Consider the following 47126-nt stretch of genomic DNA (forward strand, 5'->3'; position numbering starts at 1 on the left):
GTGGTGGGGCTGGTGGTGGTCGACGACCCGGTTTCACTGGGGCCGGGCACTCCCGGCGCCGGCGAGGTGCCCGGCACGGGCGTGGGCACGGAGCCCGGCGACAGGGTGCCGGGCGAGGCGGTCGAGGTCCCCGGAGCCCCCGTCCCCGGAGCGTTCGAGGGAGCGGGCGTGGGTGCGATTTGCGCGCCCGACACGCCACCGGTGAGCATCATTGCCACTGCGACGACCCTGCCGACTTCTCTGCCCATGCTGTGGTCCGCCTCGTGTGCGACCGGGCATATCCGGAAGCCCGCGACGGTGCAGCATTTCTGTGCACCCTTGGGCCCTGCCGGATGTCGGCTTCCATCCAGTCGGCTCGCGCGGGAAGGCGCGTAGAGGGCGTGACAGTCGCGGACATTCAGTACAGACAAAGCTTGGTCGGCGCGCGCAAGGACCGCAGAATCCCGCGCCGGTTTCGACGCCTTCCTTCAAGGAAAACCCCATGGCCTACACCGACCGCGTCAAGCAGATCCTCTCCTGGTATCCCTCCGACTCCCCCGGCACGCTGACGAACCTGGCGCGCCTGCTCAACCACGGCACGCTCGCCGGCACGGGCAAGCTGGTCATCCTCCCGGTGGATCAGGGCTTCGAGCACGGCCCCGCGCGCTCCTTCGGTCCGAACCCCGCCGGGTATGATCCTGACTACCACGCGCAGCTGGCCATCGAGTCCGGCTGCAACGCGTACGCGGCGCCGCTGGGCTTCCTGGAGGCCGTCGCGGGCAAGCTCCAGGGCGAGATCCCCCTCATCCTGAAGGTGAACAACTCCGACTCGCTGGCCAAGACGGCCGCGCCCATGTCCGCGGTGACGTCGTCCGTGAAGGACGCGGTGCGCCTGGGCTGCGTGGCGGTGGGCTACACCATCTACCCGGGCTCCGCGGCCCGCAACGAGCAGTACGAGGACCTGCGCGACATCATCGCGGAGGCCAAGTCCTACGGTCTGCCCACGGTGCTCTGGGCCTACCCGCGCGGCGCGCTGTCCAAGGAGGGTGAGACGGCCATCGACGTGGTGGCGTACGCGGCGCAGATCAGCGCGCAGCTGGGCGCGCACATCATCAAGGTGAAGCCGCCCACGGACTTCCTGGAGCAGGCGGAGGCGAAGAAGGCCTTCGAGAAGGCGAACATCTCCACCAAGACGCTCGCGGACCGCGTGCGCGAGGTGGTGCGCTCCGCGTTCAACGGCAAGCGCATCGTCATCTTCTCCGGCGGCGAGTCGAAGGAGACGTCCGCCCTCATCGACGACATCCGGCAGATCCACCAGGGTGGCGGCTTCGGCTCCATCATGGGCCGCAACGCGTTCCAGCGGCCGCACGCCGAGTCCATCAAGCTGCTCAAGGACGTGATGAACATCTTCGCGGGCAAGTAGCCCCCCGCGCGCTGTCACCCGTGGCGTGGCGCCCTTCCCGTCCTGACTGTTCGCGGGACGGGCTCCATGTCCGGGGACCGTTCCGCCGTCAACGCTGGCGGGCGGTCCGGGCCTTGGACGGCCGGACTCCACGTGCCCTCCCCTGGCCCGGGCGCCGGGGTTCGATTACGGAACGGAGATGAGTCAGGGATCCAGGACGCCCGGCGCTGGCGGCTCGGAAGCGCCCACGCTGGAGCCGGACGACGCGGACCGCGCGGCCCAGGAGGTGCTCGCCGGAGGCGGCGAGATGGGCGCGCTGATGCGGTCCATGGACTGGTCCCAGACGCCGCTGGGTCCGGTGTCCTCCTGGCCGCAGTCCCTGCGCACCATCGCCAGCACCGTCATCCACTCGGGCTTCCCCATGATGGTGTTCTGGGGGCCGCGGCTGGTGAAGCTCTACAACGACGCCTACCGCCCCATGCTGGGCGGCAAGCACCCCTTCGCCATGGGGCGGCCCGGGCGCGAGGTCTGGGCGGAGATCTGGGACGACATCGGCCCGTGGATCGAGCAGGTCCGCACCGAGGGCCGCGCCATCCTGGCGGAGAACCAGCGCCTCTTCCTCGAGCGCAACGGCTTCCTGGAGGAGACCTACTTCACCTTCTCCTACAGCCCCGTCCGCGACGAGTCGGGGGCCGTCAACGGGGTGCTGGACACGGCGGTGGAGACCACCAGCCAGGTGCTGGACGCGCGCCGCCTCAGGACGCTGCACGAAGTGGCCTCGCGCGCGGGCGGGAGCCTCCGCGTCCAGGACGCGTGCATCCAGGCCATGGAGGCGCTCGCCACCAACCCCGAGGACCTGCCCTTCGCGCTGCTCTACCGCATCGACGCGGACGGCGCCCAGGCCCGGCTGGAGGCGCGCATGGGTCTGGAGGGGAATGGGGCCTTCTGCCCTGGAGAGGTGGGCCTGGATCCGGGCGCGGCCGCTCCCTGGCCCCTGGCCCAGGTGATCCGCTCCGGACAGGCCGAGCGGGTCCACGGGCTGGAGGCGCGCTTCGGTCCCCTCCCCTTGCGCGGCGGCGTGCCGCAGCCGGGCTCCGCGCTCGTCCTCCCCGTGGCCCGCTCCGGCGAGTCGAACCCGACGGGCCTGCTGGTGCTGGGCCTGTCCCCCCGGCTGCCGGCGGATGCGTCGTACCTGTCGTTCCTGGAGCTGGTCGCCGGGGGGCTGGGCGCGGCACGCTCCGGGGCCCGCGCGTACGAGGACGCCCGGCGGCAGGCGGAGTCCCTGGCGGAGCTGGACCGGGCGAAGACGGCCTTCTTCTCCAACGTCAGCCATGAGTTCCGCACGCCGCTGACGCTGATGCTGGGGCCGCTGGCGGACGCGCTCACGGATCCGGAGCATCCCCTGCACTCCCGGCAGCGGGAGCGGTTGATGCTCGTGCAGCGCAACAGCCAGCGGCTGCTCAAGCTGGTGAACAGCCTGCTCGACTTCAGCCGCCTGGAGGCGGGCCGCATGCGGGCCCTCTTCGAGCCCACGGACCTGGGGCCGCTCACCGCGGGGCTCGCGGGCGCGTTCGATTCGCTGGTGGCGAAGGCGGGGCTGCGGCTCCAGGTGGACTGCCCCCGCCTGTCCACGCCCGTCTGGGTGGACCGCGATCTCTGGGAGAAGGTCGTCCTCAACCTCCTCTCCAACGCCTTCAAGTTCACCTTCCAGGGCACCCTCACCGTCCGCTTGCGCGAGCACGCCGACCGGGTGGAGCTGTCCGTCAGCGACACGGGGATGGGCATCCCCGCGCACGAGCTGCCCCGCGTCTTCGAGCGCTTCCATCGGGTGGAGGGCGTGCGGGGCCGCAGCCATGAGGGCAGCGGCATTGGCCTGGCGCTGGTGCGCGAGCTGGTGGAGCTGCACGGCGGCCGCATCTGCGCGAAGAGCACCGTGGATCAGGGCAGCACCTTCACGGTGTCGCTGCCCAAGGGCACGGCGCACCTGCCGCAGGAGCAGCTGAGGAAGCCCGCCCAGGAGCCCCTCCGGGCCCCGAACCCGGAGGTCTTCGTCCAGGAGGCGGCGCAGTGGCTGTCGGACTCGGCGGACGACACGCCCGTGCCCGTCCCCGTCCCGGAGGCGCCCCCGGGCGTCGTGCGGGGCCACGTGCTCCTGGCGGACGACAACGCGGACATGCGCGACTACGTGCGGCGGTCGCTGGAGGGACGCTTCACGGTGACGGCGGTGGCGGACGGCCGCTCCGCGCTGGCCCTGGCGCGGCAACGGCCGCCGGACGTGGTGCTGTCGGACGTGATGATGCCGGGGCTGGACGGCTTCGCGCTCCTGCGTGCGCTGAAGGAGGATCCGCGCACGGCCCACGTCCCCGTCATCCTCCTGTCCGCGCGCGCGGGCGAGGAGGCGAAGGTGGAGGGCCTCACCGCCGGCGCGGACGACTACCTGGTGAAGCCCTTCGGCGTGCGCGAACTGGTGGCGCGGCTGGAGGGAACGGTGAACGCGGCGCGGGGCCGCGCCCAGCGCGAGGAGCTGCTCGAGGCCCTCCAGCTGTCGGAGACGCGCTACCGGCTGGCCACCCGGGCCACGAAGGACGCCGTCTGGGACCTGGACCTCCGCACGCAACAGCTGACCTGGAGCGAGGGCATCTACACGCTCTTCGGCTACGCGGCCGGCGAGGTGCCCCCCGGCCTGGACTGGTGGACGGACGCCGTCCATCCGGAGGACCGCGAGCAGGCCGTGGAGAGCCTCCACGCCATCGCCGACGCGCCCGGCGGCAGCGACTGGCGCGCCGAGTACCGCTTCCGCCGGCGGGACGGCACCTATGCCCAGGTGGAGGACCGCGGCTGGGTGGTGCGCGATGCCGCCGGCACGGCGGTGCGCATGGTGGGCGCCATGCAGGACGTCACCCTGCGCAAGGCCGCGGACGCCGCCCTGCGCCGCAGCGAGGAGGAGTTCCGCACGCTCGCGGAGGCGCTGCCCGAAGCCGTCTTCGTCACCACCCCGGATGGCGCGTTCACCTACGTGAATGCCGTCCTGTCGGAGCAGACCGGCCTGAGCGCGGAGGTGCTGTTGGACCGGGGCTACCGGCGCGTCATCCACCCCGACGACATGGCCCCCAGCGGCGAGCTCTGGGCGGAGGCGCTGAAGCGCGGAGAGCGCTTCCAGACCGAGCACCGGGTGCTCTACCGGGACGGCCAGTACCGCTGGCACCTGGTGCGCGCCCTGTCCGTGAAGGACGCGGAGGGCCGGGTGCTCAAGTGGGTGGGCACCTCCATGGACGTCCACGAGCTGCGCCAGGCCCAGGCGCAGCAACAGCAGCGCGCGGACTTCGAACAGCAGCTCATCGGCATCGTCAGCCACGACCTGCGCAACCCCGTGAGCGCCATCCTCCTGGGCGCCGCCAGCCTGATGCGCCGCGAGGAACTGGACGACCGCAGCACCAAGGCCGTCAGCCGGATCCAGTCCGCCGCGGAGCGGGCCCACCGGATGATCCGCGACCTGCTCGACTTCACCCAGGCGCGCCTGGGCGGAGGGCTGCGCATCCAGCGCCGCGCGTCGGACCTGCACGAAATCGTGGACGGCGTGCTGGAGGAGATCGACGCCACACACCCGGACCGGGAGATCCGCCGGCGCCGGAGCGGCAGCGGCCTGGGCGACTGGGATCCGGACCGGCTGGGGCAGATGGCCCAGAACCTGGTGACCAACGCGCTGAAGTACAGCCCCCGGGACACGCCCGTCCTCGTGGAGACGCACGGCGGGGGCGAAGCGGTGACGCTGTCCATCCACAACGAGGGGCCGCCCATCCCCCCGGGGCGCCTGAGCCAGCTCTTCCAGCCGCTGCAGCGCGCCAGCGGCGAGGTGGACAACAGCAGCCGGAGCATCGGGCTGGGGCTCTACATCGTGAAGCAGCTGGTGGAGGCCCACGGCGGCACCGTCACCGTGACATCCACCGCCGACGCGGGCACCACCTTCACCGTGCGGCTTCCCCGCCACGTCCCGGCGGCGGTCGCGGTCTGGGCGAGCCCGTAGCGAAGGCTCCAGGGCCGCACCCGGCGGAGGCCCCAAAAGCGAAAGGCCCGCGAGATTTCTCTCGCGGGCCTCTCTCAATTCAGTGTGGAGCTAACCGGGATCGAACCGGTGACCTCTTGAATGCCATTCAAGCGCTCTCCCAGCTGAGCTATAGCCCCGACTTTTGCTGCGTGCTTCCCGGTCCGCCGTGGGGGGCGGCCCGTGCCGTGAAGGCGGCGCGACTTCTACGGCTTCTTCGTTCCCGTTGCCACAACTTTTTGCGGCTTCGCGACGCTTTTTACCTTCAACCGTTCCGCCACCTCTTCCCCTTCCCGGAGCAGGTCGGTGAGGGACGCGGCGTGGTCCGCCGCCGCCTTCTCCGCCGCCGCGATGGACTGGAGATACCGGGCAAAGCCCTGGGGCAGCTCCAGCCTGCCCGCCTGCACGGCCTGCCACACGGCCTCGCCGAGCTCGCGGTGGGTCTGCTCCTTCTTGTCCTTGAGGAAGGCCGCCTTGCCGTTGGCCCGCGCAAGCTCCGTGTTGCGCTCGACCGCCTCCCGCAGCTTGGCCAGCTTGGACTCGGCCGCCTGGAAGGCTTCGTTGATCTGCCGCATCACTTCGGTCTGCTTCGGATCTGCCGCCACGGCTGTCACCCTCGGGAGAGGAGAAGGTCGCTCGTGCGTAACGTGGCGGCTCGGCGACTGTCAACCCGCCTTGCGGACCAGCCGGGCGGCGAAGAAGCCCCCGCCGGGGACCCGGGGTGGCAGGGCGCGCAGGAAGGGGCCGTCCACCCCCACCTGGAGCTCCGGCGCCCACCCTTCCCCCACCGGCTCCAGGGCGAAGCCCGGGTGCTTCGCGAGGAAGCCCTCCACCACCGCGTCGTTCTCCTCCGGCAGCACGGAGCACGTGGCGTAGACGATGCGCGCCCCGGGCTTCACCTGCGCGGCCACCTCCGCGAGCAGCGCGGACTGCGTGGCCTGGAACTCCGAGATGGCCTTCGCGGACAGCTTCCACTTCTGATCCGGCTCGCGCGCCAGCGACCCCGTCCCGCTGCACGGCGCGTCCACCAGCACCACGTCCACCGCGTCCAGCGGCACCGGGTGCGGGAACGCCACCTGCTTCAGGCCGAACTCACGCACCCGGTCGCGCGCGTCCGAAAGCCGCCGCTTGGAGCGGTCCCCCGCGAGCACCTTCCCCTTCGCGCCCACCAGGTCCGCGAGCCCCAGCGTCTTGCCGCCGGCCCCCGCGCACACGTCCGCCACGGCGAGCCCCGTCAGCGACGCCCCGGGCGGCAGGCACGCCAGGACGATGAGCTGACTGCCCACGTCCTGCACCTGGAGCCGCCGGCCCTTCATCGTCCGCGACTCGAAGATGCGGTGGCTTGCGTCCGCGACACGCAGCGCGTCCGGAGCGCACGGCACCGCCTCCGCCGCCACGCCCTCCTCCGCCAGCGCCGCGAGCACCGCGTCCCGCGTCCCCGGAGGCCGCGCGCGGAAGTGCAGCGAGGGCTCCTCATCCAACGACGCCATCAGCCCCGCGAGCGTCGCCTCCGGATACACCTGCGACAGCCGCTGCGTGAGCCACCCCGGGAACGAGTACCGGGTGGCCAGCCGCTCGACGACGGCCTCCGCGCCCTCCGCCGCGGGAGGCTCCGCGAGAGGCTTCGTCACCAGCCCCTCCAGCACCGCGTCATGCAGCGTGCGCGGACGCACCGGCCCCGGCAGCTTCACCTCCGGGCCGATGCGCGCCCAGGCCTCGCCACAGAAGAGCCTGCGCCAGAGCGTGTAGCGCACCAGCGCCTGGTCCTCCGTGAGCACGTGCTTCCCCGGCGAATGCCCCAGCTGCCGCGCCGCCAGGTCCAACAGGCGCGTGTGCCGGGACAGCTCGCGCGCCGCCAGGGCCACGAAGCGCCGCTCCTGCCCGCCCAGCCCTTCCGCGTCCCGCAGCGCGGTGGCGAGCGCGGCCTTCAGCGGTTCGCCCTTGAGGACGGCGATGTGCGTTTCAATGGCCGCGGTGGCCGCGCGCCGGGACGGACGCCCCAGACGTGACGGATCATGCGGCGTGGGCCAGAGGGGGATGTCCAAGGGTGACCTCTTCGCCTAGCCGCGCAGCGGCACGCACACGGCCAGCGCACCGGCTTGCGTCTTCACCTGGGGCGACGCGCCCAGGGCCAGGAAGAGGTAGCACGGCGCGGCATAGCGCTCCCCGTCCAGCTCCAGGTCGCCCTCCATCAGGAGGATCCCGTGGGCACACTGGGGGCGGCTCCAGGCGAAGGCGGCCTCGGGTGCCAGCCGCATCCACATCCGGGCGCTGTCCGGCACTGCACCCGCGCACCGCACTCCGGGCGAAGGCTCCATCCAGTCCGGCGAGTCCCCGGACAGGGGCTCCCGGGCCGCGGCGGCCACCTGGCGCTTGAGGTCCAGGAAGCGCTCCACCAGCCCCAGGATGTCATCCACCTGGAAGGGTTTGATCAACAGCGCGTCCGGCTCCAAGGGGTGAAGGACCTGGGCGACCTCGTCGGGACCGGCGGCGCTGACGATGGCCACCGGGTGGCGCTGGCGGCGCGCGGCCTCCAGGACGCCCCGGCCGTCCGCGTGCCCTCCGGCGATGCGCATGTCGGTCATCACCAGCTCGAAGCGGTCCGCCGCCAGGGCGCGCAGCGCTTCGTCGAGGGTGCCCACCGCCTGCACGTCCGCCAGCTCGGAGACCAGCTCTCCCATTCCTTCGCGGAGGCTCGGGTCGTCCTCGACCAGCAGCACCTTCATCGCGTCTTCCAGCGCGGGGGACAGGGGGGCGCTTTCACGTTCGGGCGGTCCGGAAGACGGCATCTCGGGCGCCGGGTCTGCGTTTGAAGATGGCCCTCCCCGGACTCGAACCGGGACGCGGGGTCAGCCGCAGCGGATTTTGAGTCCGCCTCGTCTACCAATTTCGACAGAGGGCCCCTTGGGTGTGAGCGAGGCGGCCGAACGTATATCGCGCCTTCGGTTCGTGTGCATCCGAAGATTGCGGTGGTCCACGCACACCGCTAAAGGGGCAGCGCATGTACAACCTCCTCATCTCCCTGGCCGTCGGGCTGGCGGTCGGCGTGCTGGTGAAGTTCGCCGGCGGCTTCTCCTGGTGGGCCGGCATCGTGCCCGGCGTCATCGCCCTCTTCGCCACCTACATCGTGCTCGCCCGCCGGGTCTCCACCCGGGTCCAGGCACTGATGACGACGGTGCAGAATGATCTCCAGGGCCAGCCCGCCAACCAGAAGGAAGCCCAGGGGCGCGTGGACCGGGCCGTCAAGACGCTGGAGCAGGGCCTCGTCTGGGACAAGTGGCAGTTCCTCATCGGGCCGGAGCTGCACGCGCAGATCGGCATGCTGAAGTACATGGTGAAGGACCTGGACGGCGCGAAGCCCCACCTGGAGAAGGCCAGCGGCCGCAACTACATGGCCAAGGCCATGGAGGGCGCCCTGCACTTCCGCCGCAACGACGTGCCCGCCATGAAGACGTCCTTCGAGGCCGCGGTGAAGAGCGGCAAGAAGGAGTCCATCGTCTGGGCCGTGTACGCGTGGTGCCTCCTGCAGCAGAAGGACAAGGACGGGGCCCAGCGCGTGCTCGCACGCGGCGTGGAGCTGAACCCCTCCGACGAGAAGCTCAAGGGCAGCCTCGCCCAGCTGCAGAACGACAAGCGCCTGAAGATGAAGCCCTACGAGCCGCTCTGGTGGCAGTTCGGCCTGGAGGCGCCGCCGATGATGCCGCCCATGGGTGGCCGCCGCGTGCAGTTCACGAACCGGCGCTGAAGGCGCGGTGGCAGTGATGGCCCGGCGCCACCGCAATGGCGCCGGAGTCCCCCTTCGCGGCCCGCCGCGATCCCCTTCGCGGCCTGCCGCGATCCCGTCGATGGCGCCGCTTCGTCGCGCGCTTCCGGGGAGTACCCAACGGATCAGCCGCTCCACCCCACCTCCGGGCGCCCCTCCGGAGCGGCCCGCGTCCGGCAATTCCTACCGTGCGCGCCGCGCCCACGCTGCAACGTCTTCCGGTCGTCTTGTTGGCTGTCGCGCTGCCCCCCTTGCAACCCCCTGAAAAGAGGCCGGCCGTCGCGTGCAGCGCGGGGCACAGGGCTTGCTCTCGGGCAGGGACACGCGGGCGTCCGGGGCGGAAGACTCCAAAGCCCCCGCGGAGGCGGACGGGCTTGGCAGCCGGAGGTCTCGGGTGAAGGTTGGATGGGTGGGTGGGTGCTTGCAGAACGAGGCGGCGGCGGGTGCGCGTGGGGCGCAAGGGCGTGGGGAGCACCTCGAAGGGCGTGGCGCCCGAGACTTTCGGCCTGCCATTTCGGGACAGGCAAGCGGAGCGAACCAGTTCATGGAACGGCACGGCCGTAGCAGTGAGCGCGCGCTCCTGCTCATCATCGAGGACGACACCGGCGTACGCGAAGGCCTGATGGACCTGCTCGCCCCGCGCTTCGACGTGCTGGCCGCGGCGGACGCGGACGCGGGCGTGGAGCTGGCACGCGAGCACCGCCCGGACCTGGTGCTGCTGGATCGCTTCCTGCCCTCCGGGGATGGGCTGGCGGTCCTGGAGACGCTCCAGGGCGACGTGCGCACGGAGACGGTGCCGGTCATCTTCCTCACAGGGGACGCGGACGAGGCGACCCTGGAGAAATGCCTGGAGATGGGCGCCGTGGACTTCATCCACAAGCCGGCGAGCTCGCGCGAACTGCTCGCCCGCATCGACCGCGCGGTGCGCCAGAGCGAGCAGCAGCGCAAGCTCCAGGTGCTGGCGCAGACGGACGCGCTCACCGGCCTGGCGAACTTCCGGGCGCTGTCGGTGCGGCTGGAGGACGAGTTCAAGCGCGCCGTGCGCTACGGCTACGCGCTGAGCGTGGTGGTCATCGACCTGGACCACCTCAAGGCCATCAACGACGGCATGGGCCACGACGTGGGCAACCGCGCCATCCTGGCCCTGGCCACCCTCATGCAGGGCAACCTGCGCGAGTCCGACTTCGCGGCGCGCTTCGGCGGCGACGAGTTCGTCGTGCTGCTGCCGCACCAGACGTCGCTGGAGGCCGCGGTGTTCGCGGAACGCCTGCGCTCGGAGCTGCGGAGCGTGAACGTGCAGCGCGGTGACGGGCGCCCGGCGCCCTTCGGGTTGAGCATCAGCGTGGGCGTGGCGGACCACACGGCCGACTCCCCGCGTGAGAGCACGGAAGCCTTGCTGAAGGCGGCGGACGCCGCGCTCTACGAGGCCAAGCGGGAGGGGCGCGACCGGGTGGTGGTGTACGGCCAGTCGCTCCACTCCCCTGTGGCGCAGCGGCACTGACGGCGGGAAGGAACGAGGGCGCGCGATGAGCGGGACCAGCAAGCTGGCGAGTGGTTCGAGGGTGGCGATCGTCGGCGGCGGCATCGCCGGAGCGGGGCTCGCGGCTTCGCTGCTCTTCAACGGCCGCGCGCGGGGCGTGGCCCTGGATGTGCGCGTCTACGCGGGGGGCACCGAGGAGCGCACCGCGCCCCCTGCCCTGCTGACGCCGGAGTGCCGCTCGAGGCTGGCCGCGCTGGGTTGCCGCATCCCGCCGGAATGGCGCGCGCACGAGCTGCGCGGCGTGGAGGTGATTTCCCAGGGCGAGCGCGAACTGCTGCCGTGCGCGGCCGGCGGCCTGTGGGTCGTGGACGGTTGGCCCCGGGGTGAAGGCGGCCTGGACATGGTGCGCCACGTGCTGTCCACGGCGGCCAGCGCGCAGGGCGCCCGGTTCGTGGATCGCCACGTGGAGCGAGTGGAGCGGCAGGCGCCCGCCCCGGACGCGCCCGCGGCGGTGCGCAACGCGGGCCCCCTGGTGGTCCGCGCGCAAGGCAGCGGCGAGCGCTTCCATGCGGTGGCCCTGGCCGCGGGCGCGGGGCCGCTGCTGGGTGACGCGTTCTTCAAGGGCTTCCGTCCGGCGCCGTCCATGCCGGCGGTGCAGGCGCGGATCCAGGGCGCGATGACGGGGCGGGACCTCGCGCCGGTGGCGCGCCTGTGGGTGGCCCCGCTGCCTTCCGTGGATGCGCTGTTCCTCATCCCGGGCGCGTCGTCCGTGTATGCGCTGGCGTTCGGCGCGGCGGTGACACCCGCGGACCTGTGCCAGGTGCTGATGATGGCCGCGCGCGACGGCCTGATCGAGGAGGGCTTCGAGGTCGCCGCGCTGGAGACGACGCGGCTGCCCTTCGGTCCCGGCCGCACGCTGGTGGCGCCCGGGCAGCTGGCGGTGGGCCCCGCGGCCTTTGGCCATCCGTTGCAGGTGGGCCTGTCGGAGACGCTGGCGTCGTGCAGCCGCGCCGCGGTGGCGCTGCTGGATGGCGGGCTGGACGCGCCGTCACTGGAGCGCAGGTACGTGCGCGACGGGCTGGGCGAGCTGATGGAGGACGCGGCGGCGGGAGCGCGCTCCATCACCTGGCTGCGCCGCGCGGGCAAGCGGGCGCCCGCGGCATTTGTCGCTGCGCGGGCGAAGCACGCGTCGGGCGGCGTGTACGGCGGCGGCGTGCTGGGACTGAGCTCCCCCACCCCGCTGGGATTGCTGTCCGCGGCGCGATGGTCGGGCGTGCGCGAGGTGGTGGGTTCGTGGCTGCGCACGCCGATGGAGCCCGTCCCCACGTTCGTGCCGGAGGTGGAGCCGGACCTGTACTACGTGGTGGACGACGACGCGGACACGCGCGAGGCGCTCACGCTGCTGTTGGAGAGCACCGGCGCACGCGTGGTCGCCTTCGCGGACGAACTGGCGCTGTTCTGCGCGGTGGCGCGCCGTCCGCCCACCGCCATCCTGTTGGACGTGGTGCTGCACTGGGTGGATGGCCTGCGCCTGTGTGAAGGCCTCAAGCAGCACCCGCTCACCCGCGACACGCGAGTGCTGGTGATGAGCGGCCTCAACCGTCCGCACGTGCGTCAGCGCGCGCTCGACGCGGGCGCGGAGGCCTTCCTCCCCAAGCCGGTGAACCCGGACCGCCTCCTCTGCCAGCTCACTGGCCGCGTGCCGGACCCGCTCGGCGCGCCGCTCGAAGTCATCCGGCCCGCAGTCGTGGAAACATTTGGCGAAGACCGTTTTGCCTCCTGACACCTACCTGCACGCAACTGAGATCACATCGACGGGATAATCCCTACAAAAGCATGAAGCTTCGCACTTCATGCTCCATCTAAAAGGGAATCCCTCATGTTCGCCTCGAAGCTGTCGCGCGTCGGCCAGACGTCGTCCCGGTTGTTCAAGCACACGTCGGAGTTCACCCGTTCCTTCTCCACGAAGGTCCTGTCGCCAGAGCAGGCGCTCAAGGAGCGCGCGGATCAGAACCGCGTGCGGTTCCAGCAGCACGACATCCTGAGCGACATCATGGACGTCGAGGATCGGCGCGACGGCGGCAACAACCAGTTCGTGCCGCGCATCCGGCCGGACGTGGAGCTGACCCGCCGGGACAACTTCCCGTTCAACGAGGTCCAGCCGAAGTACGACACGCCGAAGTCGGCCATCGACCGGGACGGCCGGCTGCAACCGGTCGAGCCGAAGGACCGCACGGTGACGCTCACCGCGCACGTGGACGGCGCGAAGGAGACGAAGGCCCAGTCGCCCTTCACATCCTTCAGCGGCGTACCCGTGGGCGTGGATGGACAGGCCACGGAGAAGAAGCTCGTGGACAACCCGGACTACGGCCAGAGCCGCATCGTCCACAACCCGGCCCAGGACGCGAAGGGCGGGGACGTGTTCGATCAGTTCGACATCCAGCGCGACATCCGCACGTCCTCGCATCCGGGCCTGGATGAGACGGCCGTGAACCGCAGCCAGCCCGGCAAGCCGGTGTGGCAGCCGGAGCCGCACGAGCGGAAGTTCCTGGCGGACGTCGGCGTGGATCCGACGAAGGCCAGCTTCACCTACCGCGAGCGCGCGATGATGAACTCCGCGCGGGATCAGGAGTACCTGGTGCGCGGCACCATCCACGACTTCACGCTGGAGCGTCCGGATGACCAGGGCGGCCTGAAGCACGTGTCACGCGATCAGTTCGCCGACCAGTTCGACGCCGCGCACAAGAAGACGAAGTAGGCGGCGAACCGGACTGCGCTGGACACCCGCATGGGTCCCGAGCCACGGGTTGTGGGGTGTCCACCCGGTGCACAGGGTGGGCGCCGTCTACGTCACCGAGCGCGAGGCCGGCCGCGTCACCCTGCTGCGCGACACGAACGGCGACGGCGCCGCGGACCAGACCGTCGTCTTGGCAAGCTGTACGTGTCCGTGGGCAGCACGTGCAACGCGTGCGCGGACGCCAACCCGGAGAACGCCACGCTGCTGCGCTTCGAGCCGGACGGCACGGACCGCGCCGTGTTCGCGAAGGGGCTGCGCAACACCATCGGGTTCGCGTGGCATCCGGTGTCCGGCCAGCTCTGGGACATGGACCACGGCTCGGACTCGCGCGGGGACGACTATCCGCCGGAGGAGCTCAACCGCATCCAGGAGGGCGCGGACTACGGCTGGCCCTACTGCCTGGGCAAGCAGGAGCCAGACGCGTTCCTCAGCCAGGAGCCGCCGGACATGCAGTCGCGCCCGGAGTACTGCGCGAAGACCCAGGCGCCCGTCCTGGAGTACCAGGAGCACTCGGCGCCCATGAACCTGACCTTCTATACGGGCACCCTCTTCCCCGCGGAGTTCCAGGGCAACGCTTTCGTGGCGATGCGCGGCTCGTGGAACCGCCACCCGCCCACCGGCTACAAGGTCGTCCGCGTCCGCTTCGACGCGCAGGGCACGCCCACCGCGTTCGAGGACTTCGCGTCGGGCTGGCTCGGCGCGGACGGCACCACGCAGTTCGCCCGGTTGGCGGACACCGCGGTGGCCGCCGACGGGGCGCTGCTCGTCACGGACGATGCGAACGGCGTCATCTACCGCATTCGCTATTCGGGCTGAGTTTCACTCACTGATATCATTGATTCACTCGCAGTGAACAAGCACCAGCCCCGTCCTGGCGCTCAGGCATGCACGTGCCGGATGCCCCGCCGCAGCATGAGCGAGCCGGACATCATCGAGATGCCTCGGAAGAAGACGGCGAGCCCGACCAGGGTGCCCACGAGCCACACGGAGGACGCGGGCCACCGGGCCATGACGCTGAGGCCCAGGACCAGGGAGATGAGGCCGTAGGCCAGGTCCCAGCCCCACTGGAAGTAGCGGTCCATGACGGAGGTGATGACGTGGAAGAGGCCGCTGGCGAAGAAGTAGCCGGCGATCAGCAGCGTCAGCGAGGCGAGCCCCGCGGCCGGGTACATGACGGTGAGGATGCCGACGACGGTGGTGAGGACGCCGCCGAGCATGAAGGACCAGAAGGTGCCCCGGCCTTCACCGCGTGAGCGCACGGCCGCGGCGATCTCCAGGACGCCACCAATCACCAGCATCATGCCCACGAAGAAGACGGTGACCATGCTGGTGAAGAACGTGGCGCCCAGCAGCACGACGCCCGCGATCGACGTCAGCAGGCCCAGGATGAAGGGGGCGCCCCACATCGTCGAGGCTCCTCGGGGAGGACGGTCCGGCCGGGTCTCCGGCACGCGTTCGACGTTCGTATCCATGGCGATCTCCGCGGTGATGGCTGCCCGCCTCGGGCCCTCGGCCGCCTATCGGTCCGGGAGTGAACGTGGGGGAAGCGTTCCTCGTGGAAGATGGGAGCGGCGCCGGGTGCGAACAATCCGCGCCCCCTGACGAAATGAGGCAAAGCGGCGAGCAGGGGCCGGAGTGCCCTACCGCGTCTGGAGGGCGGGGCGGGCGTACGGCGGCGACAGGAACACCGCGCCGGGCTCCTTGCGGAACCAGGTGAGCTGCCGCTTGGAGTACCGCCGGGTCTCCCGCGCGGTGTCGGCGATGGCCTCTTCGCGCGTCATGCGCCCCTCCACCACGGCGCGAGCCTGCACGTAGCCGACGCTGCGCATGGGGGCCGCGTCCGCGTAGCCCTGGTCCAGCAGCGCCCGTGTCTCCTCCACGAGGCCACGCGAGAAGAGCGCCTCTGTGCGCGCATTGATGGCGGAGTAGAGGGCCTCGCGCGGCGGGTCGAGCACGTACAACTGGAAGGGATAGCGATCCGGCGCGAAGGCATGGGCGCGGCGGAACTCGGAGGCGGGGACGCCCGTCTGCGCGTGGATCTCGAGCGCGCGGACGACGCGCACCAGGTCCTGGGTGGGCAGCTTCGCGGCGGTCTCCGGATCCACCTCGGCCAGCCGGCGGTGCACGGCCTCCCTCCCCTGCTCCGCCGCGAGCGACTCCAACTCCGCGCGCAGCGAAGGCAGGGCGCCGGGCGCGTCCACCACGCCGTGCAGCAGGATGCGCAGGTAGAGACCGGTGCCGCCCACGACGAACACGGGCCTGCCTCGTGAGGCGATGTCCGCGATGGCCGCGTCCGCGCGGCGTTGGTACTCAGCGGCGGAGAACGGCTCCAGCGGATCCACGCAGGAGACCAGGTGGTGCGGCACGGCGGCCAGTTCCTCGGCGGAGGGCTTCGCGGTGCCGATGTCGAAGGCGCGGTACACCTGCTGCGAATCCGCGCTGACGATCTCCCCGCCCACGTCGCGAGCCCAGGCGATGGCCAACGCCGTCTTCCCCGACGCCGTGGGTCCAGCGATCACCGTCAAAGGCACCCGCGTCTCGGCCACCGTCATCCGCCTCCCACGCCCGCTGTAACGCAGACGCGGGGCAAGCGCGAGCCCCGCCCTAAGGCCGCACCACCGCATCCAGCCGCGAGCGCACCACGTCCGCCGCGCTGGCATCCCGCGCGAACACGAGCCGCGCGGTCTCCACGGACGACAGCACGCGTCCCGCCGCGCCCACCAGCGCACCCCGGCCCGCGGCCGTGGGTTCGGGCAGCAGCGCGTTCAGCAGCAGCACCCGGGCCACCTCCCCCGCGCCCTGCGTTTCCCACCGCGACGCCGCGTCCCAGCCCAGCGTGCCCACCGCGACAAGCGTCGCTTCGGCCGTTCGAATCGGCACGTTCCAGGGGGTTCCCGAGGCCCGCCACCCGCCACCGTGTACGGGCCACACCGCCACCAGCTCATCCGCGAGCACGACGCCGCCCGCCTCACGCCACAGCCCGCCCAGGGTGCTCTTGCCCGCGCCGGAGTGGCCCACGAACAGCGCGGTCCGGCCCTCGTGCACCAGGCCCACGCCGTGGATCAACAGCCCGCCGCGCTTCGCCAACGCGGACGCGAGCATCACCTTGATCACGTTCTCCACCGGGTACCGGCCTGAACCGGTGACGTCCGCGTGGCTCCTGTCCTGGGAGAGCACCGCGGAGTACTCCGAGCCCTCCACCCGCAGCGTTCCCGAGTCACCGGGCTCAAGCCGGGGCAGCTCCTGCACGGTGGGCGGAGCAGTGGGAGTGGAAGGTGTCCGCATCACCAGCCGGGCATCGGAAGCCACGGCGTCTGGAGCGAGGAACGCGCCGAACACGCGCCGGAGCGGGCTTGCGAGCGCTTCCTCCTCCACGTCCAGCGACACCGTCCACCCGGCCAGGGTGATCCGGAGCGCGCCGTCACGGGGACCCGCGAGGGGGTCCCCGCGGTTCACGGCACGCACTCCGATTCGCCGGGGATGGTGCACGTGGAGAGCTGCGCCAGCGCGACGAAGGGCTGCTCCCACAGGATGGCGGGAGGCACGTACGCGGCGGGCGCGGCCGGCTTCGGCACGGAGGGACCCGCGAGTGGTTGTGAAGGTCGCTGGCTCACGTGATGGCCCACCTAGAAGGGCACCGGGAAGGCACAGATTCGACCATCCAGAGTACCGACATGCAACCGGCTAACGGTGTGATCGATGGTCGGCGTGCCGATGATCTGCGCCGGCCCCACCGTCACCTGCCCGGAATCCACACCCGTATCCAACTCCAACTGATGCACCTTGCCGTCCGAGCTGTTGACGTAGATGCGCGCCACGCCGTTCTGGTTGAGGCTGAACGAACCGGTTGAACCCACGATGGCCGTCGACCACAGCAGCACCGGCATGTTGGTCGCGTCCATCTCATAGCGCTCCACCTTGCCGTCCGCCGTGCTTATCACGAAGCCCCGGCCCAGGGGCCGCGCGAAGCTGGTGAGCGCGCCCACCGCGGCGGGCCGCACGTCGACCGTCCATGCCTTCATGTACGTGGTTCCATTCACGCCGTGCACCCGGCCATCGCTGGTGGCGACGAGGGCCTGGTTGGTCGTGGCGTTGCGGACCACGCCGAACTCCAGGTCTCCCAGCGCCAGCCGCGCGACCTCCGCGCCCGTAAGGCTGTTGAGCACGCGCAGCGTGGCGGTGCTCACCCCCGACATGGTCGCTACGTAGAGCCGGTTCGTCGTGTAGTCCACCATCATGCCGCCGCTCACCATGCCCAGATCCCCGGGGCGGTAGCGCCAGATGAGGGCGCCCGTGGCCGCGTTCAGCGCGACCACCTGATTCTGCGCGGATGAGTTGCGCGTACCGAAGAACGCCAGGTCCACGTTCGAGTACGTCGTCCGGTACTCCGGGTTCGCGTAGTCCAGCAGCTGCGTCACCGGGAACGAGCTGATGCTCCCCAGCCCCAGCGTCGTGTTCTTCCACAGGAACTCGCCCGTGGCTGCGTTGAGCACCGCCGGCACGCCGGTAGTGTCACCCACGACGAGCCACTGCTGCCCGGGCCGGCCCAGCAGCGGCACCACCGGAAAGCGGGTTTCGATCTTGGCGGGCATCTTCACTGGCCGGAAGCGCTCCGCGCCGTCCTCGGACGGGTTCACGGTGTTCGTGAGCATGCCCACCACCGAGTCGTTGGACGAGCTGAAGATGCCCACGCCCAGCTCCGTAATGGGCTGATGGAGCGAGGACATGCCCACCGAGTAGCACCACAGCGGGTTGCCCGCCACGCGCGCCCGGGGCGTGGCCAGAAGGCCCACCGAGGTGGGCTGGTTGCCTGGCCCGTACCGCAGCTGGTCGTCCGCGTTGAACACCCGGTAGTAGTACGTCGTGCCGTTCGTCACCGACGTGTCCGTGAAGGACGACGCGGAGCTGAACTCATCCGTGTACGCCACGGTCGCGTTGCCCAGCACGTCCCCCACCGCGTAGCGCACACCGCTGGTCGGCGCGGTGTTGGGCGTCGCCCCCTGCGCGCGCAGCACCAGGGTGCCGCCGTGGTTGAAGGGGTTGTCCCAGGTGAGCGTCACGCTGCCGTCGCGGGCCACGCCGGTGAGGCGCCCCACGTCCGGGGACGCGGTCACCGCGAGCAGCGTCATCGTCCCCTCCACGCGGATGCGCGGATCGTTGTAGCCCTGGTTCAGCTCCAGCCGGTGGCGGAACGCCGTGTCCGCGGTGACGGCGGTGAAGCCCGAATACGTGATGCGGAAGGTGGCCTCGCCCCCCACCGGGATGCCGGACTCCGACTCCCAGGTGTACCCGGCCGCGTCCGTGGAGACGACCCAGTCACCAAAGGCCTGCGGACCCGAGGCGGCCACCGCGAAGTAGTTCACCGCGGGCTTGAACAGCTTCACCTCGTAGATGGGCAGCGAGCCCCGGTTCTGCACCGTGTACGCCACCGTCACGGCCGTGGCCGCGGTGGACATCGTCTCCTGGCTCAGCCGCACGCGGTGCTCCACGATGCGGCCCTTGCGCGCGGTGACGACATCCCCCGCCACCGCCGAGCCGTTGAGCGTCCCGTCCACCTGCGCCTGGAACTGGTAGCTGGCGCCGGGCGTGCCCGACACCTGGTAGCGCCACGTGAACTGCGCGGAAGCCCCCGGCGCCAGCTGCGCCACGCTCTCCGGAGACGGGCCGGCCACGAGCGTCGCCGCCGCGCTGCCCGACCGCACCGGCGTGCGCGGACGCACCTGGGCGTACGTGTTCGTGGTGGAGGTGTTGAACACCGTCAGGCGCAGCGTCACCTGATCACCGGCGAATGCGTCCACGACGTCCATGTCCGCCGCCGCGACCAGGTTGCCCACGTCCGCCATGGGCGAGTCCACGAGCGGCGCGTTGGACGGGGTGGCGGCCGTCGTGCGCGCCCGGACACGCGCGGACACGGCGCCAGCGGCGGTGGGCCGCAGGTTGACGGCGATGACGCCCGCGGCCCGCACCGCCACCGTCTTGTTGGCGTCCTTGCTCAGGGTGGTGAGGGGCACGCTGCTCGTGGACGTGGGGTTGTCCACGGTCACGGTGGCCGAGCCCGTCCCGCGGTTCTCCACCACCACGCGCGCCACGGTCGTGCCGTTGACCGCCAGCACGCGGGGCGCCAGCGTCACGTTCGCGGCCAGGATGCCGCGTGTCCACGGGGTCATGGTGTTGATGTTGTACGTGTAGTTCGTGCCGTCGCACTGGTCGCGGCCGTAGGTGCCCGTCGCGAGGCGCTCGGTGGCGTTGTCCGTGGTGCGGTTTGACGGCGCCACCACGCTCAGCACGAAGCGCGCGGACTCGTTCCGCCCCAGGCCGCGCCCTTCGTCCACACACCCCAGCGTGGACTGGAAGGTGATGCGCCGTTCGTTGGAGTCGATGTACTCGACCTTCCAGTTCGGGTTCTCCTCCGCCGGCAGGCCGGCCAGCAGCTGATAGCCGGTGGGGATGACGAAGGACACCTCCGACAACCGGGCGTCGTTCACGGCCGTGGACGTGTTGGTCACCTCCACGACGAGGTCGGACGCGTCGTCCATCACCACCCGCGCGACCGTCTCTCCGGCGGCGGGGACGGGGCGCACGGTCCAGGTCGTCTGGGGAAAGCCCACCGCGGGCAACAGCATGGCGACGAGCGCGAGGATGCGGACGTTCATGGCGTGCCTCACGTCACGGCTCCAGGGTGAAGGACGTGGCGGCCAGCTGCGCCCCATCCAGGAAGAAGCGCACCTGCCAGGTGCCCGTCATGCGCGCCATGGACACCGGCGTGCCCGCCACCGGCAGCGAATAGCGCAGCGTGCGCGTCTCCTCCGGCGGCGCCTCCACCGTCGCGCTCCGCTTCTCGTACGGACGCCCGCCCGGCGCGATGAACTCCACGTCCACCAGGCCCTTGTTCCGCACGCCGCTCACCACGAAGTCCACGTCCACCTGCAGCACCTCGGACAGGGCCGTGGGCTCCGCGCCAGCGCCCACCACCGCCGCGCTCCCGGACGGGGGCGGCAGCGCCACCGGAGGCGGCTCCTCCTCCACGACCTCGTCCGGAGGCGGCTCTTCCTCGCCGGGCACCTGCGCCGGGGGCGGCGGCCGGGCCACGCTCCCGCCACCGGCCAGCACGTCCGTCGGATCCACGGGGGTGACGGAACCACCGCCCTGCCCCGGCTTCACGGCCGTGGGCGGCGGCAGGGGGGACACCCCTTCCGTGCACGCCGACAGCATCACCACCCCCGCCAGCACCGCCACGAGCGCTCGCGTCATGTCTCCTCCAGAGGCGCGGCACCGGCCGGCGCGCGCACTTCATCCAACAGACCGCGCCGCTGGAGTTCCTCCAGGAAGCGCAGCGTGTCGGTCAGCACCGGACCGACGTCGGTCGAAAACTCGGAAGCCACCTGCTCCGCCACTGCCCGGGCCGTGTGCTGTCCATCGCACAGCGCCCAGATGCGCGCCGCCGTCGGGTTGAGCCCGCGCAGCGTGCGCCCCTCCGCGTCCAGCACCAGGAAGTCCGCGCCAAAGCCCTCCCCCGAGGTCCCCTGCCGCCGCCGGGGAACGCTGCCTTCCTGAAAGCTCATGCGCGGCCCGTCCTTCCCAGCCACGCGGCCACCCGGCGCTTCAGCGTCGCGCGCAAGCGGCCCACGAGGCGCGGCCCCACGTCCCAGCGCTCCATCTCCAGCAGCGCGCCGCCCCGGCGCACACGCCGGGCCCGTCCAAGGATACGGAAGAGGGGCAGCGGCGGATCTTCCAACCCGCCATTGTCCCCACGAAGCGCGCACACGCTGCCGTCACACCAGCGCACGCGGTGCAGCACCAGCGAGGACTCGAAGCGCGCCAGCACCACCTCACCCGGGCGCGGCGCCTCCGCCAGCGGCTCCACCTCCGCCACGTCGCCCGCACGCAACGACGGCCACATGCTGTCCCCGGCGACGGGGATCCAACGCGGGCCATCGATCACGGAGGCGGGCTGGGGAGCGCTCGACATTGACGACGAAAGGTACTCCAAACTCTCAAGCGCCGCGAATCTCCGCGCCCTCGTTCCCCCAGCGATTCCCAGGACTTACGCTGCTTAACACCTTTACTCCGGGATTTTCACGGAAGACAGGCCGCCCCCCTCCCCTCCGGCCAGGCGCGTCATGCCGGAGGGGCGCTTGGGATCAGGCCGCGGGCACCGGGGCCGCGGCTTCCGGCTGGGCGCGCACGGTGGCGGCGACGTTGTCCAACGCCACCGGGACGGGCTCGCCGCCCGCCATGGGCTTGAGCTTCGCCTGGCCACTGGTGCGCTCCTGCTCGCCCAGCACCAGCGTGAAGCGGGCGCCGGACTTGTCCGCGCGCTTCATCTGGCTCTTGAGGCTGCCGCCGCGCGTGTCGAAGTCCACCTTCAGGCCTTCACGGCGCAGACGGCTGGCCAGCGCCAGGCCCTCGTCCTGCGAGCCCTCGTCCGCCACGGCGATGAACAGGTCCGGCCGCTGGGTGAACGTCTTGCCGCCTTCCTTCAGCAGCAGCACCAGCCGGTCCAGGCCCATGGCGTAGCCCACCGCGGGCACGTCCGGCCCGCCCAGGCCCTTCATCATCTTGTCGTAGCGCCCGCCGCCGCCCACCGTGCTGGCGGTGCCCAGCGCGGGGTGCGAGGCGATGAACTCGAAGACGGTGCGCGTGTAGTAGTCCAGGCCGCGCACCAGCCGGTGGTTCACGACGTAGCGGATGCCCAGCACGCCCAGCTTGCGCTGCAGGTCCGTGAAGTGCGCGCGGCACGGCTCGCACAGGAACTCCAGCACGTTGGGCCCGGCCGCGGCCACCGCCTGGCACTTCTCGTTCTTGCAGTCCAGGACGCGCAGCGGGTTGCGCTCCAGCCGCTGCTGGCAGTCCGCGCACAGCTCTTCCCGGTGCGCGTTGAGGTACTCCACCAGCTTGGCGTGGTACGCGGGCCGGCAGTTGTCGTCGCCCAGCGAGTTGATGTTCAGGGTGACGTCCTTGAGGCCCAGGGCCTCCAGGAACTGCACCACCACGTCCATCAGCTCCGCGTCCTGCGCGGGCTCCTTCGCGCCGTAGGCCTCCGCGCCAATCTGGGAGAACTGGCGGTAGCGGCCCGTCTTCATCCGCTCGTAGCGGAACATGGGCCCCATGTAGAACCAGCGCGACACCGGCTCCTGGTTGCTCACCGAGTGCTCGATGTACGCGCGCGCGGCGGGCGCGGTGCCCTCGGGACGCAGGGACAGGCTGCGGCCGCCCTTGTCCTCGAAGGTGTACATCTCCTTGCCGACGATGTCCGTCTCCTCGCCCACGCTGCGCACGAAGAGGGCCGTGTCCTCCACCATCGGCGTGCGCACCTCGCCGTAGCCGAAGCGGCCGAACAGCGTGCGCGCGGTGGACTCCACGAACTGCCAGACCTCAATCTCGCCCGGCAGAAGGTCGTTCATCCCCTTCACGCCGTTGATCTTCTGGCTCACGTGATGACTCCGATGCGCGTGCCCATGCGCACCACCGCTTCCGGCTGCATGCTGTCATCCCAGCGCACGCGCCCGGGCTCGAAGCAGAGGATGACGGTGGAGCCCATCTCGAAGCGGCCCAGCTCGCCGCCCTTCTCCACCGGGATGCCCGCGCCGTAGCGGTGCACCTTGCCCGGCTGTCCGATGTGCGTGGTGATGTCCTCGTAGGACGCCTTGATGCGCGACACGCAGGTGGCGCCCACCTTCACCACGGCGACCTTGCCGGCCACGGTGTCCAGGTACGTCACCAGCCGCTCGTTCACGCAGAACAGCGACTGCTTGTTCTTCACCGACGCGGGGTTCACCGGCCAGAACTCACCCGGGATGTACGCGTACCCGGTGATGGTGCCGCCCAGCGGCGCGTGGATGCGGTGGTAGTCGCGCGGAGACAGGTACACCGTCGTCCAGGCGCCGCCGTGGAAGGGCTTCGCGGCCTGCGAGTCCCCCAGCAGCTCGTCCACCGTGTACTCGATGCCCTTCGCCTGCAGGCAGCGGCCGTTGTCCGCGTAGCCCACCTGGGACACCCGGCCGTCCACCGGGGACACGACGACCTTCTCGCCCGCGTCCACCGGGCGCAGGCCCGGCTTGAGGGCGCGCGTGAAGAACTGGGCGAAGGTCGGGTACTTCTCGAAGGCGTGCTCCGCCTCCTCCATGTCCACGTTGTACGCCTTGGCGAAGGTGCGCATGGCCCAGTGATGCACCGGCGCGGGCGCGGGCAGGCGCGTGGCCAGGCCCACCGCGGAGGACACCGCCGACTTGGGCAGCACGCGCATCAACTTCATGAAGGTCTGTTCGTTCATCGAAGGTCGTCAGCTCGTAAGAGAGAGGTTCAACGCCCGACACCGTCGGGCACCACGCCGCCGTCCTCATAACGGCGGACGTTGCGCACGGCGCTCTTGGGTAACAGCGCCAGCACGCGGCCGTCTTCAATCAACAGCGCGGTGTCCCGGTGGGTCGGGAACTCCAGCTGGCAGGACGCCCGGTCGCTCAGCTGCCAGGTGTCCCGCATCCCCCGCCCCTCCACCGTGATGGGCACGGAGCGGGTGAAGCAGCCCCGGAAGCCCGCCACCAGCTCGGAGGCCGGGGTGCCCGTCTGGGGCCCGGCAATCACGCCGGCGTCTCCCAGCCCGGCGTCCACCGGCTCCGCCGCCTGGCGCTCGGGCGGCCGCGGATAGTTCGTCTGGGAGGGGTCCTGGGTGGGCAGCGTGCGGGCGTTGGCCACCGCGCGGCGCTTCTCCTCCTGGGCCGCCTGCATGCGCGTCCGTCCCTCCTGGATGCGCTGGAGCAGGGACTGGGACGCGGCGGCGTCCACGCTGTCCGCGGGGACGCGCTGCAGCTGCGCTTCAATCTCCCCGATGGAGGGGTCCAGGTACGCCCCGTCCAGCTTCTGGGCGTAGAGCGCCGTCCACCGGTGGCTGGCCTGCTCGAACTCGGGCGAGGGCGGCGCGGGGGCGCGGCTGCACCCGGAGACGAACAGGAGGGCTGCGAGGCCAAGGCCCATGAAGGGCCGCATCGGACGGGGGACCTGGGGGCGCACGGCCCCGGTTTATGCCACCTTCCGTCCGGCCGCGCCGCTTTTCCGCACGCGGCGCGTTGAGCGGCCTAGACGCCCAGGAACAACCGCTTGCCGAAGTTGAGCGCCAGGTCCGCGTCGAAGATCTTCTGCGCGGAGGTTTCGATGTCGTACTCCACGCGCAGGTACTCCACCGTGCGCGCGTCCGTGTCGCAGATGACGAAGCAGGCCCGGTTGTCGTAGTCGCGCGGCTGGCCCACGCTCCCCACGGACACGATGTACTTGTAGCCCTTGCGCAGCACGAACTTCTGGGCCACCACGTCGTTCACCTCGCCATTGCCAATGGCGAACGCGCGGCACAGGTGGCTGTGGCCGATGAAGGTCACTTCCGGCAGCTCCGCCACGTACGGCGTCAGCTCCCGTGCCTGCTCCAGCGCGAAGATGTACTCGTACGCCTTCGGGTCGATGGGCGAGCCGTGGCAGAAGCCCACCTCGCCAATGCGGTACGTGTACGGGAGGCTGCGCAGCCAGGCCAGGTTCTCGTCGGAGATGACGTTGGCGCTCCAGTCGAGCGCGTGCCGGGCGGCGTCGTAGTAGTACGAGTAGTCCATCCGCCCCGCCACCGCGGCGTCGTGGTTGCCCAGCAGCGTGATCTCCGCCACCGAGCGCACCAGGTCACAGCACGGGTTGGGGGACGCCCCATAACCGACGATGTCCCCCAGTGACACGAAGCGGTCCACCTTCTGGTGCTCCGCCACCCTCAGCACTTCCGTGAGGGCCTCGATGTTGGAGTGGATGTCGGAGATGACGGCGATGCGCATGGGAGCCCTATAGGGGGGTCTGCTGCTGGGAGATGATGCGCCGCAGACTCGTCAGTGCGTCCGCGTCCAACGCTTCGAATCTCAGGCCCATGCCCGGGGGCCGGCCGGCGGGTTGCTCATCCTGCCGCAACCAGACGACCGTGGCCTGTGCCTGCAACTGCGTGTCCGTCGCCTGCTGGGTGAGCCGCACCTGTGCCCGCGTCCCCGCCGCCAGCGGGGTGCTCGTCCTGAGGAAGAGGCCTCCCTCGCTCAGGTTGGCGATGCGTGCATACAGGGTCACGTTCTCACCCTCGCACCAGCAGCGCAGGAGGGTGCCGACCCGCGCGTGCTTTCGATTTTCGCTCAACCGGGGGGACCTCCCGACGTGGAATCTTCCCGGCCACGTCGGCGCTGAAAAAGGACGTCCGCACCGGATTTATTCATCCACTGCGTTCGGTCGAGCCTAGGGAGGGTGGGTGCGGCCCGTCAAGTTCCACACCGGATCAAGGCCTCCCTGGCGGACAAGGGCTCCCCTACCCGCCCAGCGGGCCCAGGTCGTCGAAGTGGGTGAGCTTCTTGAACTCGGCGAAGCGGGCGTGGATCTCCGGGCGCTGCACCTCGCGCAGGCGCTCCAGGCTGAACTTCTCCACGGTGAAGGAGGCCATCACGCTGCCCATGACCATGGCCTTGCGCAAGAGCTGCTGATCCACCTTGCCGGTGGCGGAGCTGGCCAGGGTGCCCATGAAGCCGCCGGCGAAGGTGTCACCCGCGCCGGTGGGGTCGAACACCTCCGACAGGGGGAACGCCGGGCAGGCGAAGATGTGGTCCTGGTCGAAGAGGAGCGCGCCGTGCTCGCCGCGCTTGATGACCACGCGGGACGGGCCCATGGCCAGGATGGCGCGCGCGGCCTTCACCACGTTGTGCTCGCCGGACAGCTGGCGCGCTTCCGCGTCGTTGATGAAGAGCAGGTTCACGCGCTGGAGCGTCTTGAGCAGCGCGGGGCGGCTGCCCTGGATCCAGAAGTTCATCGTGTCCGCGGCCACCAGCTTGGGCGCCTTCACCTGATCCAGCACGCGCGACTGGAGCTCCGGGTGGATGTTGCCCAGGAAGACGTAGGGCGTCTCGCGGTAGGCGGCCGGCAGGTTCGGCGAGAAGGACTCGAAGACGTTGAGCTGGGTGTCCAGCGTCTGCGCCTCGTTGAGCTCCCAGCCGTACTTGCCCTTCCAGCGGAAGGTGCGGCCGGCCTCGCGGGTGAGCCCCTCCAGGTCGATGCCGCGCCCGCGCAGGAACTGCAGGTGCGACTCCGGGAAGTCCTCGCCAATCACCGCCACCAGCTGCACGGGGCCGAAGAAGGACGCGGTGGTGGAGAAGTAGGTGGCCGAGCCACCCAGCACGTCCTCCTTCTTGCCGAAGGGCGTTTCCAGCGAGTCCAGCGCGATTGAACCGACGACGAGCAGAGACATGGAGGCTTCTTCCTGGGGGTGACCCGGCGCGGGTACGGCTTCGCGTCAGGGCACGGCGCGTTCCAGGGGAAACCCCGTGCCCGTGCCGGGTACGACACCTTCCCGGCAACGTCAAGGACTACACACCCTAGAAGGCGGGAACGCCGATGGTGGTGATGAGGGCCTTCAGGTCGTCGTCGGTGAAGAAGAAGCCCGCGCCAAAGAAGAAGTCGCGGCCGGCGATGAGGCGCTTGGTGGCCGCGTCGCGCTGCTTGGCGTTGAGGATGTCGTCCATGCCCGCCACGACGAACAGGTGGTCGAACGCCTGGGCGCGCAGGGTGGCGCGAAGGCGCGGGTAGCGCAGCTCGTCCGCGGTGAAGTTGAACGCGTCCATCTTCAGGGTGAGCGCGTCGTCGAAGAAGTGCAGGTCCGCGCCCACACCGCCAGTGGACTCGATGAGGCCCACGCGCAGGGTGGTGAAGTAGTAGCGCTTGGCGAACTGGAGGCTGACCTTGAAGGACTCCTTGGTCACCTTCTGCGTCTGGATGACCGGGTCGCCGTCCGACGGCGGGTTCGTCTGCACCACCTGCGTGCTGACGGAGCCGCGAGGGTCGTCGATGATCTCCAGCAGGTAGTACTTGTCCGGCTTGGGGATGAGCCGCAGCGACAGGCCGTTCTTCGACGCCCCCTGGGACACCAGGTACGTGCTGAACAGGCCCACCTCCGTCTGGAGGGTGGAGAGGCGGGTGGCGAACTCGCTGACGTCGGTGACGGCCTCGCCCAGGCGCTGGCCCAGCTGCTCGTCGGTGAGCAGCGCGCCCGCGGCGCCTTCGCCGTCCTTCACCTTGCGGGTGATCTCCTCCAGGTTGGCGAGCGTGTTGTCCAGCCGGCCCAGCGTCTGCTTGAGGCTGGAGACGCTCTCCTTGAACTCCCCTTCCCCGCTGCCCACGATGTTCTTGACGGTGCCCAGCACCTCGCGGACGTCCTGGGTGATGCGCTCCACGTTGGTGACGATGCGCGTCACCTCCGCGCCGTTGCCCTGGGTGAGGGCGCGCACGTCGGAGGACACGCCCTCCACGTTCGCCATGATGGTGTCCAGGCGGTCCGTGTTGCGGCGCACCGTCGCGTCCACCGAGTCCGACAGGCGGACCAGGTTCTCGACAATCCGCTCCAGGCTGCCCGCGCCCTTCTCACCGCCCAGCACCTCGCGCAGCGCGCCCGTCACCTGCTGGATGTCGGAGGTGATCTGCGACAGGGACTCGAAGACGGCCTCCACGCCCTGGGTGTCGATGACGCGGCGGATCTGCCCGCCGTTCTCCAGCTCCGGGGCCTGCTCCGTGCCGGGGTTCAGGTCCAGCAGGTAGTCGCCCAGGAGCGACTCCGAGCGCTTGGTGACCGCGGCGTCCTGGCGGATGTCCACGCCCTTGCGGATCTTCAGCCAGATCTTCGCGCGGGTGCCCTCCAGGCTGATGTCGCTGATCTCACCCACGGGGATGCCGGCGATCTGCACCCGGCCACGCACCGCCAGACCGGACGCGTCCCGGAAGTAGGCCCACACCTTGGTGGAGTCTCTGTCGCTCAGTCCGCCCTTCGTGGCGAACAACACGAACGTGATGAGGAAACCACCGGCGGCGAGGACCAGCAGGCCAACACGGAAGGGCGTGACGAGCTTCTTCACCTGATGTGACTCCGAGCGCTACCACCGGCCGCGCGCGACTCTAACGATTTGCATGCCGGGTGCCAGCTTTTCATGAAGGGCTGGAATCCTTGGGGGACCGCATTCCCTACCCGAAGGTCTTAGTTCTTGCCGAACCACGTCTGGAGGAAGACCTGGACGGCCGGGTGCTGGGACTCCCGCAGCTGCTCCGGCGAACCGTGCTCCACGATGACGCCCTTGGACAGGAAGGCGATCTGGTTGGCCACGTTGAAGGCGGACGCGATGTCGTGGCTGATGACCACGCTGGTGACGCCCAGTTCCTTCTGCGCGGTGAGGATCATGTCGTCCACGGAGTCCGTGGTGATGGGATCCAGGCCGGTGGTGGGCTCGTCGTAGAGGACGACCTTGGGATCCAGCACCACCGCGCGCGCCAGGCCCACGCGCTTGCGCATGCCGCCGGACAGGTCCGCGGGGAAGCGGCCCTCCACCTCGCGCTTGAGGCCCATGAGGTCCAGGCGCTTGCGCACCTGCACGCGGATCTCGTCTTCGGACAGCGTCGTGTGCTGGCGCAGGGGGAAGGCGACGTTCTCGAACACCGTCATGGAGTCGAAGAGCGCGGCGGCCTGGAACACCATGCCGAAGCTGCGGCGCACCTGCTGCAGCCCTTCCACGCTCATGGGGACGATGTCCTGCCCGTCGATGATGACCTTGCCGCTGTCCGGCTTGAGCAGGCCGATCATGTGCTTCATCAACACCGTCTTGCCGGAGCCGGAGCCGCCCAGGATGACGCAGGTGCTGCCCGCGGGCACGGTGAGGTTGATGCCAGTGAGGACCTTGTTGCCCGCGAACGTCTTGTGCAGGTCCACGATGTCGATCATGGCCCGCGCGGAGCCGGGCGGAGTCTGGGGGCCCATCAGTGCATCAACATGCCGACGATGAAGTCGAGGATGAAGATGGCCAGCGCGCTCGACACCATGGCCTCCGTGGTGGCCTGGCCCACGCCCTTGGCGCCGCCGGACGCGTTGTAGCCCTTGAAGCAACAGATGAGGGCCACGGAGAGACCGAAGATGGCGCCCTTGATCAGGCCCTCGTAGACGTCCGCTGGCGCCATCCACTGCTGGGTGCGTGACAGGAACGTGCCGGGGGAGATGCCCAGGCCGAACACGGCGACGATGTACGCGCCCGTCATGCCCGTGGTGTTGAAGAGCATGGTGAGCGCGGGGACCATGAACAGGCCCGCGAGCACCCGGGGCACCAGCAGGTACTGCACCGGGTTGACGGCCATGGTCTCCAGCGCGTCCACCTGCTCGGTGACGCGCATGGTGCCCAGCTCCGTGCACATGGCGGAGCCGGCGCGCATGGTGACCATCAGCGCGGCGAACACGGAGGCCAGCTCGCGCGTGAGCGTCAGGGCGACGGTGGGGCCCACCAGGCTCTCCGCGTCGAACAGGGCGAACGCGGTGGAGGTCTGGAGGGCGAACACCATGCCGGTGAACGTGCCGGTGAGCCCCACGATGAAGATGGAGCCCACGCCCACGAAGTCCAGCTGGGTGAAGAGGTTCTGCAGCCGGAACGGGCGGCGCACGCTCCAGCGGAAGACGTCCAGGCCCAGGGCGACGACGCCGCCAATGCTGCTGACGACGTCGATGATGCCCTTGCCGAGGCCCTCCACCGACTGGGAGAAGGCGCCGGTGAACCGGTTGGGTTTGCTGGGGGTCTCGGTGGTCATGCGCTCAGGCGGGCGACTCTACGTGCTCCGGACGGCGGCACAAGGGAACTGAAGAGCCGCCCCATCCCACCCCTACCTCCATTGGCTGGTCGCCAGGGGGGCTCCCGCGCCGCGTGAAGGTGGGATGCGATGGGGCTTCCTCCGCCTGGGGTCGGCCGTTATGTTCCGCGGCCCTCTTTACTTTCCACGCCCGGCGCGCCCCTGAGGGGGAGTTGCCGGGCCAGAGCGACACGACAGCATGGCTACTCTGAAGGTCGGCGGCGAGGTGGATGCCCAGTGCACCCGCTGCAAGATGAATCTGGCGCACACCATCCTCGCGATGGTGGGTCCGAAGATCGTGCGCGTCCGTTGCAATACCTGCGGCGGTGATCACGCGTTCCGGGGCACGGCGGGCGTCACGGATCGCCCCAAGCCGGCCTCGACCCGGGCCCCGCGCGCCGCGTCTGGCACGCCCCGCGCGGAGAAGGTGGTCATCTCCTTCGACGAGCAGCTGGCGGGCAAGGACATCGCGAGCGCTCCCAAGTACAGCCCCAAGGACACCTACAAGGTGGATCAGGTGCTCCACCACCCGACGTTCGGGGTGGGCCTGGTGACGGCGGTGCGCGGCGACAAGGTGGACCTCACCTTCCGCTCGGACACCAAGACCCTGGTGCACGGCCGCGGTGGGGCCCCGGCGGAGCGGCCCGCCTTCAGCCCGCCCACGAACAAGCAGGCGGGCCCCGCGGACAAGCCCATGGCCGAGCTGCCTCCCGGGATGGAAGAAGCCGCCGCTGAGACTTCCCTGCCTTCCGGGGATTGACCCGGAGGCCGGAGCGGCGGTCAACTGGGGCGCTGGGTTTCCCGTATGCGTCCGCCGCTCCACTTCGCTGTCTGCCTCCTGATGCTGGGTGCCGCCGTGGCGCGGGCGGAACCGCCGGAGGTGGAAGCGACGCCCGGGCGCGTGGTGCTCGGGAAGGACGCGGCCGTGGAGGTGCGGGTGCGGGTGCCGAAGGGCGCCGGCCCCGTGCGCGCGGCGGCCTCTTCCGGCACCTGGGCGCAAGAGCGGCTGGAAGGTGGCGCCGAGCGCGTCTTCCACTGGACGCCTCCGCCGGTGCGCTACCCGCTGTGGGCGGTGCTCGCGTTCTGGGTGGAGGACGGCCGCGCGCCGGACGTCACCACCCTCCAGCTGCCCCTCCTGGGTCGCACCACGCTGGACGTTTCCACCGCGCCGGGCGCGGACGTGGTGGTCGTGGTGGGCGACGCGCGCTTCGGACCGGTGAAGGCGGACGGGCGTGGACGGGCGCAGGTGCCCGTGGAGGTGCCTCCGGACGCGACGGAGGCGCGCGTGCTCGCGACCCGGGGCACGCTCACCACGGATCGCAGCACACCGCTGGAGGTCCCCGCCGTGCGTCCACTCGTCGCCGCGCTCACGCCGGCTCCGCTGCCTGGAGACGGCGGTGGCTGGCTGATCATCGCGGGGGATGAAGCGCGGATTTCATCGTCGGAGCTGGACGTGGTCGCGGAGGGTGCCACGGTGCAGGCGGTGTCCCTGGAGCGCGCGCGCTTCAAGGTGCAGCCGCGCGCGGACGCCACGGACGTGACCGTCACGGTGCGCTGGAGTGACGCGCCCGTCGAGGACGCGGTGAGGCTCCAGAGCACGGTGAGGCCCGCCGCCGCACGGCCCGCGGAGGAGGTGATCATCCCGGATACCCCCTACGTTTCCCCGGCACACCCTGTTGCGCGCCCGATCTCGGGACAAACGTCGCTGTTCCTCCTGGGCGGCGTCGCGTTCGCGAGCGGCGCCAATGGGGGACCGCTGTTGGGATTGGGCGTGTCCGTGCCGCTGCCGGTGTGGCGCGAGCGATTGGCGGCGGAGGCGGAGTTGGGCCTGCGTCACGCGAGCCTGGACGGTCGGCAGGGAGCCACGATCGTGCACTCGCGCGTGTGGGGGATTCCCCTGCTTTTGTCCGCGCGGGTCACCCTTTTCCAGCATGGTTCCTTTCAGCTGGACGGCCGTGCAGGCGGCGGTGTGCTGGCTTTGAACCATCGCCTGTCGACGGAGCCGGTTGAGACCGGTGACGTCTTTCCTGACGCCGTGGATGAGCGCAAAGTGCGCGCCATGGGATTCCTGGCCGCGCAGGGCGCGTATGCCATTGGTCGCTGGAGCGTCATCACCGAGGTGCGCGCGGCACTGGCGCCCGTGGAGACGCCGTCACTGCGCGCGGAACTGGGTGGCGTGTCCGTGTCCGCGGGACTGAGGTTCATTCCGTGATGCGCGCGGGCCTGGGCGTGGTCGGGATGGCGGTGCTGGCGTGGGCCTGCACGGGCGGCCCCGAGTCCCTGCCTCCGCCCACCATCGTCGACGTGGACCCCGCGACGCTGCCGGTGAACGCGAAGGACGAAGACCTCACCGTGCGGTTCGACGCGCGCTACAGCATGGCCGTGGACTACAGCGCGGAGAAGGTGGATGCGCGCATGGGTTCGGGCCGCGTCTGGGTGGATGAGAAGGAAGCGGCGGTGACGCGCTTCGACCCGGCGGGCGTCGCCATCGTGACGGTGCCCCGGGGCTTGGGCGCGGGCGCGCACGCGGTGCGGTTGCGGCTGGACGACGGGCGCGAAGCCGTGGCCGAGGGCGCCCTCACCCTGCGCCCGTCCGGGCAGGAGGTGGTGGATCCGCCCCTCCCCGAGGACGGCGGCGTGCTCATCCTGACCGACGCGGGGCCCATCTACGGCGACTTCGACGGCGGGGTCGACACCACGGACGGCGGCGAAGCCGTAGACGCAGGCCCCGGCCCCGATGATCCGATGCGCGAGGGCGACATCACGGGCTTCGCCTTCGACGCCATCGAAGGCACGCGCATGAGCCGGACGTCCTTCGACATCACGGTGCGTGCCCAGGGGCCGCGGGCCGGGCACTTCAAGGGCTCCGTGGAGCTGATCGCGTCGCGCGGCACCGTGACGCCCACCAAGATTGGCCCCTGCGACAACGGCGTGTGCAACGCGACCATCGTCATGGAAGCGCCCGCGGGCAACGTGCACCTCAACGCCCTGGACAGCTTCGGCGCGACCGGCGAATCCAACACCTTCCGGTTGGAGCCGTACAAGTAGCGCCGGGCCTCACCCCGCCGCGCGCAGCAGCTCCAGCGTGCGCAGCATGTCCGGCGGCAGCGGCGCATCCACCCCGCGCGCGGGCACTCCCGGCAGCGCGGGCCACTCCACGCGAGCGGCGTGCAGCGGCGTGCGCGTCAGCACCTCCTGGGTCCCCTGCCCTCCCAGGTCCGCTTCCGTGAGCGGCGCCTCGCGGCCGTACTGGTGATCCACGAGCAACGGGTGCCCCAGCGACAGCAGGTGCACGCGGATCTGATGCGTGCGGCCCGTCAGCGGCTCCGCCTCCACCAGCGACGCGCGCGCGAAGGTCTCCACCGGACGCACCCGCGTGCGCGACGGCTTCGCGTCCGGCTCCTCCGGCTTCGCCACGCGCATGCGCCCCTTGCGGCCCGCCACCAGCGGCGCGTCCACCATCCGGGGCGCCTCCAGCCGGCCCTCCACCAGGGCGCGGTAGCGCTTGCGCACCTTGCCCGCCTCGAAGGCCTGGGACAGTGCGCGGTGCACGTCCGCGTCCAGCGCGAACACCAGCGCGCCGGAGGTGTCGCGGTCCAGCCGGTGCACCACGTACACCTTGCGGCCCAGCTGGGCTTCCAGCGTGTCGCGCAGGGACGGACCGCCCTCGCGGCCGGGGATGACGAGCACCCCGGCCGGCTTGTCCACCACCATCACGCCCGCGCCCTCGAAGAGGACGCGGGGAACGTCACCGCTCATTCGTAGTCCGACGCCGGCACGACGGTGATGGGGCCCAGCCCCTCCAACAGCGGCTTCACCTCCGACGCCTTGCCCAGCACCACGATGACGGGCCGGTCCGCGAACGCGTACTTCTTCGAGGCCGCGGCCACGTCCTTGGGCGTCACCGCGCGCAGCCGGTCGCGGAACTTCTCCACCCAGTCGTCGCCCAGGCCGTGCATGCGCATGTCCGCGATGACGGAGGCCACGGACTCGTTGGTCTCCGTGCGCAGCGGATACAGGCCGGCCAGGTAGCTCTGCGCGTCCTTCAGCTCACGGGGCTTGAGGCCCCCGTCGCGCACGCCGTGGATCTCCTTCAGCGCCACGTCGATGATCTCCCGCGTGGACGCCGTCTTCGTGAACGTGGACAGCGCGAAGATGCCGCCCGCGCTCATCGTGTCGAAGTAGGAGCTGACGCCGTAGGTGAGGCCCCGGTTGACGCGGATCTCGTTCATCAGCCGCGACGTGAAGCCGCCGCCCAGCGCGATGTTCATCGCCGTGGCCGGGAAGTAGTCCTCGTGGCCCAGCCAGAAGCCCGGGCCACCCAGGCGCACCTGGGACTGCGTCTGGTCCGGCTTGTCCACCAGCAGCACCGTCCCCGCCTTCGCCAGCGGCTCCTGCTTGCGAGGCAGCATCGGGTCCGCGTCGGGTCCGCCCGTCCAGCCGGCGAAGGCGCGCTCCGCCTCCGCGGCCACGGTCTCCGGGGCGATGGCGCCCACCACGGTGAGCATGGAGATTCTCGGCCCCATGCACTCGGCGTGGAAGCGGACCACGTCGTCGCGCGTGAAGGTGGACACGGTGCGCTTGATGCCGCCCAGGTCCCGGCCATACGGATGGTCGCCCCACACGGCGCGCGTGAAGGCGCGGTCCGCGATGGCGGACGGATCATCCAGGTCGTTGGCGAACTGCGCCAGCGCGCGCTCCCGGGCGTCCACGACCTCCTGCTCCGGGAACGTGGGATCGCGCACCACCTGTCCCAGCACGTCGAGCATCGCGGAGAAGTGCTCCGCGGGCGTGGTGAGGTAGACGGACAGCACGTCCTCGTTGACGCCCGCGTAGAGGCTGGCGCCCACGAACTCGATGGCCTCGCTGATGCCATCCGCGTCCATGCGCTTCGTGCCCCGGCGCAGCAGCCGCGCGGTGAAGTCCGCCAGGCCGTCCTTGCCCTGCGGATCCCACACGCCGCCCGCGCGCATCACCAGCCGCACGGAGACCAGCGGCAGCGGTCCGCGCTCGGCGGCGATGACCTTCAGGCCCGTGGACGTGGTGCTCTCATGCAGCGCGGGCAGCTTCAGCTCGCCGGTGGCGGCGGACTTCGGCGCGGGAACGGTCTTCAGCTTCTTCACGCGCGCAGGGACGGCCTTCTTGACCTGCGCGACCTTCTTGCGCGCGGCGGTGGCCTGCTTGCGCACGGCCTTGGCGGCCTTGCGGACGGTGTTCTTCACGGAGGCGATCTTTCGGGAGGCCATGGCTTACGCGTCCGCCGCTTCTTCGTCACCGGGCTCGTTGGCGCCGGCTTCGGGATGGAGGGTGACCACCGAGCGGCGCTCGGGGGCGAAGTACTTCGCGGCCACGGCCTTCACCTGCTCCGCCGTGACGGCCGAGTAGAAGGTCGGCAGGGAGAGGCCCTCGCGCCAGTCGCCCAGCAGGGCCTCGTAGTGGCCCAGGGCGTGGCCACGGCCGCTGTTGGTGGACAGCTCACGCAGGTGGTCCGCGCGCAGGTTGTTCTTCGCCTTCTGCAGCTCCTTGTCGGTGACACCCTCGCGCGCCAGCTTCTCCAGCTCCGCGTACAGCAGGGCCTCCACCTTCGCCGGATCCGAGTCCGGCTTGAGCTCCAGGTAGAACAGGACGGTCCCCGGGTCGATGCGCCAGCTCCAATCCAGCATCACCGACACGGCGGCCTTCTGGTCATAGACCAGGGACTTCACCAGCCGGCTGCCCTCGCCCTTGGTGAGGACGTACTGGACCACGTCCAGCACCAGCGTGTCCTCGTTGCTGGCGGCGGGGCCGCGGAAGCCGATCATCACCGACGGCGACTGCGCGGGGTGGCGCACCACGGCGCGGCGCTCGCCCTTCTGCTCCGGCTCCGCGTTGAGCACCGGCGCGGGCGTGGGGCCGCGCGGGATGTTGCCGTAGTAGCGCTTCACCAGCGCGAGCGTCTTCTTCGGGTCGATGTCCCCGACGATGTAGAGCACCGCGTTGTTGGGCGCGTAGTACGTGCGGAAGTACTGCTGGCAGTCGTCGCGGGTGATGTTCTCGATGTCCGCCATCCACCCGATGACGGGCCAGCGGTACGCGTGCGCCTTGTAGACGAGCGTGCCCAGCTCCTCGTCCATCATGCCGGGGATTTCATTGTCCACGCGGACGCGGCGCTCTTCCTTCACGACCTCGCGCTCGCTGGTCAGCGTCTCCTGGGAGATGCGCAGCGAGCGCATCCGGTCCGACTCCAGGTCGAGCACCGTCTCCAGCGCGTCGGCGGAGAAGTCGTCGTAGTACACCGTCATGTCGTTGGACGTGTACGCGTTCGAGCGGCCGCCGTTGGACTCCAGCGTCTTGTCGAACATCTTGGGGCCGTACTTCTTCGCCCCGTTGAACATCATGTGTTCGAACAGGTGGCTGATGCCGGTGATGCCGGGCCGCTCGTTGCGGCTGCCTACCTGGAAGAAGGTGTAGAGGCTGACGACCGGGGCCTGGTGGTTCGCCAGCAGGCGGACCTTGAGACCGTTGGGCAGCGTTGCCTCGTGAACGTCGAAGAGAGCGGCGAGGGTGGGGTCCACCGCGCGCACGGCGGTGGACCGCGGGGATGCCTTGGACATAGGTGCCTCACCGTAACCACGGCGGGGCTAGAGATCCACGACACCTTGACGCAAGGCCATCACCACCGCGTCCACGTGGGAGTTGACGCCCATCTTCCGGTAGATATGCGACAGGTGCGTGCGCACCGTCCGCCGCTCCAGCGTCATCACCCGCCCCACTTCGGCGTTGGACAGGCCCTTGGCCACGTAGCGCAGGACGTCCAGCTCCAGGGCCGTCAGCCCCCAGGGCAGCTCGGCGGGCTTCTGGGCGGGCTTCGCCTGGACGGACTGGAAGTAGTTCCAGAAGCGCCGGGCGATGATGGGCTCCAGCACGGTGCCCCCGTCCATGACCTCCTGGATGCCGGAGCGGATCTTCTCCGGCCCCACCCGCTTCACCAGGTAGCCGGACGCGCCCGCCTGGATGGCTTCGTAGACCTTCTGTTCGTCCTCGAAGGACGTGAGGATGAGGATCTCCACCTCCGGGGCGCGGCGCTTGACCTTCTGGGTCACCTGGATGCCGTTCAACCCCGGCAGCTCCAGGTCCAGCAGGACGAGCTGCGGGCGCTCGCGGACGATGTCATCCACCGCCTGCTCGCCGTCCTGGGAGGTGCCCACCACCTCCAGCTCCGGAAAGGTGCCCAGCACCTTGACCAGGTTGCGCAGGAGCTGGGGCTGGTCCTCGACGACGAAGATGCGCGTGCGCTCCACGAAACTCACCGCCTGGTGGGGGGAGGCTGGAACTGTTCGTCCAGCTTCTGGTGCTGGCCCCGCGAGAAGCGGAGCTGGAAGTCCTTCTGCTCACCGGTGGAGATGGCCACCACGCGGATGTCGCGAGTGCCCACCCGGATCGGGTAGCCCACCAGCGGCGTCGCGCGGCGCACCCGGGCCCCGTCGATGAACACGTTCGCCGGGATGTTCGTGCGCAGCGTGAGGAAGGCCCGCTGGTTCTTGGGCGGGACGCCCGGTTCGGCGCCGTCCTCTTCCGCGTCCTCGTCCTCCACGTCGCGGGCGCCCGGGGTCGGCGGCGGCGCGGGCGGTGGGGGCGTGATGGGCTTGAGCGCGGACGGGTTCGCGGGCGGTGCCGGGGTGCCGTTCGCCACGGGCGCGTTCGGGTCGTAGCGGGGCAGCTCCGGTTCCTGCACCGGCTCCAGGCCCAGCCGCCACGCGGCGACCGCGAACATGAACAGGCCCACCAGCGCGATGCCGCCCGCGATGAAGAGCAGGCGCTTGCGGCGGAGCGCGGTGTCCACCACGTCCATGCGCGGCGTCTCCACCGTGTCGAAGCGCTGGTGCACCGGCAGGTGCCGGTCCGATGGCGCGGGCTCCGCCATGTCGTGGCGCACGCGGCCTTCCGCCTTCGGAGGGGCCGCGCGGCGCTCCGAACGAGGCTCGGAAGGAAGGGCTTCGGTGGGCTCGGCGCGGCCCCGGCGCTCCTGGCGGGGCGTGGCCGCGTCGGCGGCTTCCGGGGCGGGCGCGGCCCCACCCACGGCGGGGAGCGCCATCGTCTCCTGCGCGGGCGACCTGCCCCCGGCACCGCGCGCGGGACGCAGCGCCGGGCGCTTCGTGCTGGGCGGCGGCTCTTCTTCGGAGCCCAAGGGCGCACCCTGGGGTTGTCCGGGGCGCATGGCGGCACGGCGGCCGGTGGGCACGGGCGGTTCATCCTCGCCCAGGGCCGGCCCGGAGAAGTCCTCGATGACCTTCACGCGAGGATTGCGTGCCGCGCGTGAGGAAGGGCCCTCCGCGCCCCCCTGCGGACCGGCCTGACGGCGGGACTTCTGCGCGAGGACGCCGGGCGGCGCGTCCCAGCCCTGCTCCAGGGGTCCCGCATGCGAAGGGTCCGTGCTCCGCGCTTCGTTCGCGGACTCGGACTCCGGAGCGGATTCGTCGTCCGCGGGTGCATCGTCCCCATCCGCATCCGGCGCGTAGTCCTGGGGACGAAACGCCTCGAAGCCAGGAGCGGCTTCCTGCGTGTCGGCGGACGCCTCCTGCTCCGTGGGCGCGCGGCTGTACGGGGCGCGCTGGACGATGGACGCCTCGAGTTCCTCCGCGTGCAGGTCCTCCATCTCCGCGCCGGAGACGGGCTCCAGCTTGAAGGAATCCGCGAAGGGCACGGGCCCGGGAGCGGCGAGGCTCACCTCGTTGGGGAACAGCTCCGACACGAAGCGCCCCACCTCTTCCGTTCCGGGAAGGCCACCGCCCGCGGAGAGGAAGTTGCGCAGGGCCTGGGCGAACTCGCCGCACGAGCGGAAGCGCCGCTGGGGCGCGGGATCCAACGCGCGCATCACCGCCGGATCCAGCCGCGAGTTGATCCGCCGGTCCAACCGGCTGGGCGGGGGCAGCGTCTCGCGCCGGGTGCTCACGCCGCTGCCGGGCACCACGGCCTCACGCAACGTGAGCAGCTCGTAGGCGATGGCGCCCAGCGAGTACACGTCGGACGCCTCCGTGGCCTCCTCACCGCGCGTGACCTCCGGCGCGCGGTACGCGCTGCGGCCCCGGTGCGCGAACGTGCGCTTGAGCTGGGGCACGGACAGCAGCGCCTGGAGCGCGCCGAAGTCGCAGATGGCCGGATAGCCCTCGCGAGACAGGAGGACGTTGCCGGGGGTGATGGCCCCGTGGACGACGCCCGCGTCATGCGCGAGCTGCACGACCTCCAGGAGCTGGATGACGATGGAGAGCGCCACCGTGGGCGGCAGGAGGACTTCCTTCGTGTTGAGGCGCTGGAGCGCGATGCCCAGCGTGAAGCCGTCCACGTCCTCGCGGACCACGGCGAGCCGCTGGCGCACGAAGCCCACGTCCACGACGTGGAGGAGGCCCGGGTGGCGCACGGGTTGAAGCCGCCGCACGGTCTCCGCCAGCTCGCGGGCATAGGCGGGGTCGGAGGTGCGCGGCAGGAAGAGCTTCACCGCGACGGGGATGCTGGGCAGCAGCAGGGCTTCGTACAGCTCCGCCAGGTCCCCTGCCTCGGTGCGGCCGGTGAGCCGGTACGTCCCGCTCATCGGGCCTTCCGGGGCGTCTTCGGCCCGGTGGCGCGGCGGCGGGACACTGCGGCGAACACGAAGCCGCACCAGACGCACGACTCACCGCGCCGTCCGCGCGGCAGCTCCAGGGTGCAACCGGGGCAGCGCGGACGGGGCCTGGCGGTGCGGACGGTGGCGGCGGAGACGCTGGCGCGGGTGCGGACGGGGGGGGGCTTGCGCGCCTCCAGGGCGAGCCGGGCCTCCAGACGGCGCACCCGATCCTCCAGCGCGGTGATGCGAGCGGACAGGCGCGCGTGGAGGTCCTCGGCGGAGGCCGGGGATGGACGTGGGGTGCGCATCGTTGGACAGAGCGTGCCAGCCCCGTGCGAAGCCCGCAAGGACGCGGGCGAAGGGCGAGCGGCGCATGTTATGTTTGGGGGTCTCGTGCCTCTACTCTCCCCTGCCCAGCCCATCCCGGGCGGACCCTCCGTGGATCCGCTGCACGGGAGCTTCCGTTCCTCCATCCGCCGCGAGCACGCCAACGACGCGGCCCGCCGGGCGAGGGACCTGCTCACCGACGACGTGCTCGGCCGGCTGCTCACCACCCCGCGTGAGGCCACCGCCCAGGTGCCGCATGCGCGGGACGTGTTCGTCAACCGCAACCTGCGCATGGACCACGTCGAACTCATCGGGTTCGACATGGACTACACGCTGGCCATCTACCACATGCGCCGGCTGGAGCAGCTGTCGTTCGACATGACGATCGCGAAGCTGATCAGCGAGTACGGCTACCCGCCGTTCGTGGGCGGCCTGCTCTACGACCACCACTTCGTGATGCGCGGCCTCGCGGTGGACCGCGTGAACGGCAACGTCCTGAAGATGGACCGCTTCGGTCACGTGGGGCGCGCGTACCACGGCCTGCGGCCGCTGAAGCGCGATGCGTGGAAGGAGCTGTACCGCAACAAGCGCGTGCGGCTGCGCAACCCGCAGTTCGCGTGGAACGACACGCTCTTCGCGCTGCCGGAGACATGCCTCTACTCGGGCATCATCGAGTTGATGGAGTCGCTGGGGCACACCGTGAACTACGGCAAGCTCTACGACGACATCCGGGAAGCCATCGACACGGTGCACCGGGACAACTCGCTCAAGCGGGAGATCCGCAAGGATCTGGCGCGCTACGTGTTCCTGGATCCGGAGCTGGGGCCGGCGTTGCACAAGCTGCGCTCGGGTGGAAAGCGGCTGTTCCTGCTGACGAACTCCGCGTGGGACTACACGAACGCGGTGATGCGCTACCTGTTGGACGGGCAGCTGCCGGAGTACCCCAGCTGGCGGAACTACTTCGACTTCACGGTGACGGCGGCGGGCAAGCCGGCCTTCTTCACGGAGAACCGGCCGTTCCTGGAGCTGGATTCGTCCACGGAGGCAGGCAAGGTGGTGGGCGAGGCGAAGTCACTGGAGCGCGGCACGGTGTACTCCGGCGGCAACCTGGCCCAGTTCGAGGAGTTCACCGGTTACCGCGGCGAGCACGTCCTCTACGTGGGCGACCACATCTACGGCGACATCCTGAAGTCGAAGAAGTCGTCGCTGTGGCGCACGTGCATGATCGTCCAGGAGATTGAAGACGAGATCACGTACACGGATCAGCGGCGCGAGGAGATCGTCACGCTGTCCGAGGTGGAACTGACGCGCGCGCGGCTGGACGACGAGGTGAACCACCGCAAGACGGTGTTGAACACCCTGGAGCGCAGGCTGGAGCGCGAGGAGCTTCCGGAGCCGGAGCGGCAGGAGGTGGAGGAGCTGCGCAAGAAGACGAAGGCGGAGCTGGAGAAGCTGCGCCGTTCGTTGAAGGAGACCAACGGCATCGCGGACACGCTGGAGCGCGACGTCGAGGAGGGCTTCAATCCGTACTGGGGCCTGCTGTTCAAGGAAGGCAACGAGAACAGCCGCTTCGGCTACCAGGTGGAGCAGTACGCGTGTCTCTACACGAGCCGCGTGTCGAACTTCCTGCACCACTCGCCGATGCAATACTACCGCTCCCCGCGAGACCTGATGGCGCACGAGCAGGCCGGCGCGCTGTCGAGCAAGCTGTCCCCGATGGGCAGTGAAGGCCCGCCGAAGGGGTCGTCGGAGAAGGAGTAGTTTCAGGGCGTCGCGGGCAGCCGGCCCCAGATGACGTCGCTGAAGCGCGACGTGGGCGCCGGCTCGATGCCCACCTTGCGCAGGTCGTCGGTGTGGCGAGCGCCCTTCACGACGACCCACCGTCGGGCGACGCGCCTCCCCTCCTCCACCGCTTCGGGCGTGAGGGGGGCGTGTTCCGCGAAGCGGCGTAGGACGTCGAAGGCGGGCTGGGCCTTCTTCGGCTTGGCGAACATCGGGTCGAAGAAGACGACGTCGAAGGACTTCGCGGGCAGCGTCTTCAGGTACGCGTGCGCGTCCGCGTGGACCACTTCGATGGCGCAAGAGTCCGCGCCCCGGTCGTAGCGCTGGAGCCCCTCCGCGGCGACGATGCACAGGGGCAGGCTCTTCTCCAGGCCGACGACACGGCCCGCCGGACCCACGGCGAGCGACGCCACCAACGCGTCCTGTGCCAGGCCCAGGGTGCAGTCGAGCACGGCATCGCCTGGGACGATCTCCGCGACCTTGAGGAACGCATCATCGCGCTGCCCCTGCCGAAGGCGCATGCGCCGCAGGTGAGCCATGCCCGCGTGGAAGCCGAACGAACCCTGCGGTTCCCACAGCGTCACGCCATCGCCGCCCACGACGAGCAGCGCATCCACCTTGGTGCCCAGCCAGGGCGCGATGCCCTCACTGGAGCGGCGCGGAAGGAACGGCAGGTTCCACCGCTGCGCCACGGCCCGCGCCTCACGCACCGTGGCCACGTCCGTCTTCGTGCTGGTGGTGACGGCGAGGGGAAGAGGACTCATCGAGGAACGTATAGCTGGGTATGGTCTTGACCGTGCAGCGAAGGAGCGGCACGGCAGCCATGGTCGAAGACCTCGAAGGCGACTGGCATCAACTCCGTGTGCTCGACACGCACGCTCAGCAAGAAGGCACTGTCATCCTGGATGACGCCCTGCGCACACTCCTGCGACGGGCCGGCCCTTCCGTGGCCATCCCCCCTGCGGAAGTAGAGGCCGGCCTGCGCACCCCGGAGGCCGCGACCGCCCTCCTCCACCAGATGCGTCAGCGCGTCACGGAGGGTTCCCGGCGCATGAGCGACGCCCTCCACCGCATGTACCGCCTTCGCGACCAGGGCGATCTGGACGGCGCGCGCCAACAGATGCGGGACCTGCTCTCCGTGGAGGTCGTGCCGTACTACCGCGAGCTCGCGCAGGGGCAGCTCGCGGACCTGGACTGAACCGCCCTACTCCGCGACCGCCTGGAGCTTCCGGCCACCCTGCATCTGCGCCACCGTCACGGACTGGTTCCGGCCGTTGCGCTTCGAGTGGTACAGGCACTGGTCCGCCAGGTCGATCATCTGCTGCTTCTCCATGGCGTTGTCCGGGAACGTCGCGATGCCCAGCGACATCGTGATGCGCAGCGGGCCCATCTCCGTCTGGAACACCTCCGCCATCACCGCCTCGCGGATGCGCTCCGCGATGATCTTCGCGCCCTGCACGTCCGTCTCCGGCATCACCATCACGAACTCCTCGCCGCCGTAGCGCGCGACGACGTCCGTGTCCCGCGCCATCGTCTTGATGATGCGCGCCACGCCCTTGAGCACCTGGTCGCCCGTCGGGTGCCCGTACGTGTCGTTCACGTTCTTGAAGTGGTCCACGTCCGTCAACATGATGGAGCACTTGCGGTTGTACCGCCGCGCCTGCGCCAGGATGTCGTCCGCGCGCGACTGGAACGTGCGGTGGTTGAGCAGCCCCGTGAGGCCGTCCGTCGTCGCCATCCGCTCCATCTGCTCGTAGAGCTGCGCGCGCAACACCGCCTGCGCCGCCTGGATGGCGATGACTTCGATCATCCGCAGCACGTCCTGCTCGAACGCCGTCTTCTTGCGCGACCCCGCCACCAGCGTGCCCAGGATGCGGTCCCCCGCCACCAGCGGGAAGATCTTCAGCGCGCCCAGGCCGCGCACCTGCGTCTCTTCATCGAAGATGACCTGGCGGTCCATCGCCTTGATGTCCCGCCCCGGCAACGGCGCCCCGTAGCGCACGACGTTCGCCACCAGGCCGTTGTTGTCCTGGAACGTGCGCCCCTCCAGCGCCTTGCCCTGCGCCGTGACGCCCGTCATCCGCATCACGCGGTGCACCCGCTTGCCCTCCTGCTCCGACACCAACGTCACCGCGCAGAAGTCCAGCCCCGCCAGCTGCCGCGTCGCCTCCAGCACCGCCACGAACACCTGGTCCGGGCTGCCCGCGCGGTTCAGCTCCTCGATGGCCCGGAAGAACCGGTCCTTCTCGTCGCGCGTCTTGCGGATGTAGCTCATCACCCGCTCCACCTCGATGGAGCGCAGCACCTCTCCGGCGATGGTGGTCAGCATCTTCTCGTCCTGGTCGGTGAACGGCTCGTTCTTGAGCTTGTCCGCCACCAGCACGCCGCGCACCAGCCCGCTGCCCTCCAGGATGGGCACCGCAAGCAGCGCCTGCACCGTGGGACCGCCGCCCTCGTAGTACGTGACGCCCTTCAGCCCCTGCGGCGAGTTCATCCGCACCGGCGCGCGGCGCTTCAGCACTCCGCCGATGATGCCCTCGCCCGCGTTGAACTTCTCGCGCTGCACCCGCTCCGACGCCGAACGGCAGTCGTACAGCTTCAGGCTCCGGTCGTCCGACGTGAGCAGGAACGCCGCGCAGGTGTCCGTGCGCAGGCCCGTCTCCGCGATCTCCAGCGCCGCGTGCACCGCGCCTTCAATCTCCTTCACCGACGCGACGAGCCACTTCTCGTCGGAGTTCATCCCGCTGAAGCTGTCCTGCGTCCCGGAGGACACCAGCCGGAAGGTGCGCGCGCGCTCCTCCACCTCGCGGATGCGCTTCTGCACCGCGTCCGACTCCGCCCGCTTCGCCACCGCCATCCGCGCGGACAGCACCAGGTGGTACAGCCCCGCGAACAGCGCCAGGAACAGCGTGTGCGTCAGGAACCCGGTGACGTTCACCACCTGCCCGCCCAGCGTCACCAGCCCGTCGTACACCAGCGCCACGCCCAGCAGCGTCATGCCCGCATTGCGCGGCAGGAACGCCACCAGGAACGCCATCAGCAGGTAGACGATGGGGAACAGCTCCCCGCCGCCAATGGCCACCACGATGAAGGCCGCGGAGATGAGCCCGCCGCCCAACTCCAGGTCGTCGCGCAGGTCGATGATCGCGCCCACCGACGAGCGCATCGCCCGGCGCCACGCAGCCATGCCAATGCCGACGAGCAGCCCCACCACCAGCGCCGCTTCCGTCCACCCCAGCGTGTGCAGGCCCCGGAAGCCCCCCCGCGCCAGGTGCACGAAGGTGGCCAGCGCCACCGCCGCGGGGATGGCGCGGAAGAACGCGCGCACGAGCTTCGCGGGAGAGGGCACCACGGACAGCGAGGTCATGGCGACTCCAGGTGGAAGACGATTTCGCCCGGCTTCACGTAGCCGAGCTCCTCACGGACCGACTGCTCCAGCGTCGCCGGGTCCTTGCGCAGCGCCGCGATCTCCTTGCGAAGCGCGTCGTTCTGCGCGGCCAGCGCGCGGTTGCGCTCGTCGAGCACCTCCACGTCCTGCCGCAGGCGCAGGTAACGACGGAAGCCCTTGGCGTCCGCCACCGAAGCGAGGCTCAGGGCCACCGCCACCACCGCCGCCACCATCAGGAGCTTTCGCCGGGACGTCATGAGCGCCGGCGAAGGTACCAGCGGCCCCCCTGCCCGCAAGAATTCCGCTCCAGCCCTGTAGCACTCCGGGCCGGGGCCGGAACTCAGTCCGCCTTCAGCAGCTTTTCGATGGCCTTCGCCACGTCGGACTGGCCCTCGATGCCCTGCCACGCGGCCACCGCGCGGCCGTGCTTGTCCAGCAGCACCGTGCTGGGCAGCGCCCGGATGCGGCCGAAGGCGCTCTCACCGGCGCGCATCCGCTCGTCCGACAGCAGCACCGGGTAGGGAAAGGCGTAGTGGTCCGCGAACGGCCCCAGCACCCGCCCCTCGTCGATGTCCATCCCCACCGCGACCACCTGGAAGCCCTGGGGACCGTACGTCTCCTGGAGGTGCTTCAGCGTGGGCAGGTCCGCCAGGCACGGGAAGCACCAGGTGGCCATGAAGGACACCAGCACCACCTTGCCCGGCAGCTGGCGCGGGTCGTAGCGCGTGGGCCCCACCGACGGCAGCCACAGCGCCCGGTAGAACGCGGGCCCGGCGTCCACCGGGCCATTGCGGTGACAGCCGGAGAGGGCCAGCACGCCCAGCGCCACCGCGCACGCCAGCGCGCGTCGTCGCACCGGGCTCACGCGCTCAGGCCTCCGACTCCGGAGGGCCACCGCGGAGCTGACACTCACGGCATAGGCCGTACAGCTCCATCTTGTGCGACGTCACCGTGAAGCCGTGCTTGCGAGCCACCGCGTCCTGGAGCGTCTCGATGCGGTCGTTCTCGAACTCCACGATGGTGCCGCAGCTCGTGCAGATGAGGTGGTCGTGGTGCTCGCGCCCCGCCGCCGCCTCGTAGCGCGTCTGCCCGTCGCCGAAGTTGCGCGCGTGCGCGAGGCCGCACTCGTTGAGCAGCTTCATGGTCCGGTACACGGTGGCCACGGACACCTTGGTGTCCTGTTCGCGCACCTTGTTCCACAGCTCCTCCACGGACAGGTGGCCGCCCACCTCGAAGAACGTGTCGATGATGAGGCTGCGCTGGCGAGTGCTCTTCAGGCCGTGCTGGGCCATGTAGCGCGCCAGCACCTCGTCCTTGTCCTTCTCAGAATGGGAGTGGCTGTGGTGATGGGTCGTCATCTGCAATCTCTGGAGCACCCCATGTGTTGAGGTGGGAATGCCTGCTCCCGCAAGCCAATTTCAGCAACCGGCCTCAGCAAGCGCCCATTTCCCTGCTGACTAGCACGGACTTCGCCTTGCGCCGCGCCTGGGCTGTTTACATTGAGGCCGGACTGGCTCATTGACACCTGTCTGGCCGCGAAGATAGAGGCATCCGCCCTCGTAAACGAGCAATTTTCCGAACCTTTCCTTTCCATGATCAGTCCCTGGCAGAGAAGACGGCAGCCCGATGATGTACCCACCCCGGTGGCGGTGGCGGTGTCGGACTTCTGCCGACGCGCGAAGGCTCCGGCCCCCGCACAGCAGGTCCGCGAGGCGCTCGCGCTCCTCACCGAGGAGGAGGACTTCCGGGTCCGCGCCCTCACGGACGGTGAACCGGAGGCGTCCCCCCTGGGGCCCTTCGCGGTGGTGGACATCCTGCGCGGCGTGACGCCGTCGCTCGCAGCCCAGCGCCAGGAGTGCGGCTTCTACGACGTGGTCCAGGAGCTGGCCCTGGTGCGCGAGGAGAAGACGCCGCCCCCCGCGCCCGCCTCCAC

Annotated in this window: 43 protein-coding genes, 2 tRNA genes and 2 pseudogenes; 13 read left to right on the top strand and 34 right to left on the bottom strand. The window is 70.4% G+C overall.

Features of this window, described 5'->3' with window-relative positions; all coding sequences use genetic code 11:
• A pseudogene (locus tag D7X32_RS46265) lies at positions 1-248 on the bottom strand (TolC family protein); the annotation flags it as partial.
• A gap of 233 nt (positions 249-481) precedes the next feature.
• Here D7X32_RS46265 and D7X32_RS17665 point away from each other — a divergent pair.
• Together D7X32_RS17665 and D7X32_RS17670 are read left to right on the top strand one after the other, a co-directional pair.
• Entirely contained in the window at positions 482-1402 is a 921-nt protein-coding gene (locus D7X32_RS17665) for a class I fructose-bisphosphate aldolase (protein WP_120603726.1), read from the top strand.
• Between the two features lie 178 nt (positions 1403-1580).
• A complete protein-coding gene (locus tag D7X32_RS17670) occupies positions 1581-5405 on the top strand; it encodes an ATP-binding protein (RefSeq protein WP_120603727.1) in 3825 nt (1274 codons plus the stop codon).
• Positions 5406-5490: 85 nt separating this feature from the next.
• Here D7X32_RS17670 and D7X32_RS17675 read toward each other — a convergent pair.
• The 5 genes from D7X32_RS17675 to D7X32_RS17695 all read right to left on the bottom strand — a co-directional run bounded on the left by D7X32_RS17675 (position 5491) and on the right by D7X32_RS17695 (position 8325).
• Positions 5491-5563: transfer RNA gene (locus tag D7X32_RS17675), tRNA-Ala, on the bottom strand.
• Positions 5564-5629: 66 nt separating this feature from the next.
• Positions 5630-6028: a hypothetical protein gene (locus tag D7X32_RS17680; protein ID WP_120603728.1), complete on the bottom strand. Its 399-nt coding sequence runs from the start codon at positions 6026-6028 to the stop codon at positions 5630-5632.
• A 60-nt stretch (positions 6029-6088) separates the two neighbouring features.
• Positions 6089-7468: an RsmB/NOP family class I SAM-dependent RNA methyltransferase gene (locus tag D7X32_RS17685; protein WP_208752460.1), complete on the bottom strand. Its 1380-nt coding sequence runs from the start codon at positions 7466-7468 to the stop codon at positions 6089-6091.
• Between the two features lie 15 nt (positions 7469-7483).
• Positions 7484-8149 (bottom strand): response regulator, encoded by a 666-nt coding sequence (locus D7X32_RS17690; RefSeq protein ID WP_120603729.1) that lies wholly within the window; start codon positions 8147-8149, stop codon positions 7484-7486.
• A gap of 90 nt (positions 8150-8239) precedes the next feature.
• Positions 8240-8325 (bottom strand) — tRNA-Leu (locus D7X32_RS17695).
• Positions 8326-8424: 99 nt separating this feature from the next.
• On the opposite strand from D7X32_RS17695, the gene D7X32_RS17700 reads away from it, so the two are divergent.
• The 5 genes from D7X32_RS17700 to D7X32_RS17720 all read left to right on the top strand — a co-directional run bounded on the left by D7X32_RS17700 (position 8425) and on the right by D7X32_RS17720 (position 14279).
• The gene (locus D7X32_RS17700; protein WP_120603730.1) at positions 8425-9168 is read left to right on the top strand and encodes a tetratricopeptide repeat protein; all 744 of its coding nucleotides are present in this window, start codon (positions 8425-8427) and stop codon (positions 9166-9168) included.
• A gap of 562 nt (positions 9169-9730) precedes the next feature.
• On the top strand, positions 9731-10687 hold the full coding sequence (locus tag D7X32_RS17705; protein WP_120603731.1) for a GGDEF domain-containing response regulator: 957 nt from the start codon (positions 9731-9733) through the stop codon (positions 10685-10687).
• 25 nt (positions 10688-10712) lie between these two features.
• A complete protein-coding gene (locus tag D7X32_RS17710; protein ID WP_120603732.1) occupies positions 10713-12449 on the top strand; it encodes a response regulator in 1737 nt (578 codons plus the stop codon).
• 96 nt (positions 12450-12545) lie between these two features.
• Complete coding sequence (locus D7X32_RS17715) at positions 12546-13424, top strand: hypothetical protein (RefSeq protein WP_120603733.1); 879 nt, start codon at positions 12546-12548, stop codon at positions 13422-13424.
• Positions 13425-13607: 183 nt separating this feature from the next.
• Positions 13608-14279: a PQQ-dependent sugar dehydrogenase gene (locus D7X32_RS17720; RefSeq protein WP_158625705.1), complete on the top strand. Its 672-nt coding sequence runs from the start codon at positions 13608-13610 to the stop codon at positions 14277-14279.
• Positions 14280-14341: 62 nt separating this feature from the next.
• Here the strand turns inward: D7X32_RS17720 and D7X32_RS17725 are convergent, their stop codons facing one another.
• The 17 genes from D7X32_RS17725 to D7X32_RS17800 form a co-directional block, all read right to left on the bottom strand.
• Positions 14342-14935 carry an HdeD family acid-resistance protein gene (locus D7X32_RS17725; protein ID WP_244239055.1) on the bottom strand — a complete coding sequence of 198 codons (594 nt, stop codon included), beginning with the start codon at positions 14933-14935 and terminating at the stop codon, positions 14342-14344.
• Between the two features lie 168 nt (positions 14936-15103).
• On the bottom strand, positions 15104-16015 hold the full coding sequence (miaA, locus tag D7X32_RS17730) for a tRNA (adenosine(37)-N6)-dimethylallyltransferase MiaA (protein ID WP_120603736.1): 912 nt from the start codon (positions 16013-16015) through the stop codon (positions 15104-15106).
• Positions 16016-16067: 52 nt separating this feature from the next.
• The gene (locus D7X32_RS17735) at positions 16068-16919 is read right to left on the bottom strand and encodes a hypothetical protein (protein ID WP_244239056.1); all 852 of its coding nucleotides are present in this window, start codon (positions 16917-16919) and stop codon (positions 16068-16070) included.
• Complete coding sequence (locus tag D7X32_RS45475; protein WP_158625706.1) at positions 16916-17077, bottom strand: hypothetical protein; 162 nt, start codon at positions 17075-17077, stop codon at positions 16916-16918. Before D7X32_RS45475 ends, D7X32_RS17735 begins: the two co-directional genes overlap by 4 nt.
• Before the next feature lie 12 nt (positions 17078-17089).
• On the bottom strand, positions 17090-20116 hold the full coding sequence (locus tag D7X32_RS17740; RefSeq protein ID WP_120603760.1) for a dehydrogenase: 3027 nt from the start codon (positions 20114-20116) through the stop codon (positions 17090-17092).
• A 13-nt stretch (positions 20117-20129) separates the two neighbouring features.
• Positions 20130-20714: a hypothetical protein gene (locus D7X32_RS17745; RefSeq protein WP_120603738.1), complete on the bottom strand. Its 585-nt coding sequence runs from the start codon at positions 20712-20714 to the stop codon at positions 20130-20132.
• Positions 20711-21025 carry a PqqD family protein gene (locus D7X32_RS17750; RefSeq protein WP_120603739.1) on the bottom strand — a complete coding sequence of 105 codons (315 nt, stop codon included), beginning with the start codon at positions 21023-21025 and terminating at the stop codon, positions 20711-20713. Before D7X32_RS17750 ends, D7X32_RS17745 begins: the two co-directional genes overlap by 4 nt.
• Entirely contained in the window at positions 21022-21432 is a 411-nt protein-coding gene (locus tag D7X32_RS17755) for a S24/S26 family peptidase (RefSeq protein ID WP_279635589.1), read from the bottom strand. The genes D7X32_RS17750 and D7X32_RS17755 overlap by 4 nt, the downstream gene beginning before the upstream one ends.
• A 172-nt stretch (positions 21433-21604) precedes the next feature.
• Positions 21605-22867: a histidine--tRNA ligase gene (gene hisS / locus D7X32_RS17760; RefSeq protein ID WP_244239057.1), complete on the bottom strand. Its 1263-nt coding sequence runs from the start codon at positions 22865-22867 to the stop codon at positions 21605-21607.
• A gap of 26 nt (positions 22868-22893) precedes the next feature.
• Positions 22894-23736: an archaetidylserine decarboxylase gene (gene asd / locus D7X32_RS17765; RefSeq protein ID WP_120603741.1), complete on the bottom strand. Its 843-nt coding sequence runs from the start codon at positions 23734-23736 to the stop codon at positions 22894-22896.
• Between the two features lie 29 nt (positions 23737-23765).
• A complete protein-coding gene (locus D7X32_RS17770; protein WP_120603762.1) occupies positions 23766-24437 on the bottom strand; it encodes a hypothetical protein in 672 nt (223 codons plus the stop codon).
• Positions 24438-24538: 101 nt separating this feature from the next.
• Positions 24539-25270 carry a metallophosphoesterase family protein gene (locus D7X32_RS17775; protein ID WP_120526312.1) on the bottom strand — a complete coding sequence of 244 codons (732 nt, stop codon included), beginning with the start codon at positions 25268-25270 and terminating at the stop codon, positions 24539-24541.
• Between the two features lie 7 nt (positions 25271-25277).
• A complete protein-coding gene (locus tag D7X32_RS17780) occupies positions 25278-25616 on the bottom strand; it encodes a TIGR02266 family protein (protein ID WP_120603742.1) in 339 nt (112 codons plus the stop codon).
• Between the two features lie 166 nt (positions 25617-25782).
• Positions 25783-26712 carry a PfkB family carbohydrate kinase gene (locus D7X32_RS17785; RefSeq protein ID WP_120603743.1) on the bottom strand — a complete coding sequence of 310 codons (930 nt, stop codon included), beginning with the start codon at positions 26710-26712 and terminating at the stop codon, positions 25783-25785.
• Positions 26713-26839: 127 nt separating this feature from the next.
• On the bottom strand, positions 26840-28369 hold the full coding sequence (locus tag D7X32_RS17790; RefSeq protein ID WP_120603744.1) for an MlaD family protein: 1530 nt from the start codon (positions 28367-28369) through the stop codon (positions 26840-26842).
• A 119-nt stretch (positions 28370-28488) separates the two neighbouring features.
• On the bottom strand, positions 28489-29226 hold the full coding sequence (locus D7X32_RS17795) for an ABC transporter ATP-binding protein (protein WP_120603763.1): 738 nt from the start codon (positions 29224-29226) through the stop codon (positions 28489-28491).
• A gap of 35 nt (positions 29227-29261) precedes the next feature.
• Entirely contained in the window at positions 29262-30077 is an 816-nt protein-coding gene (locus tag D7X32_RS17800) for an MlaE family ABC transporter permease (RefSeq protein WP_120603745.1), read from the bottom strand.
• Between the two features lie 238 nt (positions 30078-30315).
• Between D7X32_RS17800 and D7X32_RS17805 the strand changes: the two genes are divergently transcribed.
• Genes D7X32_RS17805 through D7X32_RS17815 form a run of 3 tightly spaced genes read left to right on the top strand, consistent with a single transcriptional unit; the run spans position 30316 to position 33164 of the window.
• Positions 30316-30876, top strand: coding sequence for a hypothetical protein (locus D7X32_RS17805; RefSeq protein ID WP_120603746.1), 561 nt, complete (start codon positions 30316-30318; stop codon positions 30874-30876).
• A 45-nt stretch (positions 30877-30921) separates the two neighbouring features.
• Entirely contained in the window at positions 30922-32328 is a 1407-nt protein-coding gene (locus tag D7X32_RS17810; protein ID WP_120603747.1) for a hypothetical protein, read from the top strand.
• Entirely contained in the window at positions 32325-33164 is an 840-nt protein-coding gene (locus D7X32_RS17815; protein WP_147450183.1) for a hypothetical protein, read from the top strand. The genes D7X32_RS17810 and D7X32_RS17815 overlap by 4 nt, the downstream gene beginning before the upstream one ends.
• A gap of 9 nt (positions 33165-33173) precedes the next feature.
• On the opposite strand, the gene D7X32_RS17820 is transcribed toward D7X32_RS17815, so the two are convergent.
• From D7X32_RS17820 to D7X32_RS17845, 6 genes are read right to left on the bottom strand one after another with little or no spacing between them, the layout of a single operon-like run.
• Complete coding sequence (locus tag D7X32_RS17820; RefSeq protein ID WP_120603749.1) at positions 33174-33875, bottom strand: RluA family pseudouridine synthase; 702 nt, start codon at positions 33873-33875, stop codon at positions 33174-33176.
• Positions 33872-35362 (bottom strand): M16 family metallopeptidase, encoded by a 1491-nt coding sequence (locus D7X32_RS17825; protein WP_120603750.1) that lies wholly within the window; start codon positions 35360-35362, stop codon positions 33872-33874. The genes D7X32_RS17820 and D7X32_RS17825 overlap by 4 nt, the downstream gene beginning before the upstream one ends.
• Positions 35363-35365: 3 nt before the next feature.
• Complete coding sequence (locus D7X32_RS17830; protein ID WP_120603751.1) at positions 35366-36709, bottom strand: M16 family metallopeptidase; 1344 nt, start codon at positions 36707-36709, stop codon at positions 35366-35368.
• Between the two features lie 27 nt (positions 36710-36736).
• Entirely contained in the window at positions 36737-37396 is a 660-nt protein-coding gene (locus tag D7X32_RS17835; protein WP_120603764.1) for a response regulator, read from the bottom strand.
• A 5-nt stretch (positions 37397-37401) separates the two neighbouring features.
• Positions 37402-39684, bottom strand: coding sequence for a serine/threonine-protein kinase (locus tag D7X32_RS17840; RefSeq protein ID WP_120603752.1), 2283 nt, complete (start codon positions 39682-39684; stop codon positions 37402-37404).
• Positions 39681-40004 carry a hypothetical protein gene (locus tag D7X32_RS17845; RefSeq protein ID WP_120603753.1) on the bottom strand — a complete coding sequence of 108 codons (324 nt, stop codon included), beginning with the start codon at positions 40002-40004 and terminating at the stop codon, positions 39681-39683. Before D7X32_RS17845 ends, D7X32_RS17840 begins: the two co-directional genes overlap by 4 nt.
• 70 nt (positions 40005-40074) lie before the next feature.
• On the opposite strand from D7X32_RS17845, the gene D7X32_RS17850 reads away from it, so the two are divergent.
• Positions 40075-41784 carry an HAD-IG family 5'-nucleotidase gene (locus D7X32_RS17850; protein WP_120603754.1) on the top strand — a complete coding sequence of 570 codons (1710 nt, stop codon included), beginning with the start codon at positions 40075-40077 and terminating at the stop codon, positions 41782-41784.
• 2 nt (positions 41785-41786) lie between these two features.
• Here D7X32_RS17850 and D7X32_RS17855 read toward each other — a convergent pair whose 3' ends face one another.
• Positions 41787-42569, bottom strand: a complete 783-nt coding sequence (locus tag D7X32_RS17855; protein ID WP_120603755.1) for a class I SAM-dependent methyltransferase — start codon at positions 42567-42569, stop codon at positions 41787-41789.
• 59 nt (positions 42570-42628) lie between these two features.
• Between D7X32_RS17855 and D7X32_RS17860 the strand changes: the two genes are divergently transcribed.
• Positions 42629-43003: a DUSAM domain-containing protein gene (locus tag D7X32_RS17860; protein ID WP_120603765.1), complete on the top strand. Its 375-nt coding sequence runs from the start codon at positions 42629-42631 to the stop codon at positions 43001-43003.
• Positions 43004-43009: 6 nt separating this feature from the next.
• On the opposite strand, the gene D7X32_RS17865 is transcribed toward D7X32_RS17860, so the two are convergent.
• The 4 genes from D7X32_RS17865 to D7X32_RS17880 all read right to left on the bottom strand — a co-directional run bounded on the left by D7X32_RS17865 (position 43010) and on the right by D7X32_RS17880 (position 46551).
• Positions 43010-45172, bottom strand: a complete 2163-nt coding sequence (locus tag D7X32_RS17865; protein ID WP_120603756.1) for a sensor domain-containing diguanylate cyclase — start codon at positions 45170-45172, stop codon at positions 43010-43012.
• Positions 45169-45450, bottom strand: a complete 282-nt coding sequence (locus D7X32_RS17870) for an FtsB family cell division protein (protein WP_120603757.1) — start codon at positions 45448-45450, stop codon at positions 45169-45171. Before D7X32_RS17870 ends, D7X32_RS17865 begins: the two co-directional genes overlap by 4 nt.
• A gap of 83 nt (positions 45451-45533) precedes the next feature.
• Entirely contained in the window at positions 45534-46058 is a 525-nt protein-coding gene (locus D7X32_RS17875) for a TlpA family protein disulfide reductase (RefSeq protein WP_120603758.1), read from the bottom strand.
• Between the two features lie 4 nt (positions 46059-46062).
• Positions 46063-46551, bottom strand: coding sequence for a Fur family transcriptional regulator (locus D7X32_RS17880; protein ID WP_171450177.1), 489 nt, complete (start codon positions 46549-46551; stop codon positions 46063-46065).
• Between the two features lie 234 nt (positions 46552-46785).
• Between D7X32_RS17880 and D7X32_RS17885 the strand changes: the two are divergent.
• Positions 46786-47126: pseudogene (locus D7X32_RS17885) on the top strand (hypothetical protein); the annotation flags it as partial.

The organism is Corallococcus carmarthensis (assembly GCF_003611695.1).
Lineage (GTDB): Bacteria > Myxococcota > Myxococcia > Myxococcales > Myxococcaceae > Corallococcus > Corallococcus carmarthensis.

What these genes read in the sequence shown, in the direction of transcription:
- D7X32_RS17870 (WP_120603757.1), bottom strand. Translation starts at nt 45,450, where the DNA reads ATGACGTCCCGGCGAAAGCTCCTGATGGTGGCGGCGGTGGTGGCGGTG.
- miaA (WP_120603736.1), bottom strand. Translation starts at nt 16,015, where the DNA reads ATGACGGTGGCCGAGACGCGGGTGCCTTTGACGGTGATCGCTGGACCC.
- D7X32_RS17820 (WP_120603749.1), bottom strand. Translation starts at nt 33,875, where the DNA reads ATGAGCGGTGACGTTCCCCGCGTCCTCTTCGAGGGCGCGGGCGTGATG.
- D7X32_RS17770 (WP_120603762.1), bottom strand. Translation starts at nt 24,437, where the DNA reads ATGGGCCTTGGCCTCGCAGCCCTCCTGTTCGTCTCCGGGTGCAGCCGC.
- D7X32_RS17825 (WP_120603750.1), bottom strand. Translation starts at nt 35,362, where the DNA reads ATGGCCTCCCGAAAGATCGCCTCCGTGAAGAACACCGTCCGCAAGGCC.
- D7X32_RS17705 (WP_120603731.1), top strand. Translation starts at nt 9,731, where the DNA reads ATGGAACGGCACGGCCGTAGCAGTGAGCGCGCGCTCCTGCTCATCATC.
- D7X32_RS17805 (WP_120603746.1), top strand. Translation starts at nt 30,316, where the DNA reads ATGGCTACTCTGAAGGTCGGCGGCGAGGTGGATGCCCAGTGCACCCGC.
- D7X32_RS17725 (WP_244239055.1), bottom strand. Translation starts at nt 14,935, where the DNA reads ATGGATACGAACGTCGAACGCGTGCCGGAGACCCGGCCGGACCGTCCT.
- D7X32_RS17850 (WP_120603754.1), top strand. Translation starts at nt 40,075, where the DNA reads ATGTTTGGGGGTCTCGTGCCTCTACTCTCCCCTGCCCAGCCCATCCCG.
- D7X32_RS17665 (WP_120603726.1), top strand. Translation starts at nt 482, where the DNA reads ATGGCCTACACCGACCGCGTCAAGCAGATCCTCTCCTGGTATCCCTCC.
- D7X32_RS17880 (WP_171450177.1), bottom strand. Translation starts at nt 46,551, where the DNA reads ATGACGACCCATCACCACAGCCACTCCCATTCTGAGAAGGACAAGGAC.
- D7X32_RS17700 (WP_120603730.1), top strand. Translation starts at nt 8,425, where the DNA reads ATGTACAACCTCCTCATCTCCCTGGCCGTCGGGCTGGCGGTCGGCGTG.
- hisS (WP_244239057.1), bottom strand. Translation starts at nt 22,867, where the DNA reads ATGAACGACCTTCTGCCGGGCGAGATTGAGGTCTGGCAGTTCGTGGAG.
- D7X32_RS17690 (WP_120603729.1), bottom strand. Translation starts at nt 8,149, where the DNA reads ATGAAGGTGCTGCTGGTCGAGGACGACCCGAGCCTCCGCGAAGGAATG.
- D7X32_RS17715 (WP_120603733.1), top strand. Translation starts at nt 12,546, where the DNA reads ATGTTCGCCTCGAAGCTGTCGCGCGTCGGCCAGACGTCGTCCCGGTTG.
- D7X32_RS17785 (WP_120603743.1), bottom strand. Translation starts at nt 26,712, where the DNA reads ATGTCTCTGCTCGTCGTCGGTTCAATCGCGCTGGACTCGCTGGAAACG.
- D7X32_RS17830 (WP_120603751.1), bottom strand. Translation starts at nt 36,709, where the DNA reads ATGTCCAAGGCATCCCCGCGGTCCACCGCCGTGCGCGCGGTGGACCCC.
- D7X32_RS17840 (WP_120603752.1), bottom strand. Translation starts at nt 39,684, where the DNA reads ATGAGCGGGACGTACCGGCTCACCGGCCGCACCGAGGCAGGGGACCTG.
- D7X32_RS17710 (WP_120603732.1), top strand. Translation starts at nt 10,713, where the DNA reads ATGAGCGGGACCAGCAAGCTGGCGAGTGGTTCGAGGGTGGCGATCGTC.
- D7X32_RS17865 (WP_120603756.1), bottom strand. Translation starts at nt 45,172, where the DNA reads ATGACCTCGCTGTCCGTGGTGCCCTCTCCCGCGAAGCTCGTGCGCGCG.
- D7X32_RS17745 (WP_120603738.1), bottom strand. Translation starts at nt 20,714, where the DNA reads ATGACGCGAGCGCTCGTGGCGGTGCTGGCGGGGGTGGTGATGCTGTCG.
- D7X32_RS17845 (WP_120603753.1), bottom strand. Translation starts at nt 40,004, where the DNA reads ATGCGCACCCCACGTCCATCCCCGGCCTCCGCCGAGGACCTCCACGCG.
- D7X32_RS17670 (WP_120603727.1), top strand. Translation starts at nt 1,581, where the DNA reads ATGAGTCAGGGATCCAGGACGCCCGGCGCTGGCGGCTCGGAAGCGCCC.
- D7X32_RS17795 (WP_120603763.1), bottom strand. Translation starts at nt 29,226, where the DNA reads ATGATCGACATCGTGGACCTGCACAAGACGTTCGCGGGCAACAAGGTC.
- D7X32_RS17755 (WP_279635589.1), bottom strand. Translation starts at nt 21,432, where the DNA reads ATGTCGAGCGCTCCCCAGCCCGCCTCCGTGATCGATGGCCCGCGTTGG.
- D7X32_RS17810 (WP_120603747.1), top strand. Translation starts at nt 30,922, where the DNA reads ATGCGTCCGCCGCTCCACTTCGCTGTCTGCCTCCTGATGCTGGGTGCC.
- D7X32_RS17775 (WP_120526312.1), bottom strand. Translation starts at nt 25,270, where the DNA reads ATGCGCATCGCCGTCATCTCCGACATCCACTCCAACATCGAGGCCCTC.
- D7X32_RS17740 (WP_120603760.1), bottom strand. Translation starts at nt 20,116, where the DNA reads ATGAACGTCCGCATCCTCGCGCTCGTCGCCATGCTGTTGCCCGCGGTG.
- D7X32_RS17855 (WP_120603755.1), bottom strand. Translation starts at nt 42,569, where the DNA reads ATGAGTCCTCTTCCCCTCGCCGTCACCACCAGCACGAAGACGGACGTG.
- asd (WP_120603741.1), bottom strand. Translation starts at nt 23,736, where the DNA reads ATGAACGAACAGACCTTCATGAAGTTGATGCGCGTGCTGCCCAAGTCG.
- D7X32_RS17800 (WP_120603745.1), bottom strand. Translation starts at nt 30,077, where the DNA reads ATGACCACCGAGACCCCCAGCAAACCCAACCGGTTCACCGGCGCCTTC.
- D7X32_RS17750 (WP_120603739.1), bottom strand. Translation starts at nt 21,025, where the DNA reads ATGAGCTTTCAGGAAGGCAGCGTTCCCCGGCGGCGGCAGGGGACCTCG.
- D7X32_RS17860 (WP_120603765.1), top strand. Translation starts at nt 42,629, where the DNA reads ATGGTCGAAGACCTCGAAGGCGACTGGCATCAACTCCGTGTGCTCGAC.